Annotated in this window: 37 protein-coding genes and 1 pseudogene (1 of these 38 running past the window's edge); 28 read left to right on the top strand and 10 right to left on the bottom strand. The window is 70.6% G+C overall.

What is annotated here, in order from left to right; all coding sequences use genetic code 11:
- The 14 genes from ACWDYJ_RS03145 to ACWDYJ_RS03210 form a co-directional block, all read left to right on the top strand.
- Positions 1 to 1,189, top strand: partial view of a collagenase gene (locus ACWDYJ_RS03145; RefSeq protein WP_451563710.1) — the end only. Its footprint begins 1,241 nt before the window's first position; the window shows 1,189 of its 2,430 coding nt (coding positions 1,242-2,430); its start codon lies off the left edge, out of view; it ends in the stop codon at positions 1,187 to 1,189.
- A gap of 134 nt (positions 1,190 to 1,323) precedes the next feature.
- Positions 1,324 to 2,463, top strand: a complete 1,140-nt coding sequence (locus ACWDYJ_RS03150) for an NAD(P)/FAD-dependent oxidoreductase (RefSeq protein ID WP_451563711.1) — start codon at positions 1,324 to 1,326, stop codon at positions 2,461 to 2,463.
- An 11-nt stretch (positions 2,464 to 2,474) separates the two neighbouring features.
- Positions 2,475 to 2,786 (top strand): (2Fe-2S)-binding protein, encoded by a 312-nt coding sequence (locus tag ACWDYJ_RS03155; RefSeq protein ID WP_451563712.1) that lies wholly within the window; start codon positions 2,475 to 2,477, stop codon positions 2,784 to 2,786.
- On the top strand, positions 2,767 to 4,152 hold the full coding sequence (locus tag ACWDYJ_RS03160) for an FAD/NAD(P)-dependent oxidoreductase (protein ID WP_451563713.1): 1,386 nt from the start codon (positions 2,767 to 2,769) through the stop codon (positions 4,150 to 4,152). Before ACWDYJ_RS03155 ends, ACWDYJ_RS03160 begins: the two co-directional genes overlap by 20 nt.
- Positions 4,153 to 4,227: 75 nt before the next feature.
- Positions 4,228 to 5,166 (top strand): dihydrodipicolinate synthase family protein, encoded by a 939-nt coding sequence (locus tag ACWDYJ_RS03165; RefSeq protein WP_451563714.1) that lies wholly within the window; start codon positions 4,228 to 4,230, stop codon positions 5,164 to 5,166.
- Between the two features lie 35 nt (positions 5,167 to 5,201).
- Positions 5,202 to 6,206, top strand: a complete 1,005-nt coding sequence (locus ACWDYJ_RS03170; RefSeq protein ID WP_451563750.1) for a proline racemase family protein — start codon at positions 5,202 to 5,204, stop codon at positions 6,204 to 6,206.
- Positions 6,203 to 7,222: a proline racemase family protein gene (locus ACWDYJ_RS03175; RefSeq protein WP_451563715.1), complete on the top strand. Its 1,020-nt coding sequence runs from the start codon at positions 6,203 to 6,205 to the stop codon at positions 7,220 to 7,222. The genes ACWDYJ_RS03170 and ACWDYJ_RS03175 overlap by 4 nt, the downstream gene beginning before the upstream one ends.
- Positions 7,222 to 8,190, top strand: coding sequence for an ornithine cyclodeaminase family protein (locus ACWDYJ_RS03180; protein WP_451563751.1), 969 nt, complete (start codon positions 7,222 to 7,224; stop codon positions 8,188 to 8,190). The genes ACWDYJ_RS03175 and ACWDYJ_RS03180 overlap by 1 nt, the downstream gene beginning before the upstream one ends.
- A 40-nt stretch (positions 8,191 to 8,230) precedes the next feature.
- Entirely contained in the window at positions 8,231 to 8,947 is a 717-nt protein-coding gene (locus ACWDYJ_RS03185; RefSeq protein WP_451563716.1) for a GntR family transcriptional regulator, read from the top strand.
- Between the two features lie 173 nt (positions 8,948 to 9,120).
- On the top strand, positions 9,121 to 10,866 hold the full coding sequence (locus tag ACWDYJ_RS03190; protein ID WP_451563717.1) for an ABC transporter substrate-binding protein: 1,746 nt from the start codon (positions 9,121 to 9,123) through the stop codon (positions 10,864 to 10,866).
- A gap of 23 nt (positions 10,867 to 10,889) precedes the next feature.
- A complete protein-coding gene (locus ACWDYJ_RS03195; RefSeq protein WP_451563718.1) occupies positions 10,890 to 11,873 on the top strand; it encodes an ABC transporter permease in 984 nt (327 codons plus the stop codon).
- Positions 11,870 to 12,856, top strand: a complete 987-nt coding sequence (locus tag ACWDYJ_RS03200) for an ABC transporter permease (protein WP_451563719.1) — start codon at positions 11,870 to 11,872, stop codon at positions 12,854 to 12,856. Before ACWDYJ_RS03195 ends, ACWDYJ_RS03200 begins: the two co-directional genes overlap by 4 nt.
- Positions 12,856 to 13,851 (top strand): ABC transporter ATP-binding protein, encoded by a 996-nt coding sequence (locus ACWDYJ_RS03205; protein WP_451563720.1) that lies wholly within the window; start codon positions 12,856 to 12,858, stop codon positions 13,849 to 13,851. Before ACWDYJ_RS03200 ends, ACWDYJ_RS03205 begins: the two co-directional genes overlap by 1 nt.
- Entirely contained in the window at positions 13,848 to 14,831 is a 984-nt protein-coding gene (locus ACWDYJ_RS03210) for an ABC transporter ATP-binding protein (protein ID WP_451563721.1), read from the top strand. Before ACWDYJ_RS03205 ends, ACWDYJ_RS03210 begins: the two co-directional genes overlap by 4 nt.
- 94 nt (positions 14,832 to 14,925) lie before the next feature.
- On the opposite strand, the gene ACWDYJ_RS03215 is transcribed toward ACWDYJ_RS03210, so the two are convergent.
- A complete protein-coding gene (locus ACWDYJ_RS03215; RefSeq protein WP_451563722.1) occupies positions 14,926 to 16,998 on the bottom strand; it encodes a prolyl oligopeptidase family serine peptidase in 2,073 nt (690 codons plus the stop codon).
- A gap of 85 nt (positions 16,999 to 17,083) precedes the next feature.
- On the opposite strand from ACWDYJ_RS03215, the gene ACWDYJ_RS03220 reads away from it, so the two are divergent.
- The 3 genes from ACWDYJ_RS03220 (at position 17,084) to ACWDYJ_RS03230 (ending at position 19,736) form a co-directional block, all read left to right on the top strand.
- Positions 17,084 to 18,649 carry an MFS transporter gene (locus tag ACWDYJ_RS03220; protein ID WP_451563723.1) on the top strand — a complete coding sequence of 522 codons (1,566 nt, stop codon included), beginning with the start codon at positions 17,084 to 17,086 and terminating at the stop codon, positions 18,647 to 18,649.
- Between the two features lie 46 nt (positions 18,650 to 18,695).
- Positions 18,696 to 19,256 (top strand): hypothetical protein, encoded by a 561-nt coding sequence (locus ACWDYJ_RS03225; protein WP_451563724.1) that lies wholly within the window; start codon positions 18,696 to 18,698, stop codon positions 19,254 to 19,256.
- A gap of 252 nt (positions 19,257 to 19,508) precedes the next feature.
- Positions 19,509 to 19,736, top strand: a complete 228-nt coding sequence (locus ACWDYJ_RS03230) for a hypothetical protein (RefSeq protein ID WP_451563725.1) — start codon at positions 19,509 to 19,511, stop codon at positions 19,734 to 19,736.
- Positions 19,737 to 19,750: 14 nt separating this feature from the next.
- Here ACWDYJ_RS03230 and ACWDYJ_RS03235 read toward each other — a convergent pair whose 3' ends face one another.
- The 6 genes from ACWDYJ_RS03235 to ACWDYJ_RS03260 all read right to left on the bottom strand — a co-directional run bounded on the left by ACWDYJ_RS03235 (position 19,751) and on the right by ACWDYJ_RS03260 (position 25,873).
- A complete protein-coding gene (locus ACWDYJ_RS03235) occupies positions 19,751 to 21,151 on the bottom strand; it encodes a cytochrome P450 (RefSeq protein WP_451563726.1) in 1,401 nt (466 codons plus the stop codon).
- A gap of 108 nt (positions 21,152 to 21,259) precedes the next feature.
- Positions 21,260 to 21,877: an excalibur calcium-binding domain-containing protein gene (locus ACWDYJ_RS03240; RefSeq protein ID WP_451563727.1), complete on the bottom strand. Its 618-nt coding sequence runs from the start codon at positions 21,875 to 21,877 to the stop codon at positions 21,260 to 21,262.
- A gap of 204 nt (positions 21,878 to 22,081) precedes the next feature.
- Positions 22,082 to 22,573: an NUDIX domain-containing protein gene (locus ACWDYJ_RS03245; protein ID WP_451563728.1), complete on the bottom strand. Its 492-nt coding sequence runs from the start codon at positions 22,571 to 22,573 to the stop codon at positions 22,082 to 22,084.
- Positions 22,574 to 22,594: 21 nt separating this feature from the next.
- Positions 22,595 to 22,861 (bottom strand): hypothetical protein, encoded by a 267-nt coding sequence (locus tag ACWDYJ_RS03250; protein WP_451563729.1) that lies wholly within the window; start codon positions 22,859 to 22,861, stop codon positions 22,595 to 22,597.
- A gap of 168 nt (positions 22,862 to 23,029) precedes the next feature.
- Positions 23,030 to 24,079 (bottom strand): PASTA domain-containing protein, encoded by a 1,050-nt coding sequence (locus tag ACWDYJ_RS03255; RefSeq protein WP_451563730.1) that lies wholly within the window; start codon positions 24,077 to 24,079, stop codon positions 23,030 to 23,032.
- 264 nt (positions 24,080 to 24,343) lie between these two features.
- On the bottom strand, positions 24,344 to 25,873 hold the full coding sequence (locus tag ACWDYJ_RS03260) for a helix-turn-helix domain-containing protein (RefSeq protein WP_451563731.1): 1,530 nt from the start codon (positions 25,871 to 25,873) through the stop codon (positions 24,344 to 24,346).
- Positions 25,874 to 26,368: 495 nt separating this feature from the next.
- Here ACWDYJ_RS03260 and acnA point away from each other — a divergent pair, with 495 nt between their 5' ends.
- From acnA to ACWDYJ_RS03310, 10 genes are all read left to right on the top strand, one after another.
- Entirely contained in the window at positions 26,369 to 29,083 is a 2,715-nt protein-coding gene (acnA, locus tag ACWDYJ_RS03265) for an aconitate hydratase AcnA (RefSeq protein ID WP_451563732.1), read from the top strand.
- A 332-nt stretch (positions 29,084 to 29,415) separates the two neighbouring features.
- Positions 29,416 to 30,867: an N-acetylglucosamine/diacetylchitobiose ABC transporter substrate-binding protein gene (gene ngcE / locus ACWDYJ_RS03270; RefSeq protein WP_451563733.1), complete on the top strand. Its 1,452-nt coding sequence runs from the start codon at positions 29,416 to 29,418 to the stop codon at positions 30,865 to 30,867.
- A 40-nt stretch (positions 30,868 to 30,907) separates the two neighbouring features.
- Positions 30,908 to 31,852, top strand: coding sequence for a carbohydrate ABC transporter permease (locus ACWDYJ_RS03275; RefSeq protein ID WP_451563734.1), 945 nt, complete (start codon positions 30,908 to 30,910; stop codon positions 31,850 to 31,852).
- Positions 31,853 to 31,864: 12 nt separating this feature from the next.
- Positions 31,865 to 32,791, top strand: a complete 927-nt coding sequence (locus ACWDYJ_RS03280) for a carbohydrate ABC transporter permease (RefSeq protein WP_451563735.1) — start codon at positions 31,865 to 31,867, stop codon at positions 32,789 to 32,791.
- Positions 32,792 to 33,132: 341 nt separating this feature from the next.
- The gene (locus ACWDYJ_RS03285; protein WP_451563736.1) at positions 33,133 to 34,347 is read left to right on the top strand and encodes an ROK family transcriptional regulator; all 1,215 of its coding nucleotides are present in this window, start codon (positions 33,133 to 33,135) and stop codon (positions 34,345 to 34,347) included.
- A 118-nt stretch (positions 34,348 to 34,465) separates the two neighbouring features.
- Positions 34,466 to 35,578 carry a sugar ABC transporter substrate-binding protein gene (locus tag ACWDYJ_RS03290; protein ID WP_451563737.1) on the top strand — a complete coding sequence of 371 codons (1,113 nt, stop codon included), beginning with the start codon at positions 34,466 to 34,468 and terminating at the stop codon, positions 35,576 to 35,578.
- Positions 35,579 to 35,749: 171 nt separating this feature from the next.
- Positions 35,750 to 36,538: an ATP-binding cassette domain-containing protein gene (locus ACWDYJ_RS03295; RefSeq protein ID WP_451563738.1), complete on the top strand. Its 789-nt coding sequence runs from the start codon at positions 35,750 to 35,752 to the stop codon at positions 36,536 to 36,538.
- Between the two features lie 26 nt (positions 36,539 to 36,564).
- Positions 36,565 to 37,845, top strand: coding sequence for a sugar ABC transporter permease (locus ACWDYJ_RS03300; RefSeq protein WP_451563752.1), 1,281 nt, complete (start codon positions 36,565 to 36,567; stop codon positions 37,843 to 37,845).
- Between the two features lie 207 nt (positions 37,846 to 38,052).
- The gene (gene dxs, locus ACWDYJ_RS03305) at positions 38,053 to 39,966 is read left to right on the top strand and encodes a 1-deoxy-D-xylulose-5-phosphate synthase (protein WP_451563739.1); all 1,914 of its coding nucleotides are present in this window, start codon (positions 38,053 to 38,055) and stop codon (positions 39,964 to 39,966) included.
- 114 nt (positions 39,967 to 40,080) lie between these two features.
- Complete coding sequence (locus tag ACWDYJ_RS03310) at positions 40,081 to 41,592, top strand: amino acid permease (protein ID WP_451563740.1); 1,512 nt, start codon at positions 40,081 to 40,083, stop codon at positions 41,590 to 41,592.
- Positions 41,593 to 41,614: 22 nt separating this feature from the next.
- Here ACWDYJ_RS03310 and ACWDYJ_RS03315 read toward each other — a convergent pair whose 3' ends face one another.
- Positions 41,615 to 42,742 (bottom strand): LCP family protein, encoded by a 1,128-nt coding sequence (locus tag ACWDYJ_RS03315; protein WP_451563741.1) that lies wholly within the window; start codon positions 42,740 to 42,742, stop codon positions 41,615 to 41,617.
- A 214-nt stretch (positions 42,743 to 42,956) separates the two neighbouring features.
- Here ACWDYJ_RS03315 and ACWDYJ_RS03320 point away from each other — a divergent pair, with 214 nt between their 5' ends.
- Positions 42,957 to 44,030 carry a hypothetical protein gene (locus ACWDYJ_RS03320; protein WP_451563742.1) on the top strand — a complete coding sequence of 358 codons (1,074 nt, stop codon included), beginning with the start codon at positions 42,957 to 42,959 and terminating at the stop codon, positions 44,028 to 44,030.
- Positions 44,031 to 44,035: 5 nt separating this feature from the next.
- Here the strand turns inward: ACWDYJ_RS03320 and ACWDYJ_RS03325 are convergent, their stop codons facing one another.
- Complete coding sequence (locus ACWDYJ_RS03325) at positions 44,036 to 45,130, bottom strand: hypothetical protein (protein WP_451563743.1); 1,095 nt, start codon at positions 45,128 to 45,130, stop codon at positions 44,036 to 44,038.
- Positions 45,127 to 45,258: pseudogene (locus ACWDYJ_RS03330) on the bottom strand (N-acetylneuraminate synthase family protein); the annotation flags it as partial. The pseudogene ACWDYJ_RS03330 and the gene ACWDYJ_RS03325, both read right to left, overlap by 4 nt.

The following is a 45,258-nucleotide window of genomic DNA, read 5'->3' on the forward strand; positions in this document are numbered from 1 at the left end:
CAAGCCGTACGGGGTGTGCAAGGAGGACATCGAGAAGCAGATCTTCCCGTACACCTACACCTACGACAACGGCGCCATCAAGGTCCGCACCGGCCTCGACCAGGCCACCGTCGACCAGCTGTACTACGCGAGCAAGCAGGTCAAGGCCCAGTACCACCGCGTGCTGGGCACCGAGCAGCCCCTCGCAGGCGACCCCAACTCCACGCTGAACATCGTGCTCTACGGCTCGCGCGCCGACTACGAGAACTACCACCCGATCCTGACCGGCTACGACACCGACAACGGCGGCATCTACATCGAGAACGGCGCCACCTTCTACACCTACCAGCGCCGCGTCCCGCAGGACTCCTCCCTCACCCTCGAGGAGCTCTTCCGCCACGAGTACACGCACTACCTCAACGGCCGCTACGCCGTGCCCGGCTTCTTCGGCGAAGGCCCCTGGTACGAGGGCGACCGTACGACCGCCATGGACGAGGGCACCGCCGAGTTCTTCGACGGCGCGACCCGCGACAACGGCATCGCCGTCCGCAAGTCCCTCGTCAAGAGCATCATCAACGACACCGCCGGCGGCGGTCCGCGCATGAGCGTCCAGCAGGTGCTGAACGCCACCTACGACGGCGACGGCTTCCGCTTCTACAGCTACGCCGGCACCTTCTTCGAGTTCCTGTGGACCGAGAAGCCCACGCAGCTGCGGGAGATGTACACCCATCTGCGCAACAACGACGTGGCGGCGTACGACTCCTGGCGCCACCGGATGGGCGCGGACACCTACCTCCAGCGCGACTACGACCGCTTCCTGGACGCGCAGATCGCCAAGGTGGACGAGCTGTTCGTGCCGAACACCACCTTCACGCCGAACGGCCAGCTCCGCGACGCGGCCCTCGCGTCGGTGAAGTCGTCGTTCGCGACGGCCACGTACAACACCCCGGACTGCGTGGAGAACGGCGCGCCGGGCAAGCGCCGCTTCACCTGCACCGGCCGGATCACCGCGAACCTGAAGAACTGGCGCAGCGACGACCAGAACTTCAAGGACATGTCCGAGACGGTGGACTACTTCATCCTCGACCGGGCGGGCGCGGCCTCGAACAACCTGGCCGACATGAACTGCTCCTTCGGTCCGCTGCAGATCTGGGACAGCAAGGTCGCGGGCAGCGCCGGTTACAGCTGTGAGGGTCCGCTGCGCGGCTGACCCCTCCGCGCCCTCGGGCCGGTCCCACGGGGGGACCGGCCCGGGTACACGGTGATTCTGGAAATAGCACTGTGGCCCTGGAAACTTGGCTGTGACCCTGTAAACGCTACTGAAGAATGTGACATATTACTGCCATGGACGTCGTGATCATTGGCGCCGGCGTCGTCGGAGCCGCATGCGCGTACTACGCGAGCCGTTCCGGACTCTCCGTCGCCGTGGTCGACCGGGGCCCGGTCGCGGGCGGTACGACCGGCGCCGGAGAGGGCAACCTGCTCGTCTCCGACAAAGAGGCCGGCCCGGAGCTCGACCTGGCACTGCTCTCCACCCGGCTCTGGCACGAACTCGCCTCCGCCCTCCCGCAAGAGATCGAGTACGAGTCCAAGGGCGGCCTCGTCGTCGCCCCGCACGAGACCACCCTGAAGGCGCTACGGAGCTTCGCGGACGGCCAGCGCGCGGCGGGCGTCGTCTCCGCCGAGGTGGGCTCCGACGCCCTGCGCGAACTGGAACCCCACCTGGCCCCGGGCCTGGCGGGCGGCTTCCACTACCCGCAGGACGCCCAGGTCCAGCCGGCCCAGGCGGCGGCCCGGCTACTGGCCGCCTCGGGCGCCCGGCTGCACCTCGGCGAAGAGGTGACGGGCATCCTGCTGGAGCACGGCGCCGTACGCGGCGTCCGCACCCGACACCGTGAACTGCGCGCCCCCGCCGTCGTGAACGCGGCGGGCACCTGGGCCGGCCACATCGCCTCGCTCGCCGGGGTCGACCTGCCCGTCCTCCCGCGCCGCGGCTTCGTCCTGGTGACCGAGCCGCTGCCACGCCTGGTCCGGCACAAGGTGTACGCCGCCGACTACATCGCGGACGTGGCCAGCGGCTCGGCCGCCCTCCAGTCCTCGGCGGTGGTCGAGGGCACCCCGGCGGGCCCGGTCCTCATCGGCGCGACCCGCGAACGGGTCGGCTTCGACCCGAGCCTGTCCACCGAGGCCCTGCGCCGCCTCGCCGCCCAAGCGGCAGGCCTCTTCCCCGTCCTGGCCGACGCGCACGTCCTGCGCGCCTACCACGGCTTCCGCCCCTACCTGCCCGACCACCTTCCGGCGATCGGCCCCGACCCCCGGGTGCCCGGGCTGCTGCACGCCTGCGGCCACGAGGGCGCGGGCATCGGCCTGGCCCCGGCCACCGGCGTGCTGATCACCGCCGCCCTCACCGGAGCCGAACCCCCCGTCCCCCCGCACCCGTTCCACCCGGACCGCTTCGGGTCGGCACCGGACCCGGCCTTCTGAGGAGAGCCCTGATGCGCAGCCCCCGCTCACTGGTCGGCGGAGCCCCCACGGCCACCTTCCCCGTCGCGTTCGACGGCCGCGACCTCCCCGCGCAGGCGGGCCAGAGCATCGCCGCCGTGCTGTGGGGCGCCGGGATCCTCGCCTGGCGGACCACCCGCGACGGCGGCGCCCCCCGCGGGGCGTTCTGCGGGATCGGGGTCTGCTACGACTGCCTCGTCACCGTCAACGGCCGCCCCAACCAGCGCGCCTGTCTCGTTCCCGCCCGCCCCGGGGACTCCGTCACCACCCAGGAGGGGACCGGACATGCCGACCTCGCCGTATGACCTCGCTGTCGTGGGCGCGGGCCCGGCCGGGCTGGCCGCCGCCGTCACGGCCGCCGGCCTCGGACTGCGGGTGACCGTACTGGACGCGGGGGAGCGGCCCGGCGGGCAGTACTACCGCCACCCCGCGTCCTGCCTCGGCGCCGCCCGCCCGCAGGCACTGCACCACGACTGGCGGGCCTTCGCCACCCGTGAAGCCGCCCTGCGCGCGCACGAGTCGGCCGGGCGGATCGCGTACCTGCCCTTCCACCACGTCTGGACGGTGGTCCCGCGGGGCGAAGCCTGGACCCTGCACGCCGTCGCCGGTCCCGAGGAGGCCGCGGCGAGCGTCCACGCCCGCGCCGTCCTGCTCGCCACCGGGGCCTACGAGCGCCAACTGCCCTTCCCCGGCTGGACGCTGCCCGGCGTGATCGGGGCCGGCGGGGCCCAGGCCATGCTCAAGGGCGGCCTCGTCCTGCCCGGCCGCCGGATCGTCGCCGCCGGCAGCGGCCCGCTGCTGCTCGCCGTGGCCGGCTCCCTCGCCGCCGCCGGGGCCACCGTGCCGGCCGTGGCCGAGGCTGGCGCGTACACCGCGTACGCCGCCAAGGCCCCCGCCCTGCTGCGCAACCCCGCCAAGCTCGCCGAAGGCGCCACGTACGGCGGCGCCCTGCTGCGCCACCGCATCCGGCTGCTCACCCGGCACGCAGTGACCGAGGCCCACGGCAGCGAACGGGTCGAGGCCGTCACCGTGGCCCGGCTCGACCGGGACTGGCGTCCGCTGCCCGGCACCGCCCGCCGGATCCCCTGCGACGCGCTCGCCGTCGGCCACGGGCTCGTGCCGCAGCTGGAACTGGCCACCGGCCTCGGCTGCGCCACCCGCCGGGCCCCCGACGGTACGGTCGCCCTCACCCTGGACGACGAGCAGCGCACCTCCGTGACCGGCATCTGGTCCGCCGGGGAGACGGGCGGTGTCGGCGGGGCGCAACTCGCCCTGACCGAGGGGGAGATCGCCGCCCATGTCATCGCCGGGCGGCCCGCCCCGGCCCCGCTCGTGCGGGCCCGCACCCGGCTGCGGGCCTTCGCCGACGCGATGGCCGCCGCCCACCGGCCCGGAGCCGGCTGGACCGGCTGGCTGCGGGACGAGACGGACGTGTGCCGGTGCGAGGAGGTACCGGCCGGCCGGATCCGCGAGGCGGTCGAGGAGCTCGGGGCGCGGGACGCCCGTACGGTCAAACTGCTCACCCGGGCCGGGATGGGCTGGTGCCAGGGCCGGATGTGCGGCCCGGCCGTCGCCGCCCTGGCGGGTGGGGAACCGGCGCCGGACCGGCGTCCGCTGTCCTGTCCGGTGCCTCTGCGCCACCTCGCCGAACTCCCTTCCGAGAGCGGCTGATCGGTCGGCCCTGGGCCCTTGTGGCCATGTCACACCCGCTAGTAAAATGTCACACACCACATTAGGGAGTCATCCATGTCCCACGCGCCCACCCCCGCGCCCCGCCACACCGCCGGCCACGACACCCGCACCCACCCCTGGCGCGGAATCATGGTCGCCACCACCCTCCCGCTGCGCGAGGACCTCACCGTCGACCACGACGCCTACGCCGAACACGTGGCCTGGCTGATCGAGGCCGGCTGTGACGGCGTCGTCCCCAACGGCTCCCTCGGGGAGTACCAGACGCTGACCGACGAGGAGCGGGCCCGGGTCGTCCGTACCGCGGTCGAGGCCGCCGGGGACGGCTCCCGCGTCATGCCCGGCGTGGCCGCGTACGGCAGCGCCGAGTCCCGCCGCTGGGCCGACCAGGCCGCCGAGGCCGGAGCGGGCTCCGTACTCCTGCTGCCCCCCAACGCCTACCGCGCCGACGAGGAGGCCGTACGCGCCCACTACGCCGAGGTCGCCCGCGCCGGGCTGCCCGTCGTCGCGTACAACAACCCCATCGACACCAAGGTCGACCTGACCCCGGCCCTGCTCGCCCGCCTGCACGCCGACGGCAGCATCGTCGCCGTCAAGGAGTTCAGCGGGGACGTCCGCCGCGCCTATGAGATCGCCGAACTCGCCCCCGGTCTCGACCTGCTCATCGGCGCCGACGACGTCCTCCTCGAACTCGCCCTCGCCGGAGCCGTCGGCTGGATCGCCGGCTACCCCAACGCGCTTCCGGCCTCCTGCGCCACCCTCTACCGGGCCGCCGTCGCCGGAGACCTCGCCACCGCCCTGCCGCTCTACAAGTCCCTGCACTCCCTGCTGCGCTGGGACTCCAAGACGGAGTTCGTCCAGGCCATCAAACTGTCCATGGACCTCGCCGGCCGCCCCGGCGGCGGGACCCGCCCGCCGCGCTTCCCGCTCACGGGGGAGACCGAGGCCGCCGTGCGCGCCGCCACCGAGAAGGCCCTCGCCGAGGGCCACAAGTAGCCAAGCCTCAACTCATCGCCCATTGGGGGGACATGATGCGCACGCGCCACATCTACCACGCGGTGGACTCGCACACCGAGGGCATGCCGACCCGGGTGATCACCGGCGGGGTCGGGGTGATACCCGGCGCCACCATGGCCGAGAAGCGGCTGCACTTCATCGAGCACATGGACCACGTCCGCACCCTGCTCATGTACGAGCCGCGCGGCCACTCCGCGATGAGCGGCGCCATCCTGCAACCCCCCACCAGGCCCGACGCCGACGCCGGCGTGCTCTACATCGAGGTTTCGGGCCTGCTGCCCATGTGCGGGCACGGCACGATCGGGGTGGCCACCGTCCTGGTCGAGACCGGCATGGTCCCCGCCGTCGAGCCGGTCACCACGGTCCGGCTCGACACCCCGGCCGGCCTGGTGAGCGTGGACGTGCGGGTCGAGGACGGCGCGGCCACCGCCGCCACCCTCACCAATGTCCCCGCCTTCTGCGTCGGGCTCGGCCTGAAGGCCGATGTACCCGGCTATGGCACGGTCACCTATGACATGGCATATGGCGGTAACTTCTACGCCTTCGTCGAACTCGAAGACCTCGGCCTCCCCTTCGACCGCTCCCACCAGCAGGAGCTGCTCACCGCCGGACTCGCCGTCATGGACGCCGTCAACGCCTCCGGCGACCGCCCCGTCCACCCCGAGAACCCCTCCATCGCCGGGCTCAAGCACGTCTACCTCGCCGCCCCCGGCTCCGACGCGCACCGCTCCCGGCACGCCATGGCCATCCACCCCGGCTGGTTCGACCGCTCACCCTGCGGTACGGGCACCAGCGCGCGGATGGCCCAGCTGCACGCCCGGGGACTCCTGCCCCTCGGCGCCGACTTCGTCAACGAGTCGTTCATCGGCACCGAATTCACCGGCCGCCTGATCGAGGAGACCACCGTCGGCGGGCTCCCGGCCGTCGTCCCCACCGTCACCGGGCGGGCGTGGATCACCGGGACCGCCCAGTACTTCCTCGACCCGACCGACCCCTTCCCCGGAGGGTTCCTGCTGTGACGTCCGTACGGACCACCGACTACCACACCGCCGGCGAGCCGTTCCGGATCGTCGACCTCACCTCCGACGCGATCGCCCCCGCCCCCGGCGACACCGTCTCCGAGCGCTGCGCCACCGCCATCGGACCGGGGGGCTCCGGGACGGCGCCGCGCCGCGGCGCGCTGGACGACGTACGGCGCCTGCTGGTGCAGGAGCCGCGCGGACACGCCGGGATGTACGGCGGGTTCGTCGTGCCCCCGGACGACGACGGGGCCCACTTCGGGGTGCTGTTCTGGCACAAGGACGGCTACTCCACCGCCTGCGGCCACGGCACCATGGCCCTCGGAGCCTGGGCCGTGGACACCGGGCGGGTCGCGGCCCCCGACGAGGGGGACGTCCAGGTGCGCATCGACGTACCGTCGGGCCGGGTCGGTGCCACCGTCCACCGGGACGCGGGCCGCACCACCGGCGTCACCTTCCGGGGCGTCCCCGCCCGGGTCGGGGCCCGCAAGGTCCCGGTGGCCACCACGTTCGGCATGGCGGAGGCGGACATCGCGCACGCCGGGGCCTGTTACGCCTCGGTCGCGGCGCGGGACCTCGGGCTGGAGGTCTCCCGCGCGGCGCTGCCCGCTCTGGTGCGGGCCGGGCAGGAGATCAGAGCCGCGCTGGCCACCCACCCCGCGACCTGGCATCCCGACGGACCATTGTTCTCCGGTGTGTACGGTGTGACGCTCTACGAAGAGTTGCCGGACACCCCCTTCGGCCCGCACCAGCGCAACGTCACCGTGTTCGCCGACGGGCAGATCGACCGCTCGCCCTGCGGCTCCGGCACCTCGGCCCGGCTCGCACTGCTGGCCGAGGACGGGCGGGTCGGCGCGGGCGAGGACCTCCTGCACGAATCGGTCGTGGGCACGGTCTTCACCGGCCGGATCCTGGCGGACGGGGTCACGGAGGTCACCGGTACGACGTACCGCACCGGCGAACACACCTTCACCGTCGACCCGTTCGACGCCCTCGGCGCGGGATTCCCGTGGTGATGTTCCCTCAACTCGGGGCCCAGGAGATGGCCGCGCTCCTCACCCCGGCCCGGACGGCCGACGCCCTGGCCGAGGCCCTGCGGGCCGGGCTGGATCCGGAGACCTGCCCGCAGCGGACCGCCCTGGCCGTGCCCGGCGGCGAGCTGCTGCTGATGCCGGCCGCCTCCGGGACGTACGCCGGGGTGAAGATCGCCGGGGTCGCGCCGGGCAACCCGGCACGCGGACTGCCCCGGATCACCGGCAGTTATCTCCTCCTCGACGGTCCCACCCTGCGCCCGCTGGTCCTCCTCGACGGCGCGGCCCTGACCGCCCTGCGTACTCCGGCCGTGTCCGCCCTGGCGCTGCGCTACCTGGCCCCCGCCGGGCGCCCGCTGCGGCTGGTGCTCTTCGGGTCCGGGCCGCAGGCGTACGGGCACCTGGAAGCGGTGCTCGCCGTACGGGAACTGGCCGAAGCGGTGATCGTGGCCCGCGACCCGGCGGGCGCCGAGAAGCTCGTCGCGCACGCCCGCGGTCTCGGCCTGTCCACCGTGACCGGTGCACCCGAGGACGTGGCCGACGCCGACCTGGTGATCTGCTGCACCACGGCCCGGGAGCCGCTCTTCGACGGGCGCCTCGTCGGCCAGGCGGCCACGGTCGTGGCGGTCGGCTCGCACGAACCGGACGCCCGTGAGCTGGACACCGCCCTCGTGCGGCGCGCGGCCGTGTACGTGGAGTCGCGCGCGGCGGCGCTGCGCGAGGCGGGGGATCTGTTGCTGCCGGAGACGGAGGCTGGGACCCCCAGCGGTAGCTCGGCGGTGATCGGGCCCGGTCATATCACCGGCACCCTCTCTGACCTGGTCGCCGGACGAATGCCGATGAGGGGGGCGCCAAGTTGTCCACAGGTCTTCAAGAGCGTCGGGATGGCCTGGGAGGATCTTGCCGTGGCGGTCGCATTGTTCCAGGCCGCCGGGGCGAGCAGCGCAACGTGACATTGTACGCTGTTCCTCTGCGATTTTCGGAGGAAATGCTATGGGTGACCTGAAGCAGCACAGTCTCATCAAGGCCCAGGAACGGCTCCGCGACCAGGTCGGTCATGCCCTCCGAGCAGCCCTGATAGCGGGTGAGCTGCGCCCCGGGAACGTCTACTCGGCACCGGGGCTGGCAGCCGAACTCGGAGTCTCCGCGACGCCGGTGCGCGAGGCGATGCTCGACCTGGCCCGCGAAGGCCTGGTCGAGCCGGTCCGGAACAAGGGTTTCCGGATCACCGAAGTCAGCGAGCGCGACCTGGACCAGTACGCCGAACTGCGCCAGCTGATCGAGGTGCCCACCATCGGTGTCATCGCCCAGATCGCCCCGCGGGAGAAGCTGGAGGCGTTGCGGCCGATCGCCGAGGAGATCGTCGTCAACGCGCGCGAGCACAATCTCATCGGCTATCTGGAAGCCGACCGCCGCTTCCACCTCACCCTGCTCGGCCTCGCGGGCAACGAGCGGCTGGTGGAGACCGTCGGTGAACTGCGCAAGCGCTCGCGGCTCTACGGGCTGACCGGGCTGGACGCGGCCGGCCTGCTGGTCGCGTCCGCGCAGGAGCACCTCGAACTGCTCGACCTGCTGCTGGAGCACGACACCCCGGGTGCGCAGGCCTGCCTGACACGTCATCTCGGGCATGTGCGCTCCTTGTGGGCGCGGGGTCGTGACGAGCCCCCGTGGAGCGACGAACCCGTGCTGGGTTCCAAGTACACGGTCTGACGCACGCGGTGGTGAGTTGGGGCCCGGATCGCCGATCCGGGCCCCAACTCGCGTTCATCTGAAGCGTTTTGGACACGGCTGGGTAACAGCGGTGCCAACCCCTTGTCAGTACAATTTCACATTACTATGTTACCGGTCACACCCTAAAGCGCGGCCCTTCACTGGAGTGACCCATGACCAAGCGCACCCAACTCGCCCTCGCTACCGCCGTGGTGGCAGCTCTCGCACTCGGCGCCTCGGGCTGCTCCGACACCGGGAAGGGCACGGGGGCCGGTCCCTCCGCCTCGAATCCCGCCGCCGCCAACGACGGCAAGACCCTCGGTGGCACTCCGGTCAGGGGCGGCACGCTCACGGTCCTGTCCAACCAGGACTTCGCCCACCTCGACCCGGCCCGCAACTGGGTCATGCCGGCGATGGACTTCGGCACCCGGCTGCTCTACCGCACGCTCGTCACCTTCAAGGCCGAGCCCGGCAAGGCCGGCAGCGAACTGGTCCCCGATCTCGCCACCGACCTCGGCACCCCCTCCAACGGCGGCCGCACCTGGACCTTCACCCTCAAGGAAGGCGTGAAGTACGAGGACGGGTCGCCCATCAAGGCCCAGGACATCAAGTACAACGTCGAGCGCTCCTTCGCGCCCGACCTCACCGGCGGCGCCGACTACGCGGCCCAGTACCTGGCCGGAGCGGACGGCTACAAGGGTCCCCTCCAGGGCAAGCACCTCGACTCGGTCAAGACCCCCGACGACCGCACGATCGTCTTCGAACTCAAGCGCCCGGTGGCCGAGTTTTCCGCGACCGCCACCCTGCCGACCTTCGCGCCCGTCCCCCAGTCGCAGGAGAAGGGCACCCAGTACGACGCCCGCCCCTTCTCCTCCGGCCCGTACAAGATCGAGACGTACGACCGCGACAAGAAGCTCGTGCTCGTCCGAAACGAGCACTGGGACCCGAAGACCGACACCGTGCGTAAGGCGTACCCGGACAAGTTCGTCGTGGTCATGGGCCTCAAGGGCGGTCAGATCGACGACCGCATCATCGCCGGCGAGGGCGCGGACGCCTCCGCCGTCCAGTACTTCGACATGCGGCCGGAGAGCGCCCCCAAAGTGCTGCCCAAGCCCGACGTCAAGGCGCGGTTCCTCGCGGAGTCCCAGGGCTGTACCGAGATGCTCCACCTGAACAACTCCCGCGCCCCCTTCGACGACCCCAAGGTCCGCGAGGCCATGCAGTACGCCGTCGACAAGGAGGCCGTGGTCACCGCGGGCGGCGGCCCGGCCCTCAACGAGGTCGCCACCGCCTACCTGCCTCCCGCCCTGTCCGGAGGCAAGCAGGCCGACACCCTCAAGATCGCCCCGGCGGGGGACCCCGCCAAGGCCAAGGAGCTCCTGAAGGCCGCCGGCAAGGAGAAGCTGAAGGTCTCCCTCTCCGTCTCCACCGGCGACAAGGGCAAGGCGGAGGCCATCCAGCAGGGCCTGGCCCGCGTGGGCATCGAGGTCGTCATCGACACCGTCGACCCGGGCGCGTACTACGACGTCATCGGTGACATTTCCACCACCCCCGACATGACCCTGGCCGGCTGGTGCCCCGACTACCCCTCCGGCTCCACCTGGATCCCCTTCGTCTTCGACGGACGCACCATCAAGGAGAAGGGCAACCAGGGCAACTACAGCCAGTTCCGCGACGAGGCGACCATGAAGCGGATCGACGAGATCAGCGCCATGGCCGACGCGACGCAGGCCAACCAGGCCTGGATCGAACTCGACGCGGCCATCATGGCCAAGTCCCCGTCCGTCCCCGTCCTGCTGGAGCGCAAGCCGCTCCTCGTCGGCCCCAACATCGCCGGTGCGTACGGCCACCCCATGTGGACCGGCACCATCGACTACGGGACCGTAGGCCTCAAGGACCCGTCGAAGAGCCAGGGCTGAGGAAGCCGGAGGCCTTCGACATCATGACCACCACCGCACCGGACGCCGCCGAACCGGGCGCCGCCCACGAAGCGGCCGGGGACGGCGCACCGGCCAAGGACGTCCTCCCGGGCAGCAGCCCCTGGCAGCTCGCCCGGCGCGAACTGCGCCGCCGCCCCGCCGTCCGTGTCAGCCTCTGCGTCGTCCTGCTCTTCGTCCTCATGGCCATCGCCGCGCCCTGGCTGGGCGCGCTCGGCGGCTGGTCACCGCAGGAGTTCGACAAGACCGCCGTCGACCCCTACCTCGGGGGGCTGCCGCTCGGCCCGTTCGGCGGGATCAGCCCCGACCACTGGCTCGGCGTCGAACCCGTCACCGGCCGCGACCTGTTCGCCCGCGTCGTCCACGGCGCGCAGGTCTCCCTCCTCATCGCCTTCGCCGCGACCGCCATCGTGGTGCTCGTGGGCACCTCCGCCGGCATCGCGGCCGGCTACTTCGGCGGCCGCGTCGACGCCGTCCTGTCCCGGCTGATGGACCTGACCATGTCCTTCCCCTCGCTGATCTTCATGATCGCGATGCTGTCGGTGGCCAAGGACGTCAACCGGATCGTCCTCATGACCGCCGTCATCGGCGTCTTCGGCTGGCCCGGCGTGGCCCGCGTCGTCCGCGGCCAGACGCTCTCCCTCAAACACCGCGAGTACGTGGACGCCGCCCGCGTCGGCGGCGCCGGCTCCTGGAGGATCCTGACCCGCGACATCCTCCCCGGCGTCTCAGGCCCGGTCATCGCCTACACCACCCTGCTCATCCCCGGCATGATCAGCACCGAGGCGGCGCTCAGCTACCTCGGCGTCGGCGTCCGCCCGCCCACCCCGTCCTGGGGCCAGATGATCGCCGAGTCCGTCGCCTTCTACGAGACCGACCCCATGTACTTCGTCATCCCGAGCTTCTTCCTCTTCCTGGCCGTGCTCGCTTTCACCTTGCTCGGTGACGCACTGCGCGACATCCTCGACCCGAGGGGCGGCCGTACGTGATCCTCTACCTCGCCCGCCGGCTGCTCGCCCTGGCCGGAGTGCTGCTCGCCATCGCCGCCGTCACCTTCCTGATCTTCTACGTCCTGCCCTCGGACCCGGCCGCCGCGGCCTGCGGCAAGACCTGCAGCGCCGAACGGCTCGCCGACGTACGGGTCTACCTGGGCCTCGACCAGCCCCTGTGGCGACAGTTCGGCGACTTCCTCACCGGCATCTTCACCGGGCGCACCCTTGGCACGGGACAGTACGCCGTCACATGTGACTTTCCCTGCCTCGGTTACTCGTACGAGAACTCCCTGCCCGTGTGGGACCTGCTGATGGACCGGCTCCCCGTCTCCGCCTCCCTCGCCGTCGGCGCCGCCGCGCTGTGGCTCGTCCTCGGCCTCGGCGCCGGAGTCACCGCCGCCCTGCGCAAGGACACCGCCACCGACAAGGCCCTGATGGTCGGCGCGGTCGCCGCCGCCTCCCTGCCCGTCTACTTCACCTCCGTCATGCTCATCTACGGAGTCATCCGCATCGCGGGCCTCCTGCCCTACCCCACCTACCAGGCCTTCACCGACAACCCGCTCGCCTGGGCCGCCAACCTCCTGCTGCCCTGGACCGCCCTCGCCCTGCTGTACGCCGCCATGTACGCGCGCCAGAGCCGCGGTTCGATGATCGAGGCGATGGCCGAGCCGTACATCCGCACCGCCCGCGCCAAGGGCATGCCCGAGCGCACGGTCGTCGTCAAACACGGACTGCGCTCCGGGATGACCCCGATCCTCACCATCTTCGGCATGGACCTCGGCGGGCTCCTCGCGGGCGCCGTCATCACCGAATCCATCTTCGGCCTGCCTGGCATCGGCCGGCTGTTCTACGGCGCACTCGTCAGCGCCGACCAGCCCGTGGTGCTCGGCGTCACCCTCCTCGCCGCCTTCTTCATCGTCGTCGCCAACCTCGCCGTCGACCTCCTGTACGCCGTCATCGACCCGAGGGTGAGGTACTGATGGCCGCCCTGCTCGAAGTACGCGATCTACGTGTCACATTCACCACACCACGTGGCACCGTGCGCGCCGTCGACTCGATCGGATTCACCGTCGAGGCCGGCCGCACCCTCGGCATCGTCGGCGAATCCGGCTCCGGGAAGTCCGTCACCTCCCTCGCCGTCATGGGCCTGCACCGCGACGGGGCCGAGGTCAGCGGCTCGGTCGCCCTCGCCGGACGGGAACTCACCGGCCTCGGCGAAAAAGAGCTGTCCAAGATCCGCGGCCGCACCATGGCCATGATCTTCCAGGACCCGCTCAGCAGCCTGCACCCCTACTACACGGTCGGCGAGCAGATCGCCGAGCACTTCCGGGTGCACTTCAAGGCCGGCCGGGCCGCCGCGCGCAAACGGGCCGTCGAGATGCTCGGCGAGGTCGGCATCCCCGAACCGGCCCGCCGGGCGGGGGAGTACCCGCACCAGTTCTCCGGCGGCATGCGCCAGCGCGCGATGATCGCCATGGCCCTGGCCTGCGAACCCGAACTGCTGATCGCCGACGAGCCGACCACCGCCCTCGACGTCACCGTGCAGGCGCAGATCCTGGAGCTGATCGCCCGCCTCCAGCAGGAGCGCGGCCTCGGCGTCGTGATGATCACCCATGACCTGGGTGTGGTGGCCCGCGTGGCCCACGAGGTGCTGGTCATGTACGGGGGCCGGGCCGCCGAACAAGCCCCGGTCGACGAGCTGTTCGCCGACCCCGCCCACCCCTACACCCAGGGCCTGCTCGACTCGCTGCCCCGACTCGACACCCCCGACGACGAACCACTGGCCTTCATCCCGGGCTCCCCGCCCTCACTGCTCGCACCCGCCCCGGGCTGCGCGTTCGCCCCCCGCTGCCCAAGGGCGGCCGAGCCCTGCGACGACGTACGGCCGCAGCAGCAGCCGTACGGTGACGGGCCCGCGCGTACGGTCGCCTGCCACTTCGCCGGAGCCCGCAGCGCCGAGGAGGCCGCCAGATGACCGAGTCCGTCGAGACCGCACAACCGTTGCTCTCCGTCCGTGACTTGACCATGACCTTTCCCGGCAAGCGGTCGGCGGCCGGGCGCCGGGGGGCGCCCGTACGCGCCGTGGACGGCGTCTCCTTCGACCTGGCGGCCGGTCAGACCCTCGGTCTGGTCGGCGAGTCCGGCTGCGGCAAGTCCACCACCGGCCGGATGCTGGTGCGGCTCCTGGAACCCACCTCCGGCAGCGTCGCCTTCGAGGGCAAGGACATCAGCCGGATGTCCCAGGGCGCCCTGCGCCCGCTGCGCAAGAACATCCAGATGGTCTTCCAGGACCCGCACTCCTCCCTCAACCCCCGCCAGACCGTGGCCCGCATCATCTCTGACCCGCTGCTGGTACAGGGCTGGAGCGCGACCGACGCCCGTCGCCGGGCCGCCCAGCTGATGGAACTGGTCGGGCTGATCCCCGAGCACATCGACCGCTACCCGCACGAGTTCTCCGGCGGCCAGGCGCAGCGCATCGGCATCGCCCGGTCGCTGGCCACCAGCCCCCGGCTGGTGATCGCCGACGAGCCGGTCTCCGCCCTAGACGTCTCCGTCCAGGCGCAGATCGTCAACCTGATGGAGCGGCTGCGCGCCGAACTGGGCCTGGCCTACGTCTTCATCGCGCACGACCTGTCGGTGGTCAAACGGGTCAGCGACCGGGTCGCGGTCATGTACCTCGGCCGGATCGTCGAGATCGGGGACAAGAGGTCCCTCTACGAGAACCCCCAGCACCCCTACACCCGGGCGCTGTTGTCCGCCGTCCCGCTGCCCGACCCGGCGGCGGAGCGGCGGCGCGAGCGGATCGTGCTGCTCGGCGACCCGCCGAGCCCGGCCGCACCGCCACCGGGCTGCACCTTCCACCCGCGCTGCGCCATGGCACAGGAGATCTGCCGCACCGAGCGGCCGCTGCTGCGGACCGTCGCGTCGCGTGAGGTGGCATGTCACCTGGTGTAGGCGAAGACGCCCCGGAGACTGACGGGGATTCGGGGAAAGAAGAGGGGCTCCGGAGACAATGGCGTCCCCGGAGCCCCTTCCCGTGCCGCGCGGCTCAGGCCAGTTCGCGGCGGAAGAACTCCAGTTCCAGCGCCATGACCTTCTCCCGGGTCCCGCCCGGGGACATGTGCGTGACACCGGGCAGGGCGAGGAGCTGGTGCGGGCGGCCCGCGTCCGTCAGCGCCCGGGACAGGCGCAGCGTGTGGGACGGGTGGACATTGTCGTCGGCCAGGCCCGTGGTCAGCATCAGCGGCCGGACGAGCTTCGGTGCGTCGGCGATCAGGGAGTCCCGCTCGTACACCTCGGGGTGCTCCTGGGGCAGGCCCAGATAGCGCTCGGTGTACGCCGTGTCGTAGTGCCGGAAGTCGGTCGGCGCCGCCCCGGCCGCCGCCGCGTGGAAGACGTCCGGGCGGCGCAGTACGGCCAGCGCCGACAGGTAGCCGCCGTAGGACCACCCGCGTACGCCGACCCTGCCGAGGTCCAGGTCCTGGTGGCGTGCTCCGAGCGCCTGGAGCGCCGCGACCTGGTCCTCCAGGGTGACCTCGGAGAAGCCGCGGTACATGGCGTGGGTGAAGGCGGGCGAGACGTACGGGGTGCCCCGGTTGTCGATGGTGACCACCGCGAAGCCCTGGTCCGCCCACCACTGCTTGGCCTGCCAGCGGCGGGGCTCGGCGCTGACGTCCTGGTATCCGGGTCCGCCGTAGCCGTCCACCAGCACCGGCAGCCGGCGGCCGGGGACATGGCCGCGCGGAAGCACGAGGGCGGTGGGTACACCGTGCTCGGTGACACGCTCCAGGACGGGGACGACCCGGTAGGGCAGCGGCTCGGACAGGTCGGCCGGGCTGTACTCCCGTCCCTCGGCGGTGCGTACGGTACGCCGGATCCCGTCGGCGTCGGCCGAGGTCAGCAGCAGCGCACCGGCCGAGGCCCGCACGCTGTGGACGCCGGGCCCGTCGGCGAGCGGGGTCAGCTCCCCGGTCGCGGGGTCCAGCAGCAGCACCTGCTGCTCGGCGGGGTCGCGCTGCCCGGCCTCGATCAGCAGCAGGCCGTCGTGCACGCCGGCCACCCGGCGGACCTGGACGCCGTCGCCGGTGAGCAGTTCGCCGTCCACCGCGAGGGCGCGGGCGGCCCCGCCGGGGGTGTCGGCGGCGGTCAGCATCCGCCCGTCGGGCAGCCGCGCCGGGGTGCCGGGGACGAGCGGGTCCACCCACTGGGGGTGCGTGGTGCGGGACAGCTCCGTCGTACGGCCGGTCGCCGGGTCGGCGCGGAGCAGTACGACATTGCGCTGTAGCCGGTCCTGAACGGTCAGCAGGATCTCCTCGGCGGACTCCCAGCCCGCGTCGGAGACGTACGGGTAGGTCTCGGCGTCCCAGTCGAGCCGCAGTCGGGTCCCGTCCTCGCGCAGCACCCACAGCTCGACCCCGGCGTTGGGCCCGCCCGCCTCGGGGTACGCGAAGTCCTCGGCCGGGAGCTCCGGGTGCGCCGGGTCGGCGAACCAGCGCCGGGGCAGGGCGCTCTCGTCCACGCGGGCGGCGAGCAGAGTGACCCCGTCCGGGGACCACCAGTGGCCCCGGGCGCGGCCGAGTTCCTCGGCGGCGGCGAACTCGGCGAGTCCCCAGCGGGCCCCGTCGGCCGGGCTGACCCGGCCGCCTGGAGTGACGTACAGGGCGTCGTCCGTGACGTACGCGGTGCGCGAGCCGTCGACGTTGGGGCGCGGATCAAGGGCGGGCCCGGCGGCCGGGAGTTCCACGGGCTGTTGTCCGACCGGTCGGCCTGCACCATCACATGTGACGCTGTAAAGCCGCCCGTAGAGCGGGAAGACGGCGACGCGCCCGTCCCCGGAGAGCGCGTACGAGCCGATCCCGGCGGCGGTGAGGCGTATGCGCTCGCGCAGTCGGCGCTCGGCGACGGGCAGCTCGCCGGGCTCGGGGCACAGCACGCGAGGGTCGGCAAGCCGGGTCTCGGCGCCGGAGGCCGTGTCGAGGACCCACAGGCTCTCGAGGGCGTCGGTCGGCCCGGTCGATCGCAGGAACCAGAGGAGGCGGCCCTCGTCCCCGAAGGACAAGGCGCGCGGGGCGCCGTAGGTGAACCGGGCCGTGCTTGCGGAGAGCCTCAGAAAGTCATCCATGATCCCACAGTGTGACATGTGAAATGTCACATCTCCTAGCCCATTCGAGTGGTGACCCCAGAGCCCCGGGCTTAGCGTCGAGAGGGTGGACGGGAACGCATCGCCGACCAGAAACGGAACCGAGGGCAAGCTTCGAGGCAGCGGAAACGGGCTCGCGCTGTTCGTCATCGCCTCGTGCCAGCTCATGGTCGTGCTCGACATCACCATCGTGAACATCGCGTTGCCGCACATCCAGACCGCACTCGACTTCTCCACCGAGAGCCTCTCCTGGGTCGTCAACGCCTACACACTCACTTTCGGCGGGCTGCTTCTCCTCGGCGGCCGCACCGGCGACATCCTCGGTCGGCGGCGCGTCTTCATCTTCGGCGTCCTGCTCTTCGGCCTCGCCTCACTGCTGGGCGGATTCGCCCAGAACGCGGGCCAGCTGATGGCCGCCCGCGCCCTCCAGGGAGTGGGCGGCGCCATCGCCTCCCCGACCTCGCTCGCGCTGATCACCACCACCTTCCGCGAAGGCCCCGCACGCAACAGGGCCTTCGGCGTCTTCGCCGCCGTCTCGGCCGGCGGCGGCGCGATCGGCCTCCTCGCGGGCGGCATGCTCGTCGAATGGCTCGACTGGCGCTGGGTGCTCTTCGTGAACGTCCCCATCGCCGTGCTGATCGCCCTGCTCGCCGCGAAGGTCCTGCGCGAGTCCGAACGCCACCCCGGGCACTTCGACTTCACGGGCGCGCTGCTCGGCACCTGCGGCATGGTCGCGCTCGTCTACGGCTTCATCCGCGCGTCCCAGGAAGGCTGGCGGGACGGGCTCACGCTCGGCTCCTTCGGAGCCGCCGTGGTCCTGCTCGCCCTGTTCGTCTTCAACGAGCGGCGCTCGCCGCAACCGATCACCCCACTGCACATGTTCGCCGACCGCAACCGGGCCGGCACGTACGGGATCATGCTGTTCCTCGCGTGCGCGATCTTCGGCATGTTCTTCTTCCTGACGCTGTTCGTGCAGAACGTCCTCGGCTTCAGCCCGCTCCGGGCGGGCCTCGCCTTCCTGCCGGTCAGCGCCATGATCGCGGTGGCGGCCGGTGTCGCCTCGCAACTGCTGCCGAAGTACGGGCCCAAGCCCTTCATGGTCACCGGCGCACTGTGCTGCGCGGCCGGACTGGCCTGGTTGACGCAGACCGACATCCACTCGACGTACGCGGGCAGCATCCTCGGCCCGATGCTCGTCTTCAGCACCGGCATGGGCCTGCAGTTCGTCTCGCTCACCCTCATGGCCCTGTCGAACGTGCCCGACCGCGAATCGGGCGCCGCCTCCGGCCTGCTCAACACGATGCAGCAGGTCGGCGGTTCGCTCGGCCTGTCCATCCTGGTCACCGTCTTCGGCACCGCCAGCCGCAAAGAGGCGCACACGCAGGTGCCGGCCTTCCTGCGGACGGCGAACCCGCAGGAGAGGGCGTTCTTCGCGCGCACCGGGCAGCTCCCGGACCCGTGGGGCGATCAGGTGCTGACCTCCGGCGTGAGCGCGGCCTTCATCGTGGCGGCCCTGTTCACCCTGGTCGGCGCGGTGATCGCGCTCTTCGCCATCCAGGTCCGCCCGTCGGACCTCGCGCGTCTCCAGGGCAACCACACCCCGGCGCCCGTCCGGAAGGGCACGGGCCGGTAGGGTCGGATGATCACCGAACCGGGGGGAACCAGTGTCCAGATCCACCATGATCAGATCCACCATGCGAGGTGCGGCGGCCACGGTCGTGACCGTTGCCCTGGCCGCCTTCACCGTGTCCTGCACGGAGAACGCGGAACCGAAGCCCCAGTCGGCGGCATCGACCTCCGCCGCACCCTCCGCACCACCCTCCGTACCCTCCGCATCCGCCGCGTCCGCCGCCCCGAGCGCCACCGCGCCCGGTACCGAGCCGTCCCCGGCCCCGAGCCTCCCGAGCGCCGCGGCCACCTCCACCGAGCTGCCGGCCGAGAAGGTCCGGGACGCGTTCGCCGGCCTCCAGGCCACGCTGAACGACTCGTGCACCCCGGGCAACTGCGCCTACTTCCTCGGGCGGGTCTACGACGAACTCCACCGGATGGACCGCGCGATGAAGGCGGACGCCAAGGGCCCGGGCCACTTCCCGGAGCCGATCGCCCTGATCGCGAAGCTCGACAAGGAACTGGCCGGCGACCGGTCGTTCGAGAACCTGAAGAAGCACCAGACGTCGCTGATCGGCACCCGCGACAAGATCAACACCTGGATGCAGGGCCACCCCGACGACTACCGCTAGATCGCCCGCGCCGAGCTGCGAAAGGGCCGCGCGCAGTCTGGCTCCGTCGGCGTGGGGGTCGGCCCGCGGGGCCGGCCACGATCCGTCCGCGAAGGCCGGGTCCACGCGTGCCCGGCCCCGCCGGAGGCGGGTGACGGGCCGCCGGGCGCACGTGGCGACGTAGGGGCGCGCCAGTGGGTCCAGTGGAAGCCGTACGGGGCGAGGGCGAGCCGCCCGGCCTCGCTGCCCCAGCCGCCGCGCGGGGGCGGGCCCGTGGCAGACCCGCCCGGCCAGTCGGGCCACCCGTTCGAACGGGTCGAGCAGCGCGCCCACCGCGTCGGCCAGGTCGTCGGGCAGGGCCGTCAGGAAGCGGACGACGAAGAACCGGCCCAGTCGGCTCCGCAGCCGCTCGGGGCCGGAGAGCCGGGCAGGCGCACGCGCGGTGGGCGGCGTGCGTACGGGCACAAACGGGCCGGAATCTCCTCGGCCATCGGCCCATGATGACCGGACGGCGGCTACGCGTCCACGCGGCGGATCCGGCAGCGCGAGGGACCCGCCGTCCGCAGGGTGATGCCCGCGCTGACCGGGATCTCCGTGTCCACGGCCTCGAACTCGTAGGTGCGCAGGATCATCGCCAGCGCGATCACGGACTCCAGCATGGAGAAGTGCTGCCCGATGCAGGCGCGCGGGCCGCCCCCGAAGGGGAACCAGGCGTAGCGGGGGCGGGCTGCCTCCGCCTCCGCGGTGAACCGGTCGGGGTCGAAACGGTCCGGCTCGCTCCAGTAGGCGGGGTGGCGGTGCGTCACCCAGGGGGCGATGATCACGTCGGCGCCCGCGGGGATGGTGTGCTCCCCGATCCTGGTGGCGGCCACGGCCTTGCGGCCGATCACCGGGGCGGCCGGGTAGAGCCGCATGGCCTCCTTGAGCACCTGGGTCAGGTACGGGAGACGGTCGAGGTCGGCGGCCTGCGGCGTACGGTCGCCCAGCACGCGCACGATCTCCTCGCGCGCCCGGGCCTGCTCCTCGGGGTGACGGCCGAGCAGGTGCAGGGCGAAGGCCAGGGACGTGGCCGTCGTCTCGTGCCCGGCGAGCAGGAAGATCAGTACCTGGTCGCGCAGTTCGGTGGCGTCGAAGGCGTCGTCGTCCGCGCTCTGCGCGGCGGCGAGCATCGTCAGCAGGTCCTCGCCGTCGTGCTCGCCCTCCGCCGCGCCCGCCCCGCGTCGCCGCTCCGAGATGATCTTGTCGCAGACGGCGTACAGCTCGTCCATCGCCGCGGCGGCCCGCCGGTTGGCGGGCGTCGGCCAGCTGCGCGGGATGTTGGCGGGGGAGTAGCCGCGGCGCAGCACGTACTCCGTGATGACCGGAAAACACCGGTCGACGACATCGACGGTCGCCTCCACGTCGGTGCCGAAGAGGATCCGGGCCACGGCGCGCAGAGCAAGGCGCATCATCTCGTCGGAGACGTCGACGATCCCGTCCGCGGCCTTCCCCCAGGCGGCCGTGGTGGCCTCCGTCTCGGCCGCCACGGCCGCGGCGTAGCCGTCCACCCGCCTCCGGGTGAACAGGGGCTGGACCAGCCGGCGCTGACGCAGGTAGTCCTCGTCCTGGCTGGTCAGCAGGCCGTTGCCGAAGGAGTCCCGGACCTCCTGGTAGAAGGGGTTGTCCTTGCGGAAGTTGGCCGAATCCGTGGCCAGTACCCGCTGGGCGCCCTCCGCCGAGAAGACGCAGTACAGCTCGGCGCGCAGCCCGGGCGGGCCGGCCGTGATCCGTACGACGTCACCGTGCCGTTGCTGGGCCCGCAGATACGTGCCGAGCGAGTCCGATTTCAGGTCGAAGAGCGATCCGAGCAGCGGGACCCCCTCCAGGCCGGGAATCTCCGTACCCACGCCTGTTTCCGTCCCTGTTTCCACTGCCATGACCGCCCCCTGGACACCGTACCGATGACCCGATTGTGCCGGGCCCCGCCGCGGGCGGCGAGGGCCATGAGCCGTCCGGCCGAAAACCGACGTCGGCGGCGGGCGGGGCTATTTGTCGCAGGCGATGCCGTCCTTGTCGCGGTCGAGGGCGTCCCGGTAGCCGGGCTGGCCCCGGCGGATGGGCGCCGCGCCGGCGGCCTTCGCGGCGTCGCAGTTCTTGTAGTACACGCTGCCGCCGCCCCCCGTGCCGCCGGTGGTGGACGTGCTGCCACCGCTCACGGGCGCGGGCGTGGCCTTCGGCTGGGCCGTGGTCGGGGTCGGGGCCGGCGCCGGGGCCTTCGAAGGCCGCAGGGTGGCTCCCGCCCGGTCCGGGCACGGCGTACCGGGCGCGGTGAGCGACAGCTCGACGGCGGTGGTGGCCGTCACCGGGCCGGCGGCGGCCGGGGTCTGGAAGCAGACCTCCCACTGGGAGTGGTCCGGGGGCAGTGTGACATCGCTGTACGCGCTGTGCGCTTCGACCGGCGTACTGACGACCTTCTTCACGGCGGCCTCGGCCTCGGTGAACCTCTGTCCGATGACCGAGGGCATCACCGACTGCGCGGACGCACTCGCCGACGCGGAGGCGGACGCCGACGGCGATGCCGAAGCGGCGGCACTCGCCTTGCCGTCGGCCCCCCGCTTCGCACCGTCCTCGCAACCGGCCACCAGCAATACGACGGCCCCCACGGCGCCGGCTATGGCAACGCCCCGACGATGGAACATGAATCCCCCCAAGACCAACAGACGGTGTGTGGAACCGCCGCAGCCTACGCGTGTCAGTCCACCCGGGTAGGGGTTTCGGGTCATATTCCCCGGGCAAGACAGGCCATCACCTGCCCCTGTCGTCACAGTCGCGCCTGGCTCGGCGCTTCCCGTCGACGACAGGACCGGCTAGGGCGTCTCGAGACACACCACCCTGCCGTCCCTGCGCGCCGCGTCGATCTCCTTGAGCCGGGCGAAGTTCCTGGGGGTCGTCATCCGCTCCCACTCCTCCATGGAGTGGACCCAAAGCTCGCTGTGCTCCGACGGATCCAGGACGATCGCGCCGATCTGCTCGTCGGTGAGCGTGCCGCCGTCGAAGATGAACCCGATGTGGTTCGCGGGCCAGGCCTCACCCTGGTGCCCGATGAAATGCGCCCCCAGTAGCTTCGGGTCCCCCTCGAAGACCATCCCGGTCTCCTCCAGGCACTCCCGCACGGCGCACTGCCAGGGCGTCTCCCCGGGGTCCATGTTCCCGCCCGGCCACTGCCACGTCTCGTACGCGTAGGTGGCCCGCAACTGCACCGGCCGCCCCTCGGAATCGGTGAAGTACAGGCAGGCGTAACTCGTCGCCTGGGCAATGGTCTTGACGTACTCCGCCGGCGGAAGCCAGTCGCTCGCCATCCGAACTCCTCTCCCCGCTTCCTACGCGGGATCCCCGGTCACGTCGTCGCACGGAGACTGCGGCACATTCGCCGCGACCGCCTCCGCCCAGCGGTCCTGCTGCGCCGCCAGGGCGATCGCGGCCGACTCGGCCGGCTCGACGGCCACCGCGTAGCCGTCCCCGTACATCCGCGTGCCGCGCAGCGAGACGAACGCGCCCTTGCCGTCGTCCTTGGAGGGCGAGGCCGCGGCCGCAGTGGCGGCGGCCGGCGCCGCGTACGATGAACTGCTCAGCCCCAGCCCCAGCACGGTCGCCGCGCCCAGCGGACGCCCACGCGTGTCATCGACATTGCAACCTCCTCGGTGACACTGCACTGTGACACCGCCGTCACACACGGTAGCGCCCCACTGTGGATCAGCGCGCCCGTTCCCCCGGAACCCCCCTGGCCGGGCACTCACAGCGGGGGCCTTCCGGGCTCAACTTCCGTAGCCCCAGCGGGCTCTGCCGTCTTTGCCCATGAAGCACTTGGCGGGCCCGCCGCCGGTGGTGGTGGCGCGGGCGCCGACCGGCGAGCAGAAGCGTCCGTACTGAACCCCGCCGAAGCCGCCTGCACCTGCACCTGCGCCTCCACCTCCGCCGGAGGACGAGCCGGAGCCTTCGTCGTCCCCGCTGCTCGGCGGCGCCGGAACGGGACGCAGCCTGCTGTACTCGGCCTTCGGGCAGGAGGTGCCCGGAGCGGTGAGCTTGAGGCGCGCCGTTTCGTTCTTCGGGTACTTGATCTCCGCGCCCTCCTCCGGCCTCTGGAAGCAGACGGTCCAACTGTCCACGCCGTCGGGCAGGTCGACGTCGGTGTAGGCGCTTTCCGGTTCGATCGCCCGCAGCCCCATGGGCTGGAGTGTCTCGGACGCCTTCGCGAAGGTCATGCCGACGACCTCGGGCATCTTCGGGTACGGGATCGGGTCGCCGTCCTTGGCGGGACAGGGCCACTCCACCCGGACCACGCCGAGGTCCAGCACGGGCTTCCGGCCGGCCCGGGAGGCTGCCGGGCCCTGGAAGCAGACCCGCCAGTTGTCGTCGTCCCACTGCCCGGCACGGTCCGGTCCGGCGTCGTGCGAGATGGTGCCGTACCCGGCGGCGGAGGCCGCGGCCTTGGCCTCCCTCAGGTTCTTGCCGACGAGGCCGGGAGGGGGTTCGGCCGGGCCGGCACCCGGACTCGGCGCCGACGGATTCGAGGGCGTCACCGTGACCGTCGTGGTGACGGCGGGCTGCGGCTTCGCGTCGGCCCCGGTCTTCTTCGGCGGATCCGAGAGGAGCAGCACGAAGAACCACGGCACGACCAGCACCGTGGCGACGATCTTCCGCGTCCTGCTCCAACGGCTCGCCCATGCCAGGACGATGCCCGCCGGCGGGAAGGTGAGCAGCGCGACGACGATCAGGACGGGGTGCTGCCACCAGCGCCGCACGGTCGCGGGCGGGTAAGGATGCGGCGGCGGGTACACGTACGGCTCCCCAGGAGTGAGGGTCAAAAACCCGCAGATCCTACAAGCCGACGACCCTGCCCCGGACCATCCCCGCCGGCGGCCGGCCGCACCGCACCCGGGACGGGCCCAACTGGTCGCGGCGGCCGAGCAGGCCGCACGGATGCGGGACACGGACCGTGCGGACGAAAGCGCCAAAGGCCCCGCTCCTCTCCGAAAAGAGTGACGGGGCCTCGACTTGTGAAAAATATTCCTGACGCCCACCGGGCTCCGCCTCGCGCAACCGTTGCGCGTGCCGAATTACCCGGCCTTCTAGATGTCGCGGAAGATCTCGATCTGGGCGCCGACCGAGTTGAGGCGCTCGGCGAGTTCCTCGTAGCCGCGGTTGATGACGTAGACGTTGCGCAGGACCGAGGTGCCCTCGGCCGCCATCATGGCGAGGAGGACGACCACCGCCGGGCGCAGGGCCGGGGGGCACATCATTTCGGCGGCGCGCCAGCGGGTGGGGCCCTCGACCAGGACGCGGTGGGGGTCCAGGAGTTGGAGGCGGCCGCCGAGGCGGTTGAGGTCGGTCAGGTAGATGGCCCGGTTGTCGTACACCCAGTCGTGGATCAGGGTCTGGCCCTGCGCGACGGCGGCGATGGCGGCGAAGAAGGGGACGTTGTCGATGTTCAGCCCGGGGAAGGGCATCGGGTGGATCTTGTCGATCGGCGCTTCGAGCTTGGACGGGCGGACCGTCAGGTCCACCAGGCGGGTGCGGCCGTTGTCGGCGACGTACTCCGTCGAGCGGTCGTGGTCGAGGCCCATCTCCTCCAGCACCGCGAGCTCGATCTCCATGAACTCGATCGGCACCCGGCGGATCGTCAGCTCCGACTCGGTGACCACCGCGGCGGCCAGCAGGCTCATCGCCTCGACCGGGTCCTCGGAGGGGGAGTAGTCCACGTCCACGTCGATGACGGGCACGCCGTGGACGGTGAGCGTGGTGGTGCCGACGCCCTCGACCTCGACGCCCAGCGCCTCCAGGAAGAAGCAGAGGTCCTGGACCATGTAGTTGGAGGAGGCGTTGCGGATGACCGTGACGCCGTCGTGGCGGGCCGCGGCCAGCAGGGCGTTCTCCGTGACCGTGTCCCCGCGCTCCGTCAGCACGATCGGGCGGCCGGGGGAGACGCCGGCTTCCACCTGCGCGTGGTAGATGCCCTCGGTCGCGGTGATGTCCAGGCCGAAGCGGCGCAGGGCGATCATGTGCGGCTCGATGGTGCGGGTGCCGAGGTCGCAGCCGCCGGCGTAGGGCAGGCGGAAGTTGTCCATGCGGTGCAGCAGGGGGCCCAGGAACATGATGATGCTGCGGGTCCGGCGGGCCGCGTCCGCGTCCATGGCGTCCATGTCGAGGCGGACCGGCGGGACGATCTCCAGGTCGACGCCGTCGTTGATCCAGCGGGTGCGGACACCGATGGAGTTCAGGACCTCGAGGAGCCGGTAGACCTCCTCGATGCGGGCCACGCGCCGCAGGACCGTACGGCCCTTGTTGAGGAGCGTGGCGCACAGCAGTGCCACGCACGCGTTCTTGCTCGTCTTGACGTCGATGGCGCCGGACAGCCGACGGCCGCCGACGACACGCAGGTGCATCGGTCCCGCGTAGCCCAGAGAGACGATCTCACTGTCGAGAGCTTCACCGATTCGGGCGATCATCTCAAGGCTGATGTTTTGATTGCCGCGCTCGATCCGGTTCACGGCGCTCTGGCTGGTGCCGAGTGCGTCGGCGAGCTGACTCTGTGTCCAGCCCCTGTGCTGCCGGGCGTCACGGATGAGCTTGCCGATGCGTACGAGGTAGTCGTCTGCCATGGGTGCACGCTATCTCAGATATGAGATGGGGCTCGCGGGGGGTATGGCAGACGGGTGTTACCGACCGTCAGCTCACATGTCCCGCCGGGTCTGGGCGTGATGCCGCTTTCAGGGTGACTTGGGCGGAGCGTCCGCACTTCGCCCGCGCCGCTTTCCGTGCGGCCGGCCCCGCCGTGCCCCGCTGTTACCCCGCCGCTGCCCCGCCATGCCCGCCGCGCGCCGCGGAGTCGGAGCGTCCGCCCCGGGGATTGGAATCGGGCAGGCGGAAGCGTCCCGCCGACAGGCCGACGGGGGCGGCCCGCCGCGCGCGTACCTCGTCCCGCCTCCGGACATGTACTAGAGTTATCTCGACATCGAGATATCTGCCGAAGGCGTACCGCAGCCGCCCCCGCTGGTAAGGGTTACCTAACTTAGCCTTACCTTAGCGGATTGGCCAAGGGGCGTGGCGGCAGGATGCGGTTTATACGCGCGAATTCATGCATGAAGGAGACTGTCGTGTCGGCGAACAGCTTCGACGCCCGCAGCACGCTGCAGGTGGGCGACGAGTCCTACGAGATCTTCCGGCTGGACAAGGTCGAGGGCGCCGCCCGCCTTCCCTACAGCCTGAAGGTCCTCCTGGAGAACCTGCTCCGTACCGAGGACGGCGCGAACATCACCGCCGACCACATCCGGTCGCTCGGCAACTGGGACTCCCAGGCCCAGCCCAGCGAGGAGATCCAGTTCACGCCGGCCCGCGTGATCATGCAGGACTTCACCGGTGTGCCCTGCGTCGTGGACCTCGCCACCATGCGCGAGGCCGTGAAGGCCCTCGGCGGCGACCCGTCCAAGATCAACCCGCTGGCCCCGGCCGAGCTGGTCATCGACCACTCGGTCATCGCCGACAAGTTCGGCACCCCGGACGCGTTCCTCCAGAACGTCGAGCTGGAGTACGGCCGCAACAAGGAGCGCTACCAGTTCCTGCGCTGGGGCCAGACCGCCTTCGACGAGTTCAAGGTCGTCCCCCCGGGCACCGGCATCGTCCACCAGGTCAACATCGAGCACCTGGCCCGCACCGTCATGGTCCGTAACGGCCAGGCGTACCCCGACACCCTCGTCGGTACCGACTCGCACACCACCATGGTCAACGGCCTGGGCGTGCTGGGCTGGGGCGTCGGCGGCATCGAGGCCGAGGCCGCGATGCTCGGCCAGCCGGTCTCCATGCTGATCCCGCGCGTCGTGGGCTTCAAGCTGACCGGCGAGCTGCCGACCGGCACCACCGCCACCGACCTGGTGCTGACGATCACCGAGATGCTGCGCAAGCACGGCGTCGTCGGCAAGTTCGTCGAGTTCTACGGGCAGGGCGTCTCCGCCACCTCCCTCGCGAACCGCGCCACCATCGGCAACATGTCGCCGGAGTTCGGCTCCACCGCCGCGATCTTCCCGATCGACGAAGAGACGCTGAAGTACCTGCGCCTGACCGGCCGCGACGCCCAGCAGGTCGCGCTCGTCGAGGCGTACGCCAAGGAGCAGGGCCTGTGGCTGGACCCGGCCGCCGAGCCGGACTTCTCCGAGAAGCTGGAGCTCGACCTCTCCACGGTCGTCCCCTCCATCGCCGGCCCGAAGCGCCCGCAGGACCGCATCGTCCTCGCGAACGCCTCGCAGCAGTTCGCGCTCGACGTGCGCAACTACGTCGAGGACGACGACGAGGCGGGCAAGGAGTCCTTCCCGGCCTCCGACGCCCCGGCCTCCACCGACGGCGTCCCGACCCGTCCGACCCTGGTCACCCTCGCGGACGGCTCCTCCTTCGAGATCGACCACGGCGCCGTCACCGTCGCCGCGATCACCTCCTGCACCAACACCTCGAACCCCTACGTCATGGTCGCCGCGGCGCTCGTGGCCAAGAAGGCGGTCGAGAAGGGCCTGACCCGCAAGCCCTGGGTCAAGACCACCCTCGCCCCGGGTTCGAAGGTCGTCACCGACTACTTCGACAAGGCGGGCCTGACCCCGTACCTCGACAAGATGGGCTTCAACCTCGTCGGGTACGGCTGCACCACCTGCATCGGCAACTCCGGTCCGCTGGACGAGGAGATCTCGAAGGCGATCAACGAGCACGACCTCGCGGTCACCTCGGTGCTCTCCGGCAACCGCAACTTCGAGGGCCGCATCAACCCCGACGTCAAGATGAACTACCTGGCCTCCCCGCCGCTGGTCGTCGCGTACGCCATCGCGGGCTCCATGAAGGTGGACATCACCAGGGACGCCATCGGCATCGACACCGAGGGCAACCCGGTCTTCCTCCAGGACATCTGGCCCTCCGAGGCCGAGGTCAACGACGTCGTGGCGAACGCCATCGGCGAGGACATGTTCAACAAGTCCTACCAGGACGTCTTCGCGGGCGACGCCCAGTGGCAGGCGCTGTCGATCCCGACCGGCAACACCTTCGAGTGGGACCCGCAGTCCACCTACGTCCGCAAGCCCCCCTACTTCGAGGGCATGACGATGGAGACCACCCCGGTCTCCGACATCTCCGGCGCCCGCGTGCTGGCGAAGCTGGGCGACTCGGTCACCACCGACCACATCTCGCCGGCCGGTGCGATCAAGGCCGACACCCCGGCCGGCAAGTACCTCACCGAGCACGGCGTCGAGCGCCGCGACTTCAACTCGTACGGTTCCCGCCGCGGCAACCACGAGGTCATGATCCGCGGTACGTTCGCCAACATCCGCCTGCGCAACCAGATCGCCGCCGGCACCGAGGGCGGCTTCACCCGCGACTTCACCGTCGAGGGCGCGCCGGTCTCCTTCATCTACGACGCCTCGCAGAACTACCAGGCCGCCGGCATCCCGCTGGTCATCCTGGCGGGCAAGGAGTACGGCTCCGGCTCCTCGCGCGACTGGGCGGCCAAGGGCACCGCGCTGCTCGGCGTCAAGGCCGTCATCGCCGAGTCCTACGAGCGCATCCACCGCTCCAACCTGATCGGCATGGGCGTCCTGCCCCTGCAGTTCCCCGAGGGCGCGACGGCGGCCTCCCTGGGCCTCACCGGCGAGGAGACCTTCTCCTTCACCGGTGTGGAGGAGCTGAACAACGGCACCACCCCGCGCACCGTCAAGGTGACCACCGACACCGGTGTGGACTTCGACGCGGTCGTCCGCATCGACACGCCGGGTGAGGCGGACTACTACCGCAACGGCGGCATCATGCAGTACGTGCTCCGCAACCTCATCCGAGGCTAAGGGCGCGCCGGGCGGAGCCATCCGCCGCTTGTCGGCACCATAGGGCCGTACCCCCACCAAGGGGGTGCGGCCCTTCCGTTTCATTCGGGTGTCGCAGGGGGAGCGGGTCAGGTGACGGTGAGGTCTCAACTCGGAAAAGCCGGGGTCGATCTTTGTGCACGATCTTGCTCAGTCGAGCGGAAGTGGACTATACCTGTGCCCGTCCGGATCGCCGCGAAATGAGCGGCCCCGGACCGGGGGGACGGCAGGGACCTGCGGCGATGCCCTTATTCACGGCAACTGCCGTTATTTCCGGCCTCCTTCACACTCCTGACGAAGGCGAGGACTTGAGCATGGGATCCACCTCCGCCCACGGCGAGAACAGCACCGGTGAAGGCCTCGGCCGCCGGGATCTGATCAAGCGTTCCGCGGCACTCGGCCTGATCGCCGTGCCGACGATGAGCTTCCTGTCCGCCTGCGCCTCCGGCGGCGAGGCGGCGCCGAAGGGCAACGAGTCCAAGGTGGCCACGTCCCCCGAGAACCCCTTCGGCGTCGCCAAGGGCGGCAAGCTGGAGGTGGTCGTCTTCAAGGGCGGATTCGGCGACGACTACGCGAAGGCCTGGGAGGCCGCGTTCGACAAGAAGTGGGGCACCACCACCTCCCACCTCGGCACCCAGGAAATCACCGGAAAGCTCCAGACGCGCTTCAACGGCGGCAACCCGCCGGACGTCGTGGACGACTCCGGTGCCCAGAAGATCAAGCTCGACGTGCTCTTCAAGGCCGGCCAGCTCGCCGACCTCACCCCGGTGCTCGACGCGCCCTCGCTCGACGACCCGACCAAGAAGGTCCGCGACACGCTCATCGCCGGCACCATCGAACAGGGCACGCAAGGCGGCAAGTTCGTCTCCCTGAACTACATCTACACCGTGTTCGGATTCTGGTACTCCGGCAAGCTCTTCAAGGAGAAGGGCTGGGCCGAGCCGAAGACCTGGGACGAGTTCCTCGCCGTCTGCGCCAAGGCGAAGGAGGCCGGCATCGGCGGCCTCGCCCACCAGGGCAAGTACCCGTACTACATCAATGTCGTCATCATGGACCTGATCGCCAAGAAGGGCGGTCTGGAGGCCATGAAGGCGATCGACAACCTCGAACCGAACGCCTTCGAGGGCAACGCCGCCGCGCTCGCCGCGGTGGAGGCGGTCTACGAGGTCGTCGAGAAGGGCCTCCTGATGCCGGGCACCAACGGCCTCACCCACACGGAGTCCCAGACCGCCTGGAACCAGTACAAGGCCGCCTTCATCCCCTCCGGCTCCTGGCTGGAGAACGAGCAGCTCAAGCAGACCCCGGAGGACTTCGACATGAAGTTCCTCCCGGTGCCGGGCCTGGCCGACAGCAAGCTGCCCTTCGCGGCGCTGCGGGCCGGCGCGGGCGAGCCCTTCATCGTCCCCGAGAAGGCGGCCAACAAGGCAGCCGGCATGGAGTTCATCCGCTCGATGCTGTCGCGCGAATGGTCCACCCTCTTCGCCCAGCAGGCCAACTCCCTCACTGTGGTCATGGACGGCGTGGACCCCGGTGTGAAGCTGCGTCCCGGCACCCAGTCGGCGGTCGCCGCCCTCAAGGCGGCCGGGAGCGACACCTTCAACTACCTCTACCCGGACTGGTACAGCGAGATGGACACCGAGATCCAGAACGCGTCCAACGAGCTGATGGCCCAGCGCATCCAGCCCAAGGAATGGATCAAGCGGGCCCAGGCCGCGGTGGACAAGGCGGCCAAGGACCCCAACGCCAAGAACAACAAGCGCAGCTGACGCGTCCACCGGCCACCCGGAACCTCCAGGGACGGACACCATGAGCCACGTAGCCACGAGCAGGGGCCGGGGCGGCTTCATCGCCGGCTTCCTCATCCTGCCTCTCGCGCTGTACCTGACCTTCGTCATCTGGCCGTACATCCAGACGTTCGGGTACTCCTTCACCAACTGGTCGGGCCAGTCACCGACGTTCGACTTCGTCGGCCTGGACAACTACGCGACCCTGCTGGAGGACCAGGTCTTCCTCGGCGCCCTGTGGCACAACCTGCTGCTCCTGGTGTCCGTCCCGGCGGTCACCATTCTGCTCGCCCTCTTCTTCGCCTTCATGGTCAACGCGGGCGGGCGCAGCGGAGCCGGCGGCGTGCGGGGCGTGCGGGGCTCGGCCCTCTACAAGGTCGTCTACTTCTTCCCGCAGGTCCTCTCCCTCGCCATCCTCGCGGTGCTCTTCGGCGCCGTGTACCGCAGCGACGAGGGCGGCCTGCTGAACGGCCTCCTCGTCAAGACCGGCATCGTGGACGCGGCCCACCCCGTCGAATGGCTCAACGAGCCCGACCTCGTGCTCTGGTGCCTGCTGCTCGTGGTCGTCTGGCACGGAGTCGGCTTCTACCTGGTCCTCTTCTCGGCGGCCATGCAGTCCGTACCCAGGGACATCTACGAGGCCGCCCTGCTGGACGGCGCCGGACGCGCGCAGACCTTCTTCAAGGTGACGCTGCCCCTGCTGTGGGACTCGGTCCAGACCTCGGCGGTCTACCTGGGCATCGCCGCGATGGACATGTTCGTGCTGGTGTCGACCATGACCTCGGGCCAGTTCGGCGGCGGACCGGACCACCACAGCGAGGTCATGGCCACGGTGCTGATGCGCAACTTCCTGTACTTCGGCAAGAGCGGATACGCCTGCGCCATGGGCGTGGTCATGCTGATACTGACCCTCGTCCTTTCCCTTGTCACGCTGCGCGCCACCCGCCGCGAGCGCATCGAGTTCTGAGCGGGAGACACCATGACCACAGTGATCAAGGCACCCGGCGAGGCCGCGGCCGAGCGGTCCGGCGGCAGCCGCCGCCCCAAGGAGGGCGGGAACAGCGGCTCCGAGGGGCGGGTGCTCAACGTCTTCTCCCACGGCTTCCTGGCCCTCTGGGCGATACTGATCGTCCTGCCCCTGGTCTGGCTGGTGCTGGGCTCCTTCAAGACGGACGCCCAGATCGGCGGCTCGGCCCTGAGCTGGCCGTCCAACTGGCATTTCGACGCCTTCGGCCGAGCCTGGGACAAGGGCATCGGGGACTACTTCGCCAACACCGTGATCGTGATGGTGTTCTCGGTCCCGCTGACGATGCTGCTGGGCTCGATGGCGGCGTACGTACTGGCCCGCTACCCCTTCAGGGGGAACCGGATCGTCTACGTCTTCTTCGTCAGCGGGGCGATGTTCCCCGTGTTCCTGGCGCTCGTCCCCCTGTTCTTCATGGTCAAGCGCCTCGACATGCTGAACAGCTACCAGGGTCTGATCCTGGTCTACGTCGCCTACTCGATGCCCTTCACCGTCTTCTTCATGCACTCCTTCTTCCGCACGCTGCCGACGGCGGTGCACGAGGCGGCGGTGATCGACGGGGCCTCCGACACCCGGATCTTCTTCCAGGTGATGCTGCCGATGGCCAAGCCCGGCCTGATCAGCGTCGGGATATTCAACGTCCTGGGCCAGTGGAACCAGTACATCCTGCCCGCGGTCCTGATGCAGCCGCAGACCGGCTCCGATCCGGAGCGGTACATGCTGACCCAGGGGCTGATCCAGCTCCAGTACCAGATGGGCTACGAGACCGACCTGCCGGTGCTGTTCGCCGGTGTGACCATCGCGATGATCCCGATGCTGGTGGTCTACCTGTCCTTCCAGCGCCAGATCCAGGCCGGACTGACCACCGCCACGCTCAAGTAGTCCCAGGGCCGGCCGGCACCGGCCGGCACGACCGCCCCGGCGGACACGGCACCCAGGACGGCCCGGCACCGGGCCGTCCTGGGTGCCGCCGTGTTCAGCCGCCGACAGGGTGCGCCGGAGGCAGCGATGACGTATGCCTGACACAGGAGCCCGAGCACTCTTCAGTCATTTGGTCAGCGGTGTCCTATTCGTGCTGTCGCAGGCTCTTGACGTGTGGAGGCCCAAAGGCTCGACTTAAGCTTCACAAGTTGGAGAGACGCCGGGGTCTCGGAGCGCACAGCCGCGACATCCGGCCGGGGGGCGACGGCTGGCCGTCGCTTAAGGGCAGGAGTGGATGAGTCGTGCAGACTCCCGGATCGCAGTCCTCGCTGCATCGCGCGAACCTCGAGCGGGTCGTGCGGGCCGTGCGGCTCGCGGGTTCGCTGACGCAGGCGGAGATCGCCCGCACCACCGGACTGTCGGCGGCCACGGTCTCCAACATCGTCCGTGAGCTCAAGGAGGCCGGGACCGTCGAGGTCACCGACACCTCCGCCGGCGGCCGGCGGGCGCGCAGCGTCTCCCTCAGCGGGGATGCCGGCATCGTGATCGGCGTGGACTTCGGCCACACCCACCTGCGGGTGGCCGTCGGGAACCTCGCGCACCAGGTACTGGCGGAGGAGGCCGAGCCGCTGGACGTGGACGCGTCCTGGGTGGACGGCTTCGACCGGGCGGAGGCGCTGGTCGGACGGCTGATCGAGGGCCTGGGGGTGGGCCGCGACAAGGTCATCGGCGTGGGCCTCGGTGTCCCCGGCCCGATCGACGTGGAGTCCGGCACGCTGGGCTCCACCGCGATCCTGCCGGGCTGGGCCGGGATCAACCCGCGCCGCGAGCTCTCGCAACGTTTGGGCGTACCCGTCTACGTCGACAACGACGCGAATCTCGGAGCGCTGGGCGAGCTGGTCTGGGGCAGCGGCCGCGGCGTCAAGGACCTGGCGTACATCAAGGTCGCGAGCGGTGTCGGCGCCGGCCTGGTGATCAACGGCCAGATCTACCGGGGACCGGGCGGCACCGCCGGGGAGATCGGGCACATCACCCTCGACGAATCGGGCCCCGTCTGCCGCTGCGGCAACCGCGGCTGCCTGGAGACCTTCGCCGCCGCACGCTACGTGCTGCCGCTGCTGCAGGGCAGCCACGGGCCGGAGCTGACGATGGAGCGGGTGGTCGAGCTCGCCCGCGACGGGGATCCCGGCTGCCGCCGCGTCATCACCGACGTGGGCCGGCACATCGGCAGTGGAGTGGCCAGCCTCTGCAACCTCTTGAACCCGAGCCGGGTTGTGCTCGGCGGCTCGCTGGCGGACGCCGGTGAACTGGTCCTGACGCCCATCCGTGAATCAGTGGGAAGGTACGCGATTCCGAGCGCGGCCCGGCAGCTGTCGGTGCTGACGGGATCGCTCGGCGGCCGGGCCGAGGTCCTCGGCGCACTGGCCCTCGTGCTGAGTGAGATGGGCGATTCGACGCTTTTGGCGGAAAATGGGATCGGGGTACGAGCACCCGCCGCCTTGTCTTCAGTTAGATAACGGATGGCACCGTTGTCATCTTGTTAAGGATTCACTCCTTGACGGCAAACTTGCGGCCGGGGTTGACTCACACTCACCTCGGCCGCAGCGTTGCGGCCTCGTCAGGGAGGTTCAAGTAATGAACACGCCTATGCGTAGAGCCGCCGTTGCCGTCGCCGCCGGCGCCATGGCCGTATCGCTGGCCGCCTGTGGCAGCGCCAAGGAGGCCGGCGAGAAGTCGAAGGACGCCGGCGCCGCCAAGGGCGACAACATCAAGATCGGCCTTCTCCTCCCGGAGAACCAGACCGCGCGCTACGAGAAGTTCGACAAGCCGCTGATCGAGAAGAAGGTTGCCGACCTCACCGGCGGCAAGGCCGAGGTCGTCTACGCCAACGCCAAGCAGGACGCGACCACGCAGAACTCGCAGGTCGACACGATGATCACCAACAAGGTGGACGCGCTGATCATCGACGCGGTCGACGCCAAGGCCATCGCCGGCTCGGTCAAGAAGGCCAAGGACGCCGGCATCCCGGTCGTGGCCTACGACCGCCTGGCCGAGGGCCCGATCGACGCCTACACCTCCTTCGACAACGAAGAGGTCGGCAGGGTCCAGGGCAAGGCACTGCTGGAGGCGCTGGGCGACAAGGCCAAGGACGGCCAGATCGTCATGATGAACGGCTCCGTCACCGACCCGAACGCCAAGCTCTTCAAGCAGGGCGCGCACTCCGTCCTCGACGGCAAGGTGAACATCGGCAAGGAGTACGACACCAAGGAGTGGAAGCCGGAGAACGCCAACACCAACATGGCGGGCGCGCTCTCCGCGATCGGCAAGGACAAGATCGTCGGCGTCTACTCCGCCAATGACGGCATGGCCGGCGGCATCATCACCGCCCTCAAGGCCGCCGGCCTCTCCCCCCTGCCGCCGGTCACCGGCCAGGACGCCGAACTCGCCGGTGTGCAGCGCATCGTGGCGGGCGAGCAGTTCATGAGCGTCTACAAGCCGTACGCCCCGGAGGCCGCGGCCGCGGCCGAGATGGCCGTCGCCCTCGCCAAGGGCGAGAAGATCGACGGCATCATCAACAACAAGATCGACAGCCCGACCACCAAGGGCGTCCCGTCGGTGCTCATCCCGGTCGTCTCGCTGACCAAGGCCAACATCAAGGACACCGTCGTCAAGGACGGCGTCTACACGGTCGACGAGATCTGCACCGAGAAGTACGCGGCCGCCTGCGCCACCATCGGCCTCAAGTAGGCCCCGGCCGCCTCCGCTCCGGCGCAGGCAGCCCCCGCACCTGTCCGGTGCTCCGCCCCTCTTCCCCCGCCACGGGCGGGGCGCCGGACAGAAACGTTTCAGCAGTTCCCCCGTTCATCCCGCTCCTGCTCTTTTCTGCACGACATCCCCGCCGGTCAGGCGGCGAAGGAGATGGTTCATGTGTCCGCTGCGCCCGTGCTGGCGTTGCGAGGGGTCTCGAAGCGGTTCGGCGCCGTCCAGGCCCTGACCGACGTAGAACTCGAGATCCACTCCGGTGAGGTGGTCGCCCTCGTCGGCGACAACGGCGCCGGCAAGTCCACGCTGGTCAAGACGATCGCCGGCGTGCACCCCATCGATGACGGAGTCATCGAGTGGGACGGCCGCCCCGTCTCCATCACCAAGCCCCACGACGCCCAGAACCTGGGCATCGCGACGGTCTACCAGGACCTCGCGCTGTGCGACAACATCGACGTCGTCGGCAACCTCTTCCTGGGCCGCGAGCTCAAGCGCTACGGCGTGCTCGACGAGGTGGAGATGGAGCGCCGCGCCCGCGAGCTCCTGACCACCCTGTCCATCCGGATCCCCAGTGTCCGCATTCCCATCGCCTCGCTCTCCGGCGGTCAGCGCCAGACCGTGGCGATCGCCCGCTCGATGCTGGGCGAGCCCCGGCTCGTCATCCTCGACGAGCCCACCGCCGCCCTCGGCGTGGAGCAGACCGCGCAGGTCCTCGACCTGGTGGAGCGGCTGCGCGAGCGCGGCCACGCCGTCATCCTCATCAGCCACAACATGGCCGATGTGAAGGCCGTCGCCGACAAGGTGGCGGTACTGCGGCTGGGCCGCAACAACGGCGTCTTCAGCGTCGCCGAAACCTCGCAGGAAGAGATCATCTCCGCCATCACCGGTGCCACGGACAACGCCGTGACCCGCCGGGCGGCCCGCACCGGGGAGGCCCGCAAGTGAGCACCCAGAATCCCGCCGCCGATCCGCTGGGCAAGGGGCCCGCGGAGCACGTCGACCCCGTCAACCCGGCCGCCGCGACGGACGCCATCCCGGCGGTGGACCCCCGCCTGCTCGTGCGCGAGCAGGGTCTGTCCGGCTACCGAGACGAGTTCAAGCGCCGGCTGAAGGCCGGTGACCTGGGATCCATCCCGGTCGTTCTCGGTCTGATCATCATCTGGAGCATCTTCCAGGGGCTGAACGCGAACTTCCTCTCCCCGGAGAACCTCACCAACATCGCGATCACGATGGTCGCGACCGGCATGATGGCCGTCGGCATCATCTTCGTGCTGCTGCTCGGCGAGATCGACCTCTCGGTCGGCTCGGTCAGCGGCGTCTCGGGCGCGATCGTCGCCGTCCTCGCCGTCACCCACGGCGTGAACGAATGGCTCGCGATCCTCGCCGCCGTCGCCGGTGGCGCCCTCATCGGCGCGATCCACGGCTTCTTCTTCGCCCGGATCGGCGCCCCCGCCTTCGCCGTCACCCTGTCGGGCCTGCTGTTCTGGTCCGGCGCGATGCTCCAGATCCTCGGCAGCCAGGGCACCATCAACATCGACTCCGAGGGCGTGGTCGGTCAGCTCACCACGTACTACTTCTCCGACGTGGCGGTCGCCTACGGCCTCGCGGCCCTGGCCGTGGCGGGCTACTTCCTCGCCACCTTCTTCGACAACCGACGCCGCGAGGCGGCCGGAGTCCCCTCCCGGCCGCTCACCGAGATCCTGCTGCGCACCGGCGTGCTCGCCCTCTTCACCTTCGGGCCCGCCATCGTGTTCAACCAGTACAAGGGCCTGCCGCTCGCGGTGGTGCTCTTCCTGCTGGCGCTGGTCGGTACGGACTTCGTGCTGCGCCGCACCTCCTTCGGCCGCAACATCTTCGCGCTCGGCGGCAGCGTCGAGGCCTCGCGCCGTGCGGGCATCGACGTGAACGGGATCCGCATCGCGGTCTTCGCCATCGCGGGCACCTTCGCCGCGGTCGGCGGGCTCTTCTGGGCCTCCAAGATCGCGGCGGCCAACCAGAGCGCCGGCGCCGGCGACCTGCTGATGAACGTCATCGCGGCGGCCGTCATCGGCGGCACCAGCCTCTTCGGCGGCCGGGGCCGTACCTGGAACGCCCTCCTCGGCGTCATGGTCATCACCTCCATCCAGTACGGTCTGGCCCTGGAGGGCATCGCGACGCCGATCCAGTACATGATCACCGGCGCGGTACTGCTGGCCACGGTGGTCATCGACTCGGTCACCCGCAAGACCCAGAAGACGGCCGGACGCGCCTAGCACACGCTGCCCACAGTGCCCGGTGCCACCGCGTGTGGTGCCGGGCACCTGTGCGTGCGCTCGTCCCGCAGCCGGTCGGTACCGTAATGGGGCGGCGTGCCGCGTCATCACTCGCAAGAGTGGTCTGTTCAAGGGCGGCCCGATGACCGACCCCGCGAGCGGAACATTAGACTCGACAGACCAGCAAGCAACTGCAAGGAGGCACGGGTGCTGCTGACCCGCATCAAGGGACCGCGCGATCTGGACCGGCTCAGCCAGGCGGAGCTCGACCAGCTCGCCGCCGAGATCAGGTCTTTCCTCGTCGACGCCGTCTCCAAGACCGGCGGGCACCTCGGCCCCAACCTCGGGGTGGTCGAACTCACGATCGCCCTGCACCGGGTCTTCGACTCGCCCAAGGACAAGGTCCTCTTCGACACCGGCCACCAGGCCTACGTCCACAAGCTGCTCACGGGCCGCCAGGACTTCGGCAACCTGCGCGCCAAGGGCGGCCTGTCCGGCTACCCCTCGCGCGCCGAGTCCGACCACGACGTGATCGAGAACTCGCACGCCTCCACGGTGCTCGGCTGGGCCGACGGCCTCGCCAAGGCCAACGAGGTGCTCGGCCGCGAGGACCACCACGTCGCCGCCGTCATCGGCGACGGCGCGCTGACCGGCGGCATGGCCTGGGAGGCGCTGAACAACATCGCCGCCGCCAAGGACCGCCCGCTGGTCATCGTGGTCAACGACAACGAGCGCTCGTACGGCCCCACCATCGGCGGCCTGGCCAACCACCTGGCCACCTTGCGCACCACCGACGGCTACGAGCGCTTCCTGGCCCGCGGCAAGGAGATCCTGGAGCGCACCCCGGTCGTCGGGAAGCCGCTCTTCGAGACCCTGCACGGCGCCAAGAAGGGCCTGAAGGACTTCATCGCCCCGCAGGGCATGTTCGAGGACCTGGGCCTGAAGTACATCGGCCCCATCGACGGTCACGACATCGAGGCCCTGGAGTCCGCCCTCACGCGCGCGAAGCGCTTCAGCGGCCCGGTCATCGTGCACTGCCTCACCCAGAAGGGCCGGGGCTACACCCACGCAGAGCAGGACGAGGCGGACCGTTTCCACGGCATCGGCCCGATCCACCCGGACACCGGCCTGCCGGTCTCCACCGACGCCGCCAGCTGGACCTCCGTCTTCGCCGACGAGATGGTCAAGCTCGGCAAGGAGCGCCCGGACATCGTCGCGATCACCGCGGCCATGCTCCAGCCGGTCGGCCTGAAGAAGTTCGCGGACGCCTACCCGGACCGCATCTTCGACGTCGGCATCGCCGAGCAGCACGGCGCCACCTCGGCCGCCGGCCTGGCCACCGGCGGCGCCCACCCCGTCTTCGCGGTGTACGCGACCTTCCTCAACCGTGCCTTCGACCAGGTCCTGATGGACGTGGCCCTGCACAAGTGCGGGGTCACCTTCGTCCTGGACCGGGCCGGTGTCACCGGTACCGACGGCGCCTCGCACAACGGCATGTGGGACATGTCCATCATGCAGATCGTGCCCGGCCTGCGCCTGGCCGCCCCGCGTGACGCCGAGCAGCTGCGCGCCCAGCTCCGCGAGGCCGTCCAGGTCAAGGACGCCCCGACCGTCGTGCGCTACTCCAAGGGCGTCGTCGGCCCGGCCGTCCCGGCCGTCGGCCGAATCGGCGGGATGGACGTACTGCGCGCCCCGGCCCCCGAGGTCACCCGTCCGGACGTACTGCTCGTCTCGGTCGGCGCACTCGCCCCCATGTGCCTGGAAATCGCCGACCTGCTCGACAAACAGGGCATCAGCACGACCGTGGTCGACCCCCGTTGGGTCAAGCCGGTGGACGAGGCCCTGGCCCCGCTCGCCGACACCCACCGCGTGGTCGTCACCGTCGAGGACAACGGCCGCACCGGCGGTGTGGGCTCCGCCGTCTCGCAGGCGCTGCGGGACGCGGGTGTCGACGTACCGCTGCGCGACTTCGGCATCCCCCAGCGCTTCCTCGACCACGCCACCCGTAAGGAGGTCATGGCCGAGATCGGTCTGACCGCCCCGGACATCGCCCGGCAGGTCACCGGCCTGGTCGCCAAGCTGGACGGGCGCTACGAGAGCGAGCCGGCCGCCATCGACTAGATCGCCGCGCGGTTGCACGTCACGGGCCGGGAGATCACCCTGGAGGGGGTGGGCCTCCCGGCCCGTTCGCGTATGCCGTTTCGCGTATGCACGCCGCCTGTTCGGAGGTCGTCGGTGAGCAGGGATCTGAAGAGCCCCTTCCGCACGAAATCGGTGGAGCAGTCCATCCGCGACACGGAGGAGCCGGAACACCAGCTCCGCAAGTCGCTCTCCGCCTGGGACCTGACCGTCTTCGGCGTCGGTGTCATCATCGGCACCGGCATCTTCGTCCTCACCGGCAAAGTGGCGAAGGAGACCGCCGGCCCCGCCACGGCCCTGGCGTTCGTCGCGGCCGGCGTCGTGTGCGCGCTCGCCGCGCTCTGCTACGCCGAATTCGCCTCGACGGTGCCGGTGGCCGGTTCCGCGTACACCTTCTCCTACGCCTCGATCGGCGAACTCCCGGCCTGGATCATCGGTTGGGACCTGGTGCTCGAATTCGCCCTCGGCACCGCCGTCGTCGCGGTCGGCTGGTCCGGATACGTCCGCTCGCTCATGGACAACGCCGGGATCCACATGCCCGCGTCCATGGACGGGCCCGACAGTCCGGGCGGCGGCTTCGACCTGCTGGCCTTCGTCCTCGTACTCGTGCTGACCGTCATCCTCGTCCTCGGCGTGAAGCTGTCCGCGCGGATCACCGCGATCGTCGTGGCCATCAAGGTCACGGTGGTCCTCATCGTGATCATCGCCGGACTGTTCTTCATCAAGGGCAGCAACTACCAGCCGTTCATCCCCGACGCGGTGCCCCAGACGACCGGATCCGGCCTCGACGCGCCACTCGTCCAGCTCATCTTCGGCTACGCGCCGACCAACTTCGGCATCATGGGCATCTTCACCGCCGCCTCCGTCGTCTTCTTCGCCTTCATCGGCTTCGACGTCGTGGCCACCGCGGCCGAGGAGACCAAACTGCCGCAGCGTGACATGCCACGCGGCATCCTCGGCTCGCTGCTGATCTGCACGGTGCTCTACGTCGCGGTCTCGCTCGTGGTGACCGGCATGCAGCACTACTCGCAGCTCTCGGTGAGTGCCCCGCTGGCCGACGCCTTCAAATCCGCCGGGCATCCCATCTACGGCGGCGTCATCAGCTTCGGCGCGGCGGTGGGCCTGACCACGGTGTGCATGATCCTGCTGCTGGGCCAGACCCGGGTGTTCTTCGCGATGAGCCGCGACGGCCTGCTCCCGCGGTTCTTCTCGCGGACCCACCCGAAGTTCCGTACGCCGTACCGGCCTACCATCCTGCTCGGCGTGCTCATCGCGATCGTCGCCGGATTCACCAGCATCAACGAACTCGCCACGCTGGTGAACATCGGCACGCTCTTCGCCTTCGTGGTCGTGGCCCTCGGCGTGATGATCCTGCGCCGCACCCGCCCCGACCTGCCCCGCTCCTTCCGCACCCCGCTGGTGCCGCTGGTGCCCATCCTGTCGATCGCGGCTTCGGTCTGGCTGATGCTCAACCTGCCCGCGGAGACCTGGCTGCGCTTCGCGATCTGGATGGTGGCCGGCATCTTCGTCTACTACCTCTACGGACGCGGGCACAGCCTGCTCGGCCGGGGCAGGGGCGCGAGCCAGCCGGTGCACGAGGAGCGGTAGGCCGGTAGAGGGGCATGGACCCTCAGGGCTTGGGCGCCGGGGAGGACTTGGTGCCCGAGCCGCCCTTGGCGGGGGAGTCCTTCGCCGAGGCCGGGATCTTCTGGTCGGTCCGCAGCGCCTCCCACAGCTGGGAGGCCTGCGGCTCGGCGACGACGACCCGGTTGCGGTCCACCTTGTCGTAGGCCACCGGCAGCATGATGGTCTCCATGGTGGCCGGGTCCACGCCCTTCATGCTCCGCGCGAAGTCGGACAGCGCGGTCAGCGAGGCCAGATCGGAGTCGGTGGTCAGGGACTTGGTCCCGGCGTCCGCCAGCTTGTAGAGCCGGGCCGGGTTGCCGAGGGCGTCCTGCTTCTTGATCTCGGACAGCATGGCGAGCATGAACTGCTGCTGCAGGCCTATGCGTCCGAGGTCGCTGCCGTCGCCGTAGCCGTAGCGGGTCCGTACGAACTTCAGCGAGTCGGTGCCGTCCAGCCGGTGCGTGCCCGCGTCCAGCTTGAGTCCGCCCTTGGCGCCGGTCATGGGCTTGTCGAGGGTGACGGTGACCCCGCCGAGCGCGTCCACCAGGCCCTTGAAGCCGGCGAAGTCCACCTCGACGAAGTGGTCCACGCGGATCCCCGACAACTGCTCCACGGTCTTGACCACACAGGCGGGACCGGCCAGCGTGTAGACGGAGTTGAACATGACCCGGTTCGCGGCCGGGACGTTCTTGCCGTCCTTGTCCTTGCACTCCGGGCGGGTGATCAGGGTGTCGCGGGGGATGCTCACCGCGGTGGCCTTGGCCCGGCCCTCGGGTATGTGCACCAGCATCGCCGTATCCGAGCGGGCTCCGCTGACATTGCCGTGGTCGAGGTCCCCGTTGGCCCCGGCCCGCGAGTCGGAGCCGAGCACCAAGATGTTCTGGGCGTTCTCGACCACCTTCGGGGGCCGGTTGTCCTCGCCGATCGCCTGGTTCAGGTCGACGCTGTCGATATTGCCGTTGAGGTGGCTGTAGGCCCACCACCCGGCGCCGGCGGCGGCCAGGATCACCACGGCCGCGCTCCAGGCCAGCGCCCGCCGGATCCGGCTGCCGCGTGAACGGGGCGGGCGGGGCGCACGCGCGGGGGCCTCCCGGCCCTCCGGCGTCGTCGTGGCGGTGGTGTCTGAAGTCATGCCCGGGAACCGGCCTTCCGAACGGGATGCGGGAGATCTCGCGGCTACAACATAAACGCAGGATCGCGCCATGAGGCCCTCGGGGTATCCTGAATCCGTTCGAGTGGTGAAGGGGAAGGGTTGCTGGCGTTCCATGGCAACGCGATCCACGCGCAATTCACACAAATCCACCCCGCGTTCGGCCGGAGCCCGGTCCGGACCGGCACCGTCGGCAGTGGCTTCCGCACGACGTGACTGGGACTTCGTCGCCCTGGGCCCCGTGGCCGGCCGCTGGGTCCTCGCCGGCAAGGACGGGCGGCTCACCGCCTACGCGCGCGCCGAGGGCGGTCTGCTCCGCTGGACCGAGCGCGTCCCCGGCGGCCCCGACTGGACCGGCCCCGACTTCTTCCCCGCCCCGGAACTGACCGACCTCGCGGTGGGCCAAGGCCCGGACGGGTACGCCCACTTCGTGGGACGGCGCCGACTGCGGTCCGACGACACCGAGACCGTCACCTACCACCACGCGGTGCAGTACCAGAGCGGCCGCCCCATGGGCCCGTGGGACTCCCTCGGCACCCTCTACCAGAAGCCCGAGATGTCCCACCGAGGCGGACCGCCGAGCCTGGCGGTGGACGCGCACGGCACACCCCACGTCTTCGTGCGCAACGCCGGCCGCGGGGTCCACGTACGGCGCCAGGACAAGAAGGGGAACTGGGGCGGCTGGGACGACCTGCGCGGCAGCAAGACCTTCGAGGGGGCCTGCGCCAGCGCCACCGCCGAGGGCCGCGTCTGGTTCGCCGCCCCCGGTGAGAGGGGCCTCTCGCTCTGGGCCCAGACCGGTCCGGGCAGCCCCCTGCGCAAGGGCGAGGACATTCCGTACCTGGTCCAGGACGGCTCGGTGCGCACCCTGGAGACCGGCCCGGGCGGTCGCGTCACGCACTTCTGGCACGCGGCCGACGCGAGCGGCGTGTTCGCCTACCGCGAGGGCGCCGGCGTACTGGCCCTCGGCGGTGGACCGGCCTGCGCGGCGCTCGCCGCCACCCGCGCCGTGGTCGACGGCTACGACTGCACGGTGCTGGCCTACCGCACGGTGAGCGGGCGCACCGCCCTCGCCGCGTACCCCACGGAGCACGAGGCCGCCGGGCTGTGGTGGACCGAGATCGGGGAGGAGGGCCTGGACTCCCCGGCCCTCGCCGTCGACGGCCACGGCAAGGTCGTCATCGCCTCCATCAGTGCCCGCGGTGAACTGCTGGTGAACCGGCAGAAGGACAACTCCGGTCTCTCGCTGGGCCGCTGGCAGCGCTTCTGAGCGGTCTACGGGAACCCGTGCGGCTGCGCGAACCCGTGCGGCTGGGCGGGCAGCGCGGGCAGGGTCGGCCGGGGGCGTCCCTGCGGCGGGATCCTGGCCAGGCCGTGCCGGTCCACCGCCAGCGCGGAGATCCGGTGCAGGAACTCCACCGAACGCTCAGCGGTGTCCGCGGTGATCCAGGCGTCGTCCATCTCGCACAGCTCCACCCGTACCGGCGAACCGCCCAGCACGATCGGCAGGGTGTAGGCGATGGTGGACGCGAACGTCAGCACGCACTGCCCGATGGGTTCGGTCAGCGCGGTGAGCTCCAGCGGCAGTTCGGGGTGGACGATCTCCATGCCCGTGGCCCGGGCGATCCGCTCCAGCTTCTGCGGACTCTCCCGGCGGTGCGCCAGGTACCGGTCGGCGGCGCGGCTGCGGGCGATCCAGCCGACCGCCTCGATGTACCGGTCCTGGTCGATGACGCCGGTCTCCACGAGGGAGCTGCCCGCCAGATCGGCCCCGGGCCGCACCCGTACCGGGCCGAAGGTCTCGCGGCTCCAGGCGTACTCGTTGGCCCGTATCTCGGTGCCCGGCGGCGCGGCGACCGGCATGCAGGTGAAGAAGGTGGCGCGGTCCAGGGCGTCGCGGGCCAGCCAGCGGTTGACCGCGCCGCCGCCCTTGGCGGACGGTTTGGCGGCGCCCTGGTGCCAGCGGGTCAGCTGCTGCCCGTACGTCAGCAGGCTCACCAGTTCCGTGGTGGCCGTGCCGTCGTCCACGACGACCACCTCGCGGGCCTTCGAGCGCGGCAGGAGCAGTTGGATGGTGCGGGAGAACAGGTCCCCGATCACCAGGCGTTCGGCGACCGCGACCGCTCGGCCCAGGCGGACGAGGTCGTGGGCCCGGCCCAGGTAGCCCGCGCGGACCTCGTAGCGCCGCCACACCACCTTGGCCTGGGAGGCGAACCGGCACAGCCGGCGGACCTGCGCCCGGGAGCGCGGGTCCGTCGGCTGGAGCACGGCGATGGTGAGTGACGCTGCCTCGCCCGGATGGACGTGAGCCCACTCCAGGACATTCAGTAGTTGAGCCGGGCTCTCCACCAGGGCGAGGGTTTCGCTCATGCCGAGGCCGTCACGCCCTCTGCGGCGACGGTCCCCTGGACGCGGCGGAGCTTCTTCATCGGGCCGAGTTCGGAGTCGTAGACGCGCTTGACGCCGTCGCCGAGGGCCGTCTCGATGGTGCGGATGTC

It is taken from the genome of Streptomyces sp. NPDC003042, assembly GCF_053591315.1.

What these genes read in the sequence shown, in the direction of transcription:
- ACWDYJ_RS03150 (WP_451563711.1), top strand. Translation starts at nt 1,324, where the DNA reads ATGGACGTCGTGATCATTGGCGCCGGCGTCGTCGGAGCCGCATGCGCG.
- ACWDYJ_RS03155 (WP_451563712.1), top strand. Translation starts at nt 2,475, where the DNA reads ATGCGCAGCCCCCGCTCACTGGTCGGCGGAGCCCCCACGGCCACCTTC.
- ACWDYJ_RS03160 (WP_451563713.1), top strand. Translation starts at nt 2,767, where the DNA reads ATGCCGACCTCGCCGTATGACCTCGCTGTCGTGGGCGCGGGCCCGGCC.
- ACWDYJ_RS03165 (WP_451563714.1), top strand. Translation starts at nt 4,228, where the DNA reads ATGTCCCACGCGCCCACCCCCGCGCCCCGCCACACCGCCGGCCACGAC.
- ACWDYJ_RS03170 (WP_451563750.1), top strand. Translation starts at nt 5,202, where the DNA reads ATGCGCACGCGCCACATCTACCACGCGGTGGACTCGCACACCGAGGGC.
- ACWDYJ_RS03180 (WP_451563751.1), top strand. Translation starts at nt 7,222, where the DNA reads ATGTTCCCTCAACTCGGGGCCCAGGAGATGGCCGCGCTCCTCACCCCG.
- ACWDYJ_RS03185 (WP_451563716.1), top strand. Translation starts at nt 8,231, where the DNA reads ATGGGTGACCTGAAGCAGCACAGTCTCATCAAGGCCCAGGAACGGCTC.
- ACWDYJ_RS03190 (WP_451563717.1), top strand. Translation starts at nt 9,121, where the DNA reads ATGACCAAGCGCACCCAACTCGCCCTCGCTACCGCCGTGGTGGCAGCT.
- ACWDYJ_RS03195 (WP_451563718.1), top strand. Translation starts at nt 10,890, where the DNA reads ATGACCACCACCGCACCGGACGCCGCCGAACCGGGCGCCGCCCACGAA.
- ACWDYJ_RS03205 (WP_451563720.1), top strand. Translation starts at nt 12,856, where the DNA reads ATGGCCGCCCTGCTCGAAGTACGCGATCTACGTGTCACATTCACCACA.
- ACWDYJ_RS03210 (WP_451563721.1), top strand. Translation starts at nt 13,848, where the DNA reads ATGACCGAGTCCGTCGAGACCGCACAACCGTTGCTCTCCGTCCGTGAC.
- ACWDYJ_RS03215 (WP_451563722.1), bottom strand. Translation starts at nt 16,998, where the DNA reads ATGGATGACTTTCTGAGGCTCTCCGCAAGCACGGCCCGGTTCACCTAC.
- ACWDYJ_RS03225 (WP_451563724.1), top strand. Translation starts at nt 18,696, where the DNA reads ATGATCAGATCCACCATGCGAGGTGCGGCGGCCACGGTCGTGACCGTT.
- ACWDYJ_RS03235 (WP_451563726.1), bottom strand. Translation starts at nt 21,151, where the DNA reads ATGGCAGTGGAAACAGGGACGGAAACAGGCGTGGGTACGGAGATTCCC.
- ACWDYJ_RS03245 (WP_451563728.1), bottom strand. Translation starts at nt 22,573, where the DNA reads ATGGCGAGCGACTGGCTTCCGCCGGCGGAGTACGTCAAGACCATTGCC.
- ACWDYJ_RS03260 (WP_451563731.1), bottom strand. Translation starts at nt 25,873, where the DNA reads ATGGCAGACGACTACCTCGTACGCATCGGCAAGCTCATCCGTGACGCC.
- ngcE (WP_451563733.1), top strand. Translation starts at nt 29,416, where the DNA reads ATGGGATCCACCTCCGCCCACGGCGAGAACAGCACCGGTGAAGGCCTC.
- ACWDYJ_RS03275 (WP_451563734.1), top strand. Translation starts at nt 30,908, where the DNA reads ATGAGCCACGTAGCCACGAGCAGGGGCCGGGGCGGCTTCATCGCCGGC.
- ACWDYJ_RS03280 (WP_451563735.1), top strand. Translation starts at nt 31,865, where the DNA reads ATGACCACAGTGATCAAGGCACCCGGCGAGGCCGCGGCCGAGCGGTCC.
- ACWDYJ_RS03290 (WP_451563737.1), top strand. Translation starts at nt 34,466, where the DNA reads ATGAACACGCCTATGCGTAGAGCCGCCGTTGCCGTCGCCGCCGGCGCC.
- ACWDYJ_RS03295 (WP_451563738.1), top strand. Translation starts at nt 35,750, where the DNA reads ATGGTTCATGTGTCCGCTGCGCCCGTGCTGGCGTTGCGAGGGGTCTCG.
- ACWDYJ_RS03315 (WP_451563741.1), bottom strand. Translation starts at nt 42,742, where the DNA reads ATGACTTCAGACACCACCGCCACGACGACGCCGGAGGGCCGGGAGGCC.
- ACWDYJ_RS03325 (WP_451563743.1), bottom strand. Translation starts at nt 45,130, where the DNA reads ATGAGCGAAACCCTCGCCCTGGTGGAGAGCCCGGCTCAACTACTGAAT.